This is a genomic window from Candidatus Cytomitobacter primus (genome assembly GCF_008189405.1).
GTDB classification, from domain to species: Bacteria; Pseudomonadota; Alphaproteobacteria; order CAJXXZ01; family 1604HC; genus Cytomitobacter; species Cytomitobacter primus.
The window spans coordinates 461373-519043 of the sequence record NZ_CP043316.1 but is presented as its reverse complement, the minus strand read 5'-3'; the positions used below and the strand labels follow the sequence as shown (position 1 = coordinate 519043).

Genomic DNA, 57671 nt, shown 5'->3' with positions numbered 1-57671 from the left:
GTTTGTTTTACCTAAGAAAAAAGTTTTTAAATACGCTTTGAGAGCGATTTATGGTATAGGTCATCATAGGGCTGAGATTATATGTAAAGATATGAACATTGAAGATTCTGTTAGAGTTCATGATCTTGATGATTCTCATGCTGTTCAGTTGGGTAAAACAATTGAAAAGTATGGATTTATCATTGGGCCAGATTTGCAAAGATCTATCAATAACGATATTAAAAGACTTCAAACTAATGGTAGCTTAAGAGGTAGAAGGCATTTGTATGGTCTCCCAGTACGTGGGCAAAGAACTAAATCTAATGCTAAGTCTGTTAGGCGTAGAAAGAAAGTGATGTAATGATTAAAGCAAGAAGAAATGCACCAAGTAGAAAAAAAGAAACACATTCACATGTGACAGTTTATATTAGTGCAAGCTCTAATAATATCATTATGAGTGCTTTTTCTGATAAGACTAAAGCTGTTATTGCATGGTCTTCTCCAGGAGTTGTTGGATTCAAAGGTGCTAGAAAATCTACGCCATATGCATCACAAGCTGCAGCAGAAGATCTTTGTAATAAAATGAGTAGTTTTGGTGTAAAAAGTCTTTCAATTATTTTTAAAGGTCTTGGAAATGGTAGAGATTCTGCTGCTAAAACTTTTCAAGCTAGAAACTTTAGTGTGAAGACTATATTAGACAGAACTAGTTTCCCTTTTAATGGAGTAAAAATGCCAAGGAGGCGTCGTGTCTGATATTCAGAATAGTAATGAATATGTATTTGGACCGTTAGAGCCTGGATATGGTATAACTTTTGGTAATGCTGTAAGAAGAATTTTACTTTCTTCTATAAAAGGTTTGGGATTAGTAGGTTTCAAAATTAAAGGAGTGAATAATATTTTCTCCTCAATTAATGGTGTTTCAGAAGATGTAGAATATATTGCTGTAAATCTAAAAAAGATTGTATTCAAATCAGATTTAGAAGAATTTTCTATGACTCTTAATGCTAAGGGTGGTAAAGTTGATGCAAGTATGTTTGATTCTGTTCCAGGTGTGGAAATTTTAAATCCAGAACAATATATTTGTAATTTGTCTGATTCTGCTGATATTTCTATTGAGATTTTTGTTCAATCAGGCAAAGGTTATGTTTCATCTGATATGCTTGAAGTTCCAGAAGGATTTATCAAGCTTGATTCAGCTTTTAGTCCTATTGAAAGAGTTTCTTATAACGTAAAAGATATGAGAGTTGGTCAGAAAACTGATTATGATCAATTAAGCTTTAATATTAAAACAAATGGCAGTGTAGACTCTTATGATGCGTTAATGAAAGCTTTTAAAATCTTAAAGGATCAATCTGTTGATTTGATGGAAAAAGATGATGCTTCTGATGAAGAGGTAGAAGAAGTTGAAGTAATTGCAGATGCTAGGTGGAATGATGAAATTGCTTCTTCATTACAATTATCTAAGAGAGCTCAGAATGTGATATCAAATTTGAAGTTTATCTACATAGGTGATTTGATTACTGCGACAGAAAAAGATCTGTTTTCTGTTGCTGGTTGTGGTAGAACAACTGTTGATGAAATTAGATCAGTATTGCAATCTAAATATAAGTTTGATTTAGATACAAAAATAGAAGATTGGTCTGAAATTAGACCTAAAGGTATGGTGTTATAATGCGTCATTGCGTTAGTAAAGTAAAATTAAATAGAAAGCAAGGAAACAGAAAGGCATTAATTATGAACCTTTCTAGATCCTTATTGTTACATGGAAAAATCTGCTCTACAAAAGCAAAAATTGCTGCTTGTAGACCATTCTCTGAAAAAATGATTACATTGATGAGAAAAGGTGATTTAGCTTCTATACGAAAATTGATTTCTGTTTTCAGAGATAAAGATTACGTTAAAAATGTATCTGAAAAGATATCTGCTATGTATCAGGATAGAGATGGTGGTTATACCAGAACTATCAAAGTTGGTTTCCGTAAAGGTGACGGAGCCCCTATTTCTATTATAGAATTAGTTTAAACTGTAACCTGACTTAATTGGGAATTAGTATATATAAATTTCCATATTTATTTTAAGATTTTTTCATTAATTTAGTTTAAAATTTAATTGCTAATTTCTTTTCTAAGATTTGCAGTTTTATGAAGTTTTTATAAATATTTTAATTTTTTTCAAAGAACTTAATGTGCTCAAAGAAATAAATATTATTGCTAGAATGTTTGATATCTATACTGTTTGCATGATTGAAATTTAGTTTGAAATTCAAAAATCAATGCTTGCTCAATTAAATTCTTGCTGTTTTAATTAAATTTATAAGGTTATATTCTCTTGATTTTATTGATGATATTGTTATTTTGATTATATATTATTTGCTTACTGATTGTTTGATTTGATAATATTTAGTGCTTTAATAATAATTAGGCATATTAAATTACTGCATATTTATGATGTGATTTAGCTGTTACCCGTGAATGTATATATTCTTAAATAGTAGCATTTATCCCTATATATTAGATTGTTAATTAATATGCAATAAAAATAGAATTATATAATGAGAAATACTAAAGTAGGATGAGAATGTTATTTTTATACTATTTGCACAAAGAATAGATTTTCATATACTGCTAGTTTTACAGTTATTGCTCAGATGCATTATGATACTCATTTGATCAAGAAATAACTATTAGTAATGGTAGCGTATACTATTCTTTATATTATTTATATATATCAGTATATGCTTATTCAATATATATAATAGATAGAAATATCTTATAATAAATAAGGCATAGGTTTATATGTTACCAATAGGTTATTAATGAATAGTATAAGCTGTTAAAGAGTAGATAGCACTGATATCGCTAATAAACATGATAGCATTTAAATAGTGAAAATAAGTTGAGCATGTGATATTATGTGTAGTGAAAATAAATTATTATGGAGGGCAGGCTTGCAAAGTAATATTGCATGAAAATGATTTGCCTGATGATATTGAAATATCTGATTCAGTTGCTATAGATACAGAAACTACAGGATTGCATTTATATAGAGATAGGCTGTGTTTGGTTCAATTAACATTTAATGATGGGATTTGTCATTTGGTTCAAATCGATAAAGATCAAAAAGAAGCTAAAAATTTAACGGCTATTCTCGAAAATGAAAATATAGAAAAAATATTCCATTTTGGACGATTTGATATGGCAATTTTATATCAAGCTTTTAAAGTGATGCCTAGGCCGATTTACTGTACAAAGCTTGCATCTAAATTAATAAGAACATATACAGAACGACATGGATTGCGTGAATTATGTAGAGAGCTACTTGGTGTGGAAATTTCGAAAGATAAGCAGTCTTCTGATTGGGGAAGCGCTGAATTGCAAGATGATCAAAAAAATTATGCAGCGAAAGATGTTATATTTTTGCATAAATTACAAGATAAACTTACTGCAATGTTGTTGCGTGAAGGAAGGCATGATTTAGCAGTGTCTTGCTTTGATTTTCTAGAAAATCGTGTGAAATTGGATTGTGCTGGATGGCATGATGTTGATATTTTTGCACATTTGTAATGTGTGCGTGATTGTCATGCAAATTAGTTTTGCTATTTAATCAATCAATTGAACATATGTTCCACGTGGAACATTTTTATTTATAATTATAATGAAAAGATTTGTTAATATAATTATACTGTTACCCTTATCCTAATCTCTTAATATAATGGTTTGATCTTAATGATATATATATTGGTAATGTAGAATGGTTACGATGCTCCACATGAAATATATTGTTATAAGCTATATCATGAAACAAAGCTGATAAATTATCGATTGTATAAAATATCTTAAATAATAATTCTGCTATTATATATTTGTGCTTTATGTATAGTATTGAAGTTTCTTGATATTTAAGTACTATACGATCTGTTTTTTGATGATATTGTAAATGTATATTGATTTTTGATTGTTAGTTGCATATAATGTGGGGGTTGCCCTTATCGTCTAGAGGCCTAGGACGCCGCCCTTTCACGGCGGTAACACGGGTTCAAATCCCGTTGAGGGTGACTTGCAGTTTACTGTAAGCTCACTTCATTTTTTTTGAACAAAATCCACATTGAATGTTAGTTAATTTTTCTGAATATTTATTTATAATTTTAAGGTTTGTATATTTAATTGAGAAATATTTGCAATGGTATGCAGTATGAATGATTGTTGTATTGACTTATATTGATTAGCATAACATTAATGTTAATGTGCTTAACAATGCATATGCTGTAATGTTCCACGTGGAACAATTTGCATTGTGATGTTTATTGGTAATGTGCTGAGTTGAATAATAATGTTACTAGTATAAAACTAAATGTTTTGCATGGTATATAAATCAAACAATATGCTTTGAAATTATTTAGAGATGTTCCACGTGGAACAATTGTAATTATGGTCATGAGAATGTATTATCCAGCATTAGCAAATATATAAAGTGAATCTGATAAAAACACATGAGCTAAAGCATTATATTAGAATCTATAGCTACACCATTTTGGGCAAATGTTCCATGTGGAACAATTTATTCATAGCGAGATTTTCCTGCTTTATGTGTGGTTATATTTTCTTATTTGTATTTATACGATTATTCTGTTTATTGCATTTGAATTTTGTTTGTTTGAATTGAGCTTGAGATATGTATTTAGCATTATTGCTTAATATTATTGTTTTGTATGATAGGTTGGATGATAAATTATACAGTGTAAGGGGGTTTGATATATGGAGATTCTGCAAAAACATTTTTCCTAATGTGTAAGCTTGCTAATGAAGCTTCAGAAAATCCACATGTTATTAAATTGTGTCTGTTTTGGTAATATGACGCATCTCCTACAGCATATATTCCATCTGATGAAGTTTGTCCAGTAGCTGGATTGATTTTAATTTTAGATCCATATAAATCCACACCTAGATTATATACAAGGTCATTATTGCTTTGTAATCCATAACATGGAATTAAAGTATCAATTGAAATTTCTTTTGATTCTTTTGTGTCTTTATGTTTAATTTTTAAGTTACGTATTACGCGATCTGTACACCCATTTAGATTTTCTACTGTATATGGAGTTAAAATTTCACATTTACCAGTTTTTGCAATTTCATGTAATTTGTCCATAGATCCATCCATAGCTCTAAATTTATTTCTTCTGTGAATTAAAAATACTTTGTCTGCATAATCAGATAATGTTAAGCACCAATCTACAGCAGAATCTCCACCGCCTATTACAGCTACGTTTCCTGTGAATTGTTCAGGATTTTCTAATTTATAAAATACTTTGTTATATGAATCAATATCTTGCAGATCTGGTTTTTTAGGAGCAAAAGACCCTGCTCCAGATGAAATAATCATAGCTCTAGCTTTAATCGCTTTGTGTTGAGTGTGTAATATAAAGTGTTTATCATTTTTCTCTACATTTTGTATAGCAGTATCTAGAAGGATTTGTGGATTATATTGAATCATTTGATTATATAATCGGTCTATAAGATCTTGTGCATATATCTCTTTGAACCCTGCAACATCATATATATATTTATCTGGGTATAATGCTGTGCATTGCCCTCCTATTTCTGATCGTGAATCTATCAAAATACATTTTAAGCCTACTTGACCCAACATGAACACGCTAAATAGTCCACTAGGCCCTCCCCCAATCACAACAACATCAGTTTCAATTGTATTATTTACAATATTCATCATTTCTCCAATTTATATATTTTACATCTATTTGACAGGCTTTACAAATAATCCGAAAATGGTCCTATATGCAAAAGCAAGATGTAATAGAAAAAATAGAGCAAATCGAAAAGTACCTAGATTTCTGGAGTGCGAATATTGTGAAGAATAATATAGAAGCTAAAATTGTAGATTTAGAGCAGAAAGCTGGGAATCCTGATTTATGGAATGATCAAAGCTCTGCAAAAAAAATCTTACAAGAACTATCTAAATTGAAAAATATGTACCAGGAATTTAAAAGTTCAAAAGCAGTATTGGAAGATACAAAAAATGCAGTTGATGATGATTACGATAGTTTGGCTGAACTAATCAATGAAGACATAGTGAGTTTATTCAAGAAAACGGAGTCATGGTATATTCAGACATTATTTGCAGATGAATCTGATTCGCTAGATTGTTATGTAGATTTTAATGCTGGTGCTGGTGGTACTGAATCGCAAGATTGGGTTCAAATGTTATTAAGAATGTATATTAGGTTTGCTGAGAAGAATGGATATAAATGTGAGATTACAGATCAATTGATGGGAGAAGAGGCTGGTGTAAAGTCTGCTACTATTAAGATTTCATCAGGAGAGGCATCATTTCCGTATGGATGGATGAAAGGGGAGTCTGGTGTACATAGATTAGTTCGTGTTTCTCCATTTGATTCAAATAATAGGCGCCATACTAGCTTTGCATCTGTATATGTCACACCCGTTATCAATGATGACATTAAAATTGAAATTGAAAACAAGGATATTAGATTGGATACTTATAGAGCTTCTGGTGCAGGTGGTCAGCATGTTAATAAGACTGATAGTGCTGTACGAATCACTCACATCCCAACTGGTATCGTTGTACAATGTCAAAATGATAGATCACAGCATAAAAATAAAGATCAAGCAATGAGTATGTTGAAATCAAAGCTTTATGCTTTTGAACAGGAGAAGAAAAGACAGGCTGCTGTAGAGGGTATGGCTGCTAAAAAAGATAATGCATGGGGAAGTCAGATTCGTTCATATGTATTGCATCCGTATAAAATGATCAAAGATGTTAGAACTGGAACAGAATCTACACAAGCAGATAAAGTATTAGATGGTGATATTAAGGAATTTTTGATCTCATATCTCAAACTATAATGATTAAGCTAATATATTTATAGAATGTTCCACGTGGAACAATTCAAATCAGCTTATAAAACAATTAAATTAATCATTTGCAATAAATTCAAAAGAATCTTAAAGCTATAAAAAATGAATTTCAATAGCTAGGTAGAGAATGTTTGAAAAGTTTCAAATGTTCCACGTGGAACAATTCAGAACAGTTTGCTGAAATGCGTTAGTGGGCATTATGGCATGGAGATATATATTATGAGCTCTAGTAGGGTTAATATGAATTTTATATCTAATATGATAATTGATGAAATGTTTGATAAATTTTGGAATGAAGGTGATCATGATGTGAGCAGTCCAGTTAGAAGAAGGTCTGCAGAGTCTGATATATATCTGAGGTTTTTGGGAGCGCAAAATAGCGCTATATCAATTGCAGATAAAGAGATAATTAATAAATTGCAAATAGATGACCGTATTTTGAATGATGATAATTTGCGAGATTTGATTGCTCCATTTATGAGTCAAACTGATACAGTTGGCTGTTTGAATACTCATATACTAGACTATTTCGATGATATAGATACGGCCGACAGCACTGTATATGTCATGCTAACATTTATGCAGTGTTTTGGCTTTAAAACAATAGATTGTTTTGATCACGAGTTGAATATTGATGCAATGATACCAAATAGAGAATTCTATCAATTCAATCAGAAGTTTACATTTAAAAAGCTAGAAATTACATGTAATACAGAAAAGAAAGATAGCAAGCCTAATATAGAAGATGATATTAATATAAAAGATGAGATTGTTGAATATCTCATTAATACAGCTTCTGCTCAGGAATTATCTTTTTATGCTGGTAAAGATTGCGATAAAGTAGCAAGGATGGTGAATTTTGTTTATAGGAAAAATCCTGAAATGTTTGCAAATCTCAAATCAGTTGGGATTGGTGTGCCTGTATACGGGGATGGTGATCAAGATTTATATGAAGTGGCTGTTTTCAAAAATGATGTATTAGATGTATTAGATGAAGATTTGCCATGTAATATGCATATGGTATGGATGATTCAAGGTGGATCTGATTCTGATGATAATTGGGTAGCAGATCCCAGTGATTATATTGAAAATGGATTTGACCATTTTTACAATGAATTTATTTAAGAAGAAGACAAAAATTCTGGTATGATTTTTTTGTATATTTAAGCTCACAAATTATTTTTTTTAACAAATTATAGTAAATCAAAATAATTAAACATTATTATTTCGAGAAAAACGTAATTAATATTACCATTTGCAAGTAATAGTATGATCGATCATAGTATATGAGGATTCAGAAGTATACAAAAATCTAGAAATAAGTGTATATATTAATGCAATTATTCATAAATAGGCATAATTGTATATAAGTGTTATAGTACAGATTGTATGGCAGGTCATTCGAAATTTAAGAACATAATGCATCGTAAAAATGCTCAAGATGCAAAGAGAGCAAAAGTGTTTACAAAAATAGGTAAAATTTTAACTATTGCAGCTAGAAGTGGAATTGATCCAAAAATGAACCCATCTTTACGTTCTGCTTTGGATACTGCAAAAAGAGCAAACATGCCTAATGAGAATATTCAACGGGCAATTAATAAGGCAGCAGATAAGAACTCTGATATTGAAGTAAGATATACAGGGTATGGACCAGAAAACACTGCATTCCTAATAGAAGCAATTACAGATAATACAAATCGTACTGTAACTGAACTAAGGATGTTATTTAACAAACATGGGAATGGATTGACGGAATTATCTTTTATGTTTGATCATGTAATGATTGCAAATATTGAAAATACTGATGCAGATACTGTATTAGAAACTTTAATTGATTATGATATCAAAGATATATATGAAGATGATGGAATTAATGTGATTGCTGATTTTTCTCAAATGTCAGAGATCCAAAAAGCACTCGATGCAAAGTTTGAAAAAGTAATCTGTGAAGCGATTTATAAGCCAACAAATATGATTAATGTGAATGATATTGATAAATTAAGTAAATTTATAGATATTTTGGAAGATCATGATGATGTGCAAAATGCATGGCATAATTGTGAGAGCATTTAGTGTTTGCATATCTGTGTTTTTGTCAATTATTGAACTGTTTGATATGTTTATATAAGAAGAAAGCATTCGGTAAATTATTAAATCAGTTTATTGAGGTTGTTTAAATGAAAATATTAGGGTTAGATGCTGGATTATGTAAAACTGGATGGGGAGTAATTAAAAGGCAAAAAAGCAAAATGAAGTGTATAGATTATGGACTCATTAAGCCGAATGCCAAATTATCTTTAGAAGAAAGATTAGCATTTTTATGGACTAACATGATGAATATTTTACAAACCCATTCTCCTGATCACGTAGCAATAGAAAAAACTTTTTTTGGATTACGAAACCCATCTTCAGGTGTAATGTTAGGAGCAGCTTATGGAACAATTATTTCTACTGCAGGCTTAATCAAAACCCCTGTATTTTCTTATGCTACAAAGATGATTAAAAGGCAGGTAGCAGAAAAAGGTGATGCATCAAAAGAAGAAATTGCATTATCTGTATGCTCATTATTTAAAATAGATGCGATTAATCAAGAAGATATAACAGATGCATTGGCAGCAGCTTTATGTCATGAAAAACTATATAAACCTGAAGAAAGTGTATGAACTTGAAGATTGCGAACTTATCGTAATATTAATTTTGAATATATTGTAATGTATTAGTTTTTATTCCTATGATTGTTTTTAGTTAATTAGTATAAATGATAAGTTATGAACTAATAAAATTAGTATTCATTGAAAAGTATTTACATTTTGCTGATTTTATTTTAAATTTAAGAGTGTTTACATTTGTACCTAAAGCGTCTGATATGGCTAAGAGAAATTGGTGGTTGATTGATGCTAAAGATTTAGTATTGGGTAGGTTTTCTACTCAAGTTGCATGTTTATTAAGAGGAAAGCATAAGCCAATTATGACTCCTGGAGCAGATTGTGGTGATTTTGTTGTTATAATTAATTCAGATCATTTTGTTTTGACAGGTAAAAAAGTTGAAGATAAGAAGTTCTATTGGCATACAGGTTATCCTGGTGGAATTAAAAGCAGAACAATAAAAGAACGACTTGAGCGTGATTCTACTGAAATTGTTATGACTGCTGTAAAGAGAATGCTTCCAAAAGGTCCTTTGGGAAGATTGCAATTGAAGAGATTAAGAGTATTTAAAGATAATATACATCAATATGAGAATCATAATCCTACAGTATGGGATTTGAAAGGAATTAAGAATGTTGCAAGATAATATAGTAAGTGTTGCTGCTGCAAGTGAAGAAAATAGTATTTCGGCACAAGCTGTAGAAGCTTCTGAAAAATCTGTGGAGCAAGAAGCTCCAAAAAGAGAAAAAAAAGTTGATAAACTTGGAAGATCTTATGGAACAGGTAGAAGGAAAGAATCTGTTGCTAGAGTTTGGTTTAAAAAATCTAGTTCTGGTGAATCTTCATTTACTGTAAATGGAAAAACAGTTGATGAATATTTCACAAGAGCATTTTATAACTTAGATGTTAAAACTCCTTTGAATGTTTCATTAGCTGAAGGTGAAGTATACCATATTATGAGCACTGTAAAAGGTGGTGGTTTAACTGGGCAATGTGGCGCAGTTAGACATGGTCTAAGCAGAGCTTTAGTTAATTTTGATCCAGAATTACATATTTCTTTGAAGAAAAAAGGTTTATTAACCAGAGACTCTAGAAAAGTTGAGCGTAAGAAGTATGGTCACTTGAAGGCTCGTAAGGTAACTCAATACAGTAAGAGGTAACCTCTATTGTTTTAGAGATTTTAACTGTTTCAGTCGATTATTTACAATCGATTGATTTTTTTTACTAAATTTTTATTTAATTTCTATATAAATTATTACGAATTTGATTAGTGTTATATTGTGATCAATTTGTTGTTGTGAATATAATAACTGTTATTTTTAGTAGATTCTTTAGGACATACTGAATTATCATATTAAATTAAGCTATAACAATATATATCATAACTCATATATCAATTGATGCTATACGCATAATACTGTATGCAAATTTGATTACTGTATAGAAAATTATGCATAAATGTCAATTATACAACTTATGCTGCTGACCTATAAGTATTTATTCTAGTAGGTAGTATGTAAATCTACATATTATAGTGTTTGATAGGTGCATTCATTTATATTGATAGTGCTTGCAGGAATAGGTTGTTCTTGAATAAATATTTCATATTGCATAGTGATTTTATTATCAATCAATGATTATGAACATGTAAGTTTAATTATGAGTTTATTGGTAGGTGGATCTGTAAGAAGATGGGTTGAAATGAGCATATAGAATGATACATAGAAAGATACATAGAAAGATAAGCATAGTGAAATATATATACTAAGGAATGTTTTATGAGCATAGTGAAATATATCATTATTTGCATATGTTTTCCTAAAATACTATGGTTTTGATTTTTATCATTTGGTTTTTATAATAAATATTAAAAAATCTATAAAAAGTATAGACAAAGAATGTCAAAACTGTTAGATTAAATATGTTGGTTGTCATAGCGGAAGAAGACCCACCCGATTCCATCCCGAACTCGGCAGTGAAAGCTTCCAGCGCTGATGGTAGTGTGCCCTGAGGCATGTGAGAGTAGGACGCTGCCAACATTTTTTGTTTCCCCAAATAATTTTTTGTTTTTTAAGTGTTATAGATGTTTTTTTTAATTTTGTTAGTGAGATTTATAATCAGTATGTGCTGTGAAGTATAAAGTTGATAGCATATATTATCCATAAAGTAATTGCATTTTGATTTTAAAAAAGCAGTTGCTATATTTTGCTGTAAGGGTAATTTATAATAAAGTGATTTATTTTTGAATATTAAGGTGTATTTTCACAGTGTGAATAGAAATCAGTATAGAAAGAATAGGATTAATATTATCTCCAACACAATGTTCATATAATTTTCATTAAGCATATAGAGTAATATTGTATTTTATAAAAATAATATGATGTTTTGGAGAACTTATTGCATAGTAATTGTGCTTGTGGTCAGGCTATGTATAATAATAATTACTTATTTAGCAATGAATATATGATTATTGATTTGAAAATGAATAATCATTTGGTTATATAAATATAAACTGTTGGAAATATAGTATCATAATATTGAATTTGCATAATAAAACTATGTATATGTTTGATGAGTATGTTATTAAAGTAATTGGTTCAAATATTGCATATGGATTTATTATTTATAATGATTATATAGTTAACACTGTGATTAGATCTAATATATCAGGTTTAATTTAACATTATGATTAAGTAATAAATACTGTGATTTAATTATTTTGATTTAATATCTTGGTTGTAATGGAATTTAGTTTATAGCATATTCACGTTGGATCAATTCTGGTCGTATTCCACATGATCTATATGCTTCATGCCATCTTTTAATTATTGGCGTATCAAATACTAGCTTGCTAGATCCCATTACAGGAATCCATTCACTATTCTTCACTTCTTTCATGAAGTCTTCATACATCCAACTCATACATCCAGGCACTGCATAATATTTTTTTGGATAAAATTGAGTTGTTTCATCCATATCTGTTACAAATATATCTTCAGTAAGCTGATTAGTATTTGCTAATTTTTTATCACCACTATGCAAAAGTAATATTTTTTTATGATCAGATAAACCACCATCATACATTGGGTAAGAGCAATATTCTTCTTGCTTTAATTTGGTTTGGTTTATTTTTACAGCAGAAACAATAGATTCATTACACTCTAATATTACTATAACAGCATTTTGTAATGTTTTATTTGTTATAAATGGAGATGCCGCAAGAAATGAACCTTTTTGAGATTTATGATTCTTAAAATTGGGAAAACTATACACACTACTAGAATACCAAATAATTTTTCAGCAATCTACTCTTGATTTCATAAGTAAATTATGTATAATTTATCAATCTAGCTGTCTATAAGTTAATTAGATTTAATGTTTAGAGGGAGGGTATATAATACCATGAATGAACATAAGCATATGGAAGACGATTTGAACATAGATGATGATTCTATGTTAGATGAAGAAAGTCTTTTTAATAACGAATATGACTCAGAATCAGATATTATCATAGATGCAACTATTCAAGTATTTGCGTCATACATGAATAATTCTCATGAGCCAATTTCGGTAGATCAAATCAAAGAATTACTTTATTCAATGAAGAGTCAAGTAAAAGAAGTATTTAGATCTCCAGGCAAGCCATTAAAGCCTGCTGTGCCAGTAGAAGAATCAATACATGAAGATTACTTGGTCTGTTTAGAAGATGGAAAGAAACTTAAAGTTTTGAAGAGATATTTGCAAAATAGATATCACATGTCTTTGGATGCATATAAAGAACGATGGAATTTGCCAGCAGACTATCCTGTTGTAGCTCCTAACTATTCAAAAGTAAGACAAAAACTTGCTGTTGACTCAGGTTTGGGATATTCAAGAAAACCAAAAGCTAAAAGAGCTTAAAATTAATCAAAACTGTAATTTTTATCGATTTTAGATAATAATTATGTATTTCACATTAAATCACATTATTTTATATGGCTATGAAATTAATATTATGTAATCTGTTTATTTATTCTGATTCATCCTACTTACTTAAACTTCCTTCATAGGTTTGTTGCTCTATTTATATGAAGAACTGTATTAGGTGTCAGTTAGTAGAATGGATATTAAGGTGCTTATGCAGAAGGGTTGATGTGAGGGAATTATATATAAATATTATAATGCATGCTTAATCTACTAGATTGCTTTTGTAATCTGTTATATTTCTTATGCACTCTTTCGTACGTTCTTACTATTTATATATTGCATAGTGATATTTTTGCATTGTGATTAAGAATATTTAGAACTTAGATAAAATATTTTATCTATATATCGTATATTTTATATCGTGTTTTATAAAAATTATGCACATATTATTGCTATAAATTTTAATTTGTGAGATAAAATGTGTATGCGCTCTTAGCTCAGCTGGACAGAGCAATAGCCTTCTAAGCTACAGGTCATAGGTTCGAATCCTATAGAGCGTGTTCATTTTTATTTATTATTTATATTATATAAATATTATGTAATCTTTGTTTATGTTTTTATACACTTATTTGTTTTGTTTAATTGTTTTATAATTCTATTTATTACTTTTGTATTATTTGTTTTATAATTTCTTTATGATTTCATTCTTTATCATTGCTATGCTAATTTATACTATTTGTCACTATTATGGTGATCATCTTCTTTGTCATTACTATGTTGATCATTTTCTTTATAGGTTTTAAATTCTTCACTTCGGTAAATTTGTTGTAATTTATCTAAGCGTATTGCCTCTTTATCAAGGTGGAATCGTAATGTTGGTAAATATTTTGCATGCCACTGTGTTTTGATTTTTTTGATAATATCACGCTCAGACTCTTGTAGTATTTCTAGACTTTTCTCATCATCAGTTTGTAAATATACATCTGCATACTTGAAATCTTTGCTTAATTTAACGTATGTAAAGCTACATATACTGCCGTGTAGCATCCATGCTTCTTTTGTGATCATATCTAACAGTTGGCAAGCTAATCGTTCGTTACGTTTGTATGGTTTGTTTGACATGTCACTATTCTAGCATTTTCATACCATTTTAGCATCTTATTTTTATATTGTTTTAGTACCTTAATTTATATGTAGATATGCTTTATAATTGGTGTATGTTTATTAGAAGTGCTCTAATCAGTTGTATGTTTGCTGCTCATTTGTATGCGAATACTGGAATAGGTATTGCATTAGGATCTAAGGATTTTAAGCAACCTGTAATTAAATCAGACAATGATTTAAATGGTAAAAAGATGAAAACAAGTAAAAATTTTAGTTTTGGATTATCATTTGATCATTGGAATAATATCAATAGAATTGTACATATTGGGGGCAGTGTTAATATAGGTATAGTAAATAAAACTATTACTTATACAAGTGATGAATTAGATCTAAAGATTAAAAATGACAACCTAAATTTAGAGCTTTTTGCTAAAATTGGGATTGGTTCAAGAAAAATGAAAATATATACTGGTCCTGGAATTTGTGCAACAAGATTTAAACCAGAAGCATCATTTATAGATATGTCATCTGGTATATTCGATCCATCAAATAATAATAAAATAGAATTTGATGAGAAAAGTATTTTTGTCCCATTTTTTGGTGTGAAAAGTGGAATGTATTTTGAGATATCATCAAAATTAAGCTTTGATATATCATATATATGGGCAGTGACAAGTTTTAATAGGCTAGAAAGCAAATCATTTGGACTCAATTCAATTTCTCCATTTGATTCAAGATTCTTCCGATTTAAGCCAAAAGTTAGCAGAGCTGGGCTAAGTATTCACTATAGGATATCGTAGGAAATTTTAGATTGTATAGAAAATTGTATAGAAAGAATGGAATATTATAATGATTATTAAATATTTATATTCAGCTATATCAATTATGTATATGTATTGTTTTTTTAATTCTGGGTGGAATTCATACCATACCTTAACTGCATTATATGATTTTTTTGGATTAACAATTCTGATTGCGCCTTTTATTCCTTTTTTGAAACTACATTCGATACTGCTTGCTGTAATATCTAGTATTATTTTGGGTGATTTAGATAAATTTGGAATTGTAAGAACTTTTAAATTTACGAATAATATGCAATTAGGTGGAATGTTCGGAATGATCAATAAGCAGTTCATTTCTGCTATTTCTGCTTACATTTATGTGCCAATACTATTCTTATATTTATATTACTATGGTTACAAACGTATATTTAAGAGTGGTATATTAGGAAATCACATATTTGGAAATCGTACAAAATCTCCAGAAACAAATAAAGTGAAATCTGTTAAAAGTATAAATAAAAAAGCCAAAACGATTAAATCTTCTTTTATGCTGCCTAAAGTTTCATTTCTGTCTTCATCTAAATCAAAAAGATCAGAAAGCATTTCGAAAGAATTATTACAAAAAATATTGAATGAATATAAAGTGGAAGGAAAGCTACTAAACCAGCATAATGGGCCAGTTGTTACGATGTTTGAATTTGAACCTGCGCCAGGGGTAAAAGCATCAAAAATCATAAACTTATCTGATGATATTGCACGTTCTACTGAGTCTCTTTCTGCCCGTATTTCAACTATTCCAGGTAAGAATCTACTAGGAATTGAATTGCCAAATAAAGTTAGGAATTTGATTAACTTGCGTGATGTGCTAGATTCTAGTGTTTTCCAGAATAATAATTGTAATTTACCATTAGCATTAGGCTGTGATATAACTGGGAAACCAATTATCGTAGATTTAAATCAAATGCCTCATTTGCTTGTGTCAGGAACTACAGGTTCAGGTAAATCTGTTTCGATGCATAGTATGATGCTTTCTCTGTTATATTCAAAAGATCCAGATGACTGTAAGTTTATATTGGTTGATCCTAAGCAATTAGAATTATCAGTTTACAATGGAATCCCACATCTTCTTACCCCAGTTGTCACTAACCCTCAAGAAGCTGTAAAAGTTTTGAAATGGGCAGTACAAGAAATGGAAAGGAGATATAAATTACTTTCTGAAGTTGAAGTGAGAAATATTTCAAGTTTCAATGAAAAAGTACAGCGTGAATCTTTTAAAGCAAAAACTGATAAAAAGTACGAGAAAATGCCATATTTGGTTATAGTAGTAGATGAAATGGCTGACCTGATGATGACAGCTGGAAAAGAAATTGAAGTGTCCGTACAGAGATTAGCTCAAATGGCTCGTGCAGCCGGAATACATATTATTATGGCTACTCAAAGGCCATCAGTAGACGTTATTACAGGAACAATTAAATCCAATTTCCCAGTACGAATAACATTCCAATTAGCATCCAAAATTGATAGCAGAACAATTATGGGAGATAATAGTGGAGCAGAGCAGTTGCTAGGAAAAGGAGATATGCTTTATCTTTCTCCTGGTTACCCTACTACAAGAATCCAAGCTCCTTTTGTATCTGATGATGAAGTTCAGGAAATTACAAATTTTTTAAAAGAGCAGAGAGAGCCTGTTTATATAGAATTAGAAGTTAAAGAACATAATCTTGATGAGGAAGAAAATAATGATCCCATGTACGTACAGGCTGTACAAGTTATTTTACGAGATAAAAAAGTATCAATTAGTTACATTCAGCGTCAATTGCAAATTGGATATAATAGGGCTGCACGTATTGTTGAATCTATGGAAGAGCAGGGAGTTGTAAGTAAACCAGATCGATCTGGTAAGAGGGAGATTTTGATTTGAAATTATATTTATTCTAATCCAATTACTCTTGCTTTTGTAGTCCACCATTTTGATATAATACATTTAGGATAATCCGTCATTGCAATTTTCCCACCCAATTTTATATGATACCTAATTGTTGTAGTGTCTGCCGTATTTTTTTTATCCATATCTAATACGAAAATACTGTTTAGTAGCACAGTATTTCCTTGTAGCTTATGTGTGAATTCATTTAAACTAATAATATATTTTGACAATTCTTCTAATTGATCATACGATACATATAATGATTCTAAGCTTATAGCATATTCTATATACTGTTCTGGCAATATTTTTAATGGATTATGTGCTAGTGATAAGGATAGCGATCCTAATCCTACTAAATCTTGTGTAAGCTGTGGAAGTGTCTCTAATTGATTATATGATAAATCAAGTCTTATTAGTGTTGTGATAGAGTCTTTCATATATCTTGGCAGTGCTTTTAATTGATTATGTTCTAAATCTAATAATCTTAATTTTGTGCAATTTTGTATCGACTCTGGAAGTGTTTCTAATTGATTATGTGTCATAAATAATTTTTCCAAGTTTTTTAATACCTGTATAGATTGTGGCAATACTTTGAGTAGATTATATGACATAAATAATTTTTCCAAGTTTTTTAATGCCTGTATAGATTGTGGCAATACTTTGAGTCGATTATGTGATAGTTCTAATTTTTCTAATTTATTTAGATTGCCTATAGATTCTGGTAATTCTTCTAATTGGTTATGTGCTAAGTTTAACCATACTAATAAAATTAATTTACCAATAGATTCTGGTAATACTTTTAATTGATTATTTTCTATACGAAAGTATTTTAATTTATTTAAATTTCCTATGGACTTTGGGAGTTCTTCTAATTGATTATTATGTAATGGCATATCTATCAAATTAGTTAAATTTCCTATAGATTCTGGAAGTGTTCTTAGTTGATTACAATCCAGGTGTAAATCTTTCAAGCTAATTAAATTTCCAATAGATTCTGGTAATACCTTTAATCGATTATTTGACAGGGGTAATTCCTGCAAGCTAGTTAAATTTCCGATAGAATCTGGTAGCATTTTTAGTTGATTATCAATTAATATTAAATATTTCAACTTATTTAAATTTCCTATAGAATTTGGCAATACTTCTAATTTATTATGTGACAGAATCAGAACTCTCAATTCCATCAAATTTCCTATAGATTGTGGCAATACGTTTAGTTTATTACGTGCTAATTCTAATCTTTTCAAGCTTATTAAATTCCCTATAGAATCTGGTAATACTTCTAATTGATTATCTTCTAAGTAAATATAGACTAATTTATTTAAATTCCCTATAGAATTTGGCAATAGTTTGATTTGACTACGTGCAAAATCAAACATTGTCAATTCTGTTAAATTTCCTATAGAATTTGGGAATGCTTCTAATTTATTACCGCACTCACTGTATAAATTAAGCTCTGTCAATTTATTTAAATTCCCAATAGAATCTGGTAGTGTTTCTAATTGAGGGCAAGATAAGTGCAAATATATTAACTCACGTAAGTTTCCAATGAATTCTGGTAATACTTTTAATTGTTTTTGGCCAAAGCTTAAATTAGTTAATTTGGTGAGGTTGGCTACAAATGAAGGCAATACCTCTAAGTCACTGTAGTGTAAACATAATTCCGTTAATTCAGTTAGTTTGCTTATATAGTTTGGGGTATTATCTAATTCTAATAAAGGTTCACGCAACCTTTTTGTCCTTTGTATTATATGAGGCTCTATTATATTAAAAGATAATTTTAGTATATATTCTTTCATATGATCATCGCTTGCTATATGCTTTTCACAAAAAATATTGAGCATATGGTCACTTAAATGCATAAAATAATGATCATCTATGTGCATAAATGACATTACAGAATCATATGCGCCTCTTGGTAGATTTTTTTTTGTTTTTCTGAACAGGAATTCCTGCAAAAATTTGCATTGATCAAATTGTATTGATTTACGACATTGCCCAATATATTCATAAGATACTTCATGGCACACTTCATCAATATAACTTGCATTTATACTACATGATGCTAGGAAACATAGTAAATTTATTCTCTTTGTATAATTCATTGGTGCATTGTAGTTGATGTATAATGATTTGGCAATCCAGTGTTTTTAGTTAATTCAAATTGATGATTTTGTTTCAATGATGTGTCTAAATGATATATTTCAAATCTAGATTTTAATAATTAAAAAATTTAATCAGAAGGTTGAGATAATGGGGATTCTGGTAATACCCATTCACTTCCTACGGAATCTGGTCTGCTGTATGCTTCTTCTCTTAATGAATTTCCATGACTCTCATCTTCTTGGGAATCTTTTGTGGAATTTTGATTATCACATTCACTTTGTGCTGCAGAAGATTGGCTATCTTGTACAATTGGATTTCTTTCCAATCTTAATACTTTTAATTCGGTTAACCCATCTACGTTAGGTGATTTAGTCAGTTTATTGACATGCAAATGTAGTACTTTTAGATTAGATAAATTATTTATATTAGGTAGTAGTTTGATGCAGTTGTTATTTAGGTAGATTTCTTCCGCATTTACTAAATGATTGATATTAGGTAGCAGTTCAATTTGATTGAATGCTAAATTTAATATTCTAATACTGAAACTTAAAGTAGGGAACACTGTTATGTTATTGAATTTTATACATAACCTCTCTAATTTATTTGAGTTACTTAAATCAGGCAATTCAGTAAGTTGATTTGCATCAGCACTTAACTCTCGTAATTCTTTTAAGCGTCCAATTGACTGTGGCAATTCAGTAAGTTGATTGTTATTTAAATTCAACATTTCCATATTTTTCAAATCGCTCAAATCATATGATCTTCTAGGAGAATCAACTAATGGTTTTGCTTCTACCTTTTTGTTTTTCTTAAATAATCTGCTAAAAAATGACTCTTTAACCTTCTTAGTGATGACTATAGGAGCTATAGGAGCTAATACAGGATCAAGAGATTCTAAGTCATTAGAACTCAAATCTAATCTCCATAAGTTCTCTAATTTATATACATATTCAGGTAGTGATGTGATATTGTTTGATCCTAAATCTAATTCTGCTAGCTTAGTTAGATCACCTACATTAGGAATTGGTTTGCTGTTTGCTGGGTATGATAATTTTATTTGATTATGACTTAATACTAATTTTTCCAATCTGGCACCCATTGTGCATATATGAGGATTTACTTCGCTTAAGTTTGCATTATCCAAATATAAACTTTCATAATTATAACAGCTTGATATTAATTGCATGACTCCGACTACATGATTTAGATATAGTTTATCCAAACCACTTTGTGCACTACAACGTAATCCAACGCAGTTAATAATATCACCCATGCTATCTTTTCTGTAAACATACGAAATAATAAGATCAAATGCATCTAATGGAAATGTTTTATTGGATTTGTTGACTTTCTCCAAGCATAAGTACAAATGATTATCATATTTTCTAATTGCTTCTTCATAATACCCTATAGAGTGAGCAGTATTATATAATGCCAATGCGGCACCATACACCATAAAATTCTTCATATTTTTATATTATCGTAAGATGATTTTTTTGTAAATTATATACTTTATAAAATCTATCTCTTATTTAATAAGTTTTATTTTTATTGTTATATTAATTACAACATTTATGGTTATGCTTAGAGTTTTTAAACATATAAACAGAAATTAATGACAAGATTGCAAATTTTAAGATATTTGGTAATGGAAGCACATAGAATAATCCATGAACTATAAATATAGATAAAATCAAAGGAGCAGAGTTTGATAATATTGGTTTTTGAATTGAATAACTCTTTTTTAAGAAAAATTGATGCCATATTGTATCGATTTGGTCTCTCAGTACCCATAGTGCTCCTATAAATAAAATGCTTAATAATGGCATATGCATTATAATATTGATCAATGCTATTCCAAGTGAAAGTAATACAAAAATAGGTATAAAAATAGGGACAAACATTGCTAGTAAAAAGAAAATTATTAGTAGTACTACCCATGCTATAGTTAAACTTATAAAAAATGGTATTATCCAAAACATACACATAATACACATGGATTTGTTATGGAAATAATTTGTAATTTTGTTATGAAAATTAAGTAATGAATTCATGAAACCGCCTTTAGAATTTTAGGTAATAAATAAGAACTTATCAAGAAGAAAAATATATATTCAGAAGATACGCCATGTTTGAGCCATATGATACATATAATAGGAAGTATACTATCTATAATTATAAATTTGCTCCAACTCTTTTTGGATATTGATATAATTAATATTGATACGATTGATATGTTTAAAAACATAGATTAATTTTAGCAGAATTTTCATTATTTTTCTTGACTGGATTCTTGTTATTTTCCAATACATTTACTAATACATTTTTTGCTATTGATTTTAATAGCATTTTTGAGGAGAATAATGTATATATTATGAAAAAAACATCACATTTAATATCTGTAGTATTGAAAGAAAGATTAAGAGGCAGAGGTCTTCCTGGTGACGTAGTATCAGTTAAAAGAGGATATGCTTTGAATTTTCTGATTCCTGAAGGAAGAGCTGTTATGGCTACTAAACCAAATCTAGAAATGCTTGAACAAAAAAGAAACGATTGGTTATCTATAGATGAAAAGAGAAAAGCAGAAGGTAAGGCAATTAAAGATCAAATTGATAAAATCACAATAGATATTGAACATAATACTGTTGATGGATTCAGACTTTATGGTTCTATTTCTAGTAAAGAAATTATTATGCAGCTTGCTGATAAAGGTTTTGCAATTAAAAAAGAAGATATTGTTATGAAACCTATTAAAGAGATTGGATCATTTACTGCACAAATACACACTTATGGAAATCAATCTAACATTACAATTAATGTAAAATCTCCAGAAGTTATAGAATAATATATTCGTAAAGTATGAATGATATTCAAGAAGTAAAGATATTACCTAATGCTTTAGAAGCAGAAAAAGCGCTTCTAGGAGCTGTTTTGCATGAAAATTTACTTTTCGAGAATATAGCAGAATTTTTATTACCTGAGCATTTCTTTGACCCATTACATAAAAAAATATTCCAGCATATATCTTATACTATTGGAAAGGGTCAGCTTGCTAATCCAATTACAATTTGGCCATTTTTCCTACAAGATGAATTAATTAAAGAATATGGTGGGGAAGAGTATTTAAAAAATCTTGAATCTTACATTATTTCTTTATCTCATACAGAAGACTATGGTAAGCAAATCTTTGACCGTTATGTTAGAAGGCAATTAATACTTATAGGAGATAAAATAAAAGGCGAAGCCTATGATATGCAATTACAACATAGCGCATTAGAGCAAATTGAAAAAGCAGAGCATAATTTATTTTCTTTAGCTACGTTAGGTACTCAAAAGAATGATATAAATTTTGGAAATGCATTGACAGCAGCAGTGAAACAAGCAGAAGTTGCTTTTAGGAGTACTGATCATGTAGTTGGTATATCTACAGGATTATATGAATTAGATAGAGCTTTAGGTGGGTTCCATAAATCTGATTTGATTATTTTAGCTGCAAGACCATCTATGGGTAAAACTGCATTAGCAACTAATATTGCATTTCAGGCTGCTTCAAAAAAGAAAAAAGTAGCATTTTTCTCTCTTGAAATGTCTTCAGAGCAACTTGCTTTACGTATCCTAGGTTCTGAGACCAATATTCCATCTGATAAGATCAGAAGAGGAGCTATTCAAGAACATGAAATGCATAAATTAACAAAAACTTCACAGAAATTGTTTGATATTCCTTTGTTTATTGATGATACACCTGCATTGAGTGTATCTGGATTGCGAACACGAGCAAGGAGATTGCATAGGCAAGAGAATTTAGATTTAATTATTTTAGATTATTTACAATTAATGCATTCTGGTATGAATCAAGATAATAGGGTGCAAGAATTATCATTTATTACAAGATCATTAAAATCATTGGCAAAAGAATTATCAGTACCAGTGGTTGCATTATCACAGTTATCACGTGCAGTTGAACAAAGAGATGATAAGCGACCTCAATTATCTGACTTACGTGAATCTGGTACTATTGAGCAAGATGCTGATGTTGTAATGTTTATTTTCCGTGAAGCCTATTATGAAGCGAGAAAAAAACCATCTGAGGGTTCAGATAAAATGGAAGTATGGCAAGCTAAAATGGAAAAAATACATAATTTAGCTGAGATTATGATTGCAAAACAAAGGCATGGTCCAATTAAAAATATGCAAATCGGATTTGAAGATGCTATGACTAAATTTTACGATTTGGATAGAGCATAAATTTTAATGCTGTATCTGACTATAAGAAATCATGATTGTCATTGTTTAGCATCAGTTTGATATGGTATTCTCAGTACAAATTATTAATTTGTATTAAATGCAGAAATATCATTTAAATTTAGATGATATTTAAGCTATTTTATCAATATTTGAGAATCACTTAAACATATCTAATATGTAGTTGATATTGCAAGAATTATATGTATAATGGTGGCATGAAAATATTAAATTTCTATTTGTATGCGTTAATGATATGTGGTACGAATACTGTAACCGATATTGAAAAGGGAATTGAAGAGCGTTTGGGTTTAATGATAGATCTGTATAAATCTGATAAACGCGCTAGTTTTTTGACGGAAAATGGGGATAAATATGCTTGGTTGCCACAAAGTATTACTGAAAATATTGATGAGAATTATGAGCGATATGCTAAAAATCCTGAAACTCTAAAGGAGATTATTAGAGAAAATGATAGTCCATATATAAAAAGTTTAATCGAAATATATAAATACTCTATGCAAACATATTTAGCTTTATCTTTAAATATAAGTGGTTTAGAAGAACTACCAGAGATGATTACAAAGGTTGAAATAGGCACATTATATATGGAAGGGTCAAAGCTAAAAGAATTCCCTACACATATAATGCAGAATATTTACAATCCAATGGGAATAAACATAAGCTGTTTGAGGTTACAAGAAAACTGTTTGACAACATTGCCTGGGCATATACATAATGCATTTGAAATATGTGCAAATAATAATAGAATCGAATCGCCTCCTGATTTAGGTAGATCGATATTTTTAAGAAAATTAGATTTAGCAAATAATAAGTTGACTACATTTTGTCCATTAAATAGATGCATAAATTTAATAGAATTAGATTTATCAAATAATAAATTAAAGCGGTTAGAGGGATTGGATAAATGTATTCGCTTAGAGCATATGGATTTGCATTGTAATGAGTTAGAAGAATTACAGGGTTTTGAGCAGTGTGTGAGTTTAGAGACAGTAGATTTAAGCTACAATAAGTTTAGCGAATTACCTGATTTTACTGATTTGCCAAAAGTATCTAAATTGAATTTAAAGCATAATAAGTTAGAAGAAATTGATTTGGCTAATTTGCAAAATCTTACATTACTAGATTTAGGAAATAATAATTTAATAGAGTTGCCTAATTTGGATAAGCTAATTAATTTAACTAAATTAAATATAAATTCTAATCAGTTCAGTGAATTACCAGGATTGGATAAACTAATCAATTTGAAAGAATTGAATTTAGGATTGAATAAATTTATAGCATACCCAGGGTTAGACAAATTAGTGAATTTAACTATATTAAATATGAGGTTTAGCGATTGCAGTTTACTTCCAGAATTGGGTAATCTTACAAATTTGACCGAATTAGATTTCAGTGATAGCCAATTTAGCGCATTACCAGCATTGGACAAATTGCCTAATCTTACATCATTGAATCTAAATAGTGATCAATTAGTAGAATTAAATACTCTCGAAACACTATATTCTATACATACGGGGTTTGATGCATCTATTACTACATCATTGAGCATAAATAAGGAATTGGTAGTATTAAGCAGATCCATTATTTCACCATATGGCGCAACACATAAAGAACTATTAGATAGGCTAGGGAGAGCAATAAAATTATGTGCATGGCGCAATAAAATTACTAAGTTAGATCTACAAGATAAGAAGTTAAATAAATTAGATGGATTATCTAATTTCAAGAATCTAACTGAGTTGAATTTACATAATAATCAGTTCAGCGAATTGCCAGGGTTGGATAAGCTAACAAATTTAACTAAGTTGAATTTAATGAATAATCAGTTAAGTGAATTGCCAGGATTGGATAAACTAATAAATTTAACTAAATTATATTTGCATAATAATCAGTTCAGCGAATTGCCAGGATTGGATAAGCTAACAAATCTAATTGATCTGAGTTTGAGTAATAATCAGTTCAGCGAATTGCTAAGATTGGATAAGCTAACAAATCTAATTGAATTGGATTTAAGTTGGAATCAGTTAAGTGAATTACAAGAGTTAGATAAGCTAACAAATCTAACTGGGTTGTATTTGCGTAATAATCAGTTCAGCGAATTGCCAGAATTAGATAAACTAACGAATCTAACTAAATTGAATCTAAATTATAATAAGTTCAGTGAATTGCCAGGATTGGATAAACTAACAAATCTAACTGAGTTGAATTTATATAATAATCAATTCAGTGAATTGCCAGGATTGGATAAACTAATAAATTTAACTGAGTTATATTTATATAATAATAAATTTAGTGAATTGCCAGGATTAGATAAGCTAACAAATCTAACTGGGTTGTATTTGGGTAATAATCAGTTCAGCGAATTGCCAGGATTGGATAAACTAACGAATCTAACTGAGTTGTATTTGGGTAGTAATCAGTTCAGCGAATTGCCAGGATTGGATAAGCTAACAAATCTAACTCAGTTGTATTTATATAAGAATAAATTTAGTGAATTGCCAGGGTTGGATAAGCTAACAAATTTAACTAAATTAAATATAAATTCTAATCAGTTCAGCGAATTGCCAGGATTAGATAAGCTAACGAATCTTATTGAGTTGTATTTATATGATAATCAGTTAAGTGAATTGCCAGGACTGGATAATCTAACAAATCTAATTGAGCTGAGTTTGAGTAATAATAAATTTAGTGAATTGCCAGGATTAGATAAGCTAACAAATCTTACTAAGTTGAATTTATGGAATAATCCCATTAAAGATAGTGAGAACGTTCAGAAATTATTAAAGTCTAAATTACCTAAATGTAGTGTGTTTACTAAGTAATGCATTGATTTCTTTGCCAGTTAACTCTTCTTTTTCGATTAAGTTTTGGGCTAGTGTATGTAAATTTTCTTCGTATTTTTTAAGGATCTGAGATGCAACATCAAATGCATTATCAACAATCTTTTTTACTTGTTTATCAATCACTTCATACATACTCTGGGATGTGGAATTATCATATTGATCATTATAGTTATAGTGTACGTAACCAGCATCACCCATTCCCCATTTTGTAACCATATTTCTAGCTATATTTGTAGCCATTTTGATGTCTGATGATGCTCCTGTTGTAACTTTATCATCACCAAAAATCATTTTTTCTGCAGCTAACCCACCCATCGCAACTACCAAATCATCTAGTAACTTAGCTTTTGAAACAGAAACTTGATCTTTTTCAGGAAGGCGTACGACCATTCCAAGTGCATGCCCACGTGCAATAATAGTTGCTTTGTGAATAGGGTCAGAATTTTTACTTTTAAGCGCAACTAATGCATGACCAGCTTCGTGATATGCTGTAAGCTTTTTATCTTCATCGCTTATGATAAGTGAGCTCTTCTTTGATCCCATTAATATTTTATCTTTCGCTTCTTCGAAATCAGACATGTTAACCATGTTCTTTTCATATCGAGCAGCGAATATAGCAGCTTCATTAATCAAATTACTTAAATCAGCTCCAGAGAATCCAGGTGTTCCTTGTGCAATAGTATCGATCATTATGCTATCATCAGTTTTGATTTTTTTCATATGTAATCGTAATATTTCTTTTCTTTCTTCCAAATTAGGTAATGAAAATGTCACTTGTCTGTCAAATCTACCTGCACGCAATAAAGCTGGATCCAATACGCCAGCTCGGTTAGTAGAAGCAAGAATTATTACTCCTTCATTAGGGGTGAATCCATCCATTTCTACAAGAAGTTGGTTCAGTGTTTGTTCTCTTTCTTCACATCCACTGCCCATGCCCCCGCCTCTTTTAGCTCCAATAGCATCAATCTCATCAATAAACACAATGCATGGCGCATGTTTTTTGCCCTGTTCGAACATATCTCTAATTCTACTTGCTCCAACTCCAGCAAACATTTCGATAAAATCAGAACCAGATGTAGAGAAAAATGGGACTCCAGCCTCACCAGCCACACTTTTTGCTAGTAAAGTTTTTCCTGTTCCAGGAGGGCCTGAGAGCAGTACACCTTTAGGTATTCTAGCTCCCAAAGAAGCAAATTTTTGTTTATTTTTTAAAAAGTCTACAATTTCTTTCAAACCTTCTTTAGCTTCTTTAGCTCCAGCAACATCTGCGAAAGTGATATTATTATTTTCTCCCGTTGCTAGGCGAGCTTTTAGTTTTCCGAACAATCCCATTGTTTTCCCAGCACTACCCTGAATATTACGCATGGAATAAAACATCATTCCAACAATTAATAATGATGGCAACCAAGATAAAATCAAACCTACCCAATTCACCAAAGAAGTTTCTTGAGAATAGGAAGCTTGTATATGTACCTTATTATCCAAAAGCCTTTTTACTAGATTCTTATCGGAGTATGGAACAGTTGTAGAAAATTTCTGTCCATTTTTGAAAAATCCCTTAACATTAGGGCCTCTTATGACAACAGAAGATATTAAACCTTTATTAGTATCAGAAGCGAAATCAGAAAAAGCTATATTTTGAATATCATGCTGATCAGAATTTTTAAATACATTAGCCATCCCGATTGCAAGAATCACTAACATAAACCATAGAATTATATTTTTATTTTTACCAAACACTATAAATATTCTAATAAACCTAGCAAATGAAGTCAATTAATCCTAGCAAATAAAGTCAGTTCAATAGGGAGGGAACATGATAATTTATTGGAATTTACTCAAATATTACAGAAAATTTATAAGAAATTACTGTTTGTTAAGTTTATTAAAATAAAATAACTATTAAAATATCGTTTAGTAAATGCTGTTAGCGTTGTTTAATTAATTAGCATAATAAGTGTTGCATGAAAAATTAGAATAAGAAAAAAGATAAGCAGAATTGAAAATTCACTATAACTTATATGTTAATTTATGTATTAGAATGATTAGAAAGGTGATCGTATATTCACTATTACGTGAATTTATTTCCTGTGTAGTTCGATTTTTACCACTTTATAATGCTCTGAATCTGGAGTTGCACTCTCATAATGTTATACTGGTGAGACAATGCGTTGGTTACATTACGAATTATGCCATTACGTATAGCATAAGTGTTCATGCTATCTGTATCTTCATAAGCTCCATTTCTCAACTCTCATAAGTATCATTTCCGATAAACAGGTCAAATATAATCTTTCTGGCTGTAATAATATCCATTAGCAATTCTAACGATTAATTAATCTAGAACATTACAGAATTTTATTGACTTGTATTGATGAATTTACTTCTTCTGCAATAGTATATGATATTTCCAGATGCGATTAGAGTAAGCGCAATTAATGCCTGATACAATCCACATCCATACATAAGTACTAAGCAAGCAGAAATGTTAATGGCAAATATAGCATTATTTCCACCATGTATTTTATACGCCAATGTTCCCAAGAAATATATGCATATTAACAAAAATGCATCGATATATACCAACATTTGCATATTAATCATATTCATACTGTGTAGTAGTATAGTGATTGTAATTAATCCTGCAGAATATAATCCAGAAATAGTAGGGAATTTAGATGTTTTGCTTAAAGTGCTAAATCTTTTTGGCATCCATCCCATAGATGATGCGTTAGAAAGTATATAGGATGATACAAAAATAAGTCCATTAATACTTCCAATTAATCCAAAACATGCCATGAATGAAACCAAAAAAACTGCAAACCCACCCATTGTAATGTTTGCAACATCTGCAACTGGAGCCTGGCTCATAATTTGAGTTTCTAATGGAAGTACAGACATTACAGACATATGTACAGCGATAAACATTAGAGATGCAATGAACGTTCCTAACAGGGTTGCTATTGGCAGTGTTCTTTCTGGGTTTTTAATTGAATCTCCAGATGCTGTGGCAGACTCTAATCCTAAAAATGCGAATAGTGCTAAAGGCATAGCTTTTAATATTGATAATGTGAATGATGGGTTTTTACTTGCAATGCATAAGCTGCTGATAGAAAAGTATTTTAACGCTGAGGCAACTAAAACAAGTAATAATCCAACCTTCAAGAATGTGATCAAAGTGATTAATCCTACGGAAAATACAGCACTTCTAATATTAATTAAGGTTAAAATCCATACTATTGCTATAGAACAAAATGGTTTTAAAAATGCAATGTTTGCTGGCAACATAAAAAATAAATAATCAGCAAATGCAATAGAAACTGTGCAACATCCAATTGTCATTCCTAGCCAATGTGCCCAAGATGTTTGAAACCCTAGGAAATGACTATTAAATGCATTGTAAACATAGTATGGTATTCCAGATTTATCTTTAAATTTTCTGCTCATAAAAGAAAAGCTAAAAGCTAATGACATAGCGCATAATGATGATAATACCCATGCGAGTAATCCAAAGCTGCCAAAATAAGAAACTTTTGAAGATACAATTAAAATTCCACTTCCAATCATGCTTCCGACAACGACGGAAGTAGCCCCTATTAATCCAACCGATCTAATTGAATCTTGTGTTTTACTCATTTATTCAATCTCCTAAGTACAGATAATATTACAAAATACACGAAAAGACAAACAAAGCTATACATAAATATTGACGATTTTAACATTATCTTTTCTATAAGTCTTAATTTTTTTTCACAATTATTATATCGTTTTATTATGTGTGAAGAATATTCATTAAGTGATATTTGGGATATGGCTATCAATTATTTTGATGAAGATGCAAGGCAGAAGTCTTGGTATGTAATAGTCAGCTTTTTAGGTAAAAACCATACTGATGCTTGGATTAATAAAGACAAACCATTGCCAAGATATGAGTTAGAAAAATGTTTGAATTTGTTAGATAAATTAAAGTATAAAATTCCATTGCATCGTATTATGAAAAAGAGGTTTTTTTGGAAAGATGAATTTTTTGTATCTCCATATACATTGGAACCACGACCAGAAACAGAAGCAATCATTGAAATTTCTATGAACTATAAATCAGAAACTGTATTTAAGCCAAAAACCATATTAGATATTGGTACTGGCACAGGGTGTATATTGCTTAGTTTATTGAAAGAACATAAAGATGCGTATGGTATCGGTGTTGATATTTCTACTTTTGTTTTAGATACTGCGAAGCAAAATGCAGAAAATCTTAAAATCTCAAATTGTGATTTTGTTTTGCAGAGATTTGGAGAGTCTGAAGAAGTAAGTATGAACAGTATAAGTGATAATTATATAGATGGTAGTAATCACTATTTTGCAGCGTATGAAAATAACGTGTTAGCAGGACGTACTTTCGATTTGATAGTTTCAAATCCTCCTTATGTAAATACAGAAATAGATTATGCAACTAAATTTGACCCAATTGTTGCTGTTTTCCATGATGAACCAACACGCATTACAAATAAATTACCACTTGCGGAAAATGGTGTTTTTTTATGCGAAGTTCCAAAATATTTAATGCAATCATATGAAGAGTGTTTTAAAACTCATTATAAATGGCATAAATCTGGTCATCCAGAAATTTTGATTTTTGAATATAGTAATTTTGGTTGATAATTGAAGCAATAATCATGTTAAATGAAAGAAAATTGATTTAAAATTGTGCAATGCAAATTATTCTCTTTTTACTTTATGGGTTCTTTATTAATAATAGTAGATTTATCATAGTTTCTTGCAATATAATCTAGATTAATTTATTGTGATGCAACATAATAGCGGATAATGAAATTAAATATGACTTTTTCACACATTATAGGTTTTTTCTCTGGAGCTGTAACTGCACTATTATTTGCAGAAATGTTTTGTATAAGCTTTAATCCTATACAAGATCAAATGCCATTCATTCAATGTGATAAGAATAATTTAATTGTATATTCTTCTCCATCTTGTAGATATTGTGCGAAGTTCTATGAAAAAATAGATAAACTACAAAATAAGAAAAAGCTTAATATAAAGAATGTTGATATATCAAGTAATTTAGTTGATGCTATGGGTAGTTCAATAATTCTTCATGCAAAAAATCCGAATAAAATGAGAAAGCATATATTCAAAACACAAAAAATGTGGCTTAATGAAGAAGATATTATGCTTTCTGCGCAAAATTTGATTCAAATATGCAATAAATTGGAGAGTATAGATTTAGAGAGAGTGTATTCAAAGGTGTCTGTTTTGATGAAAGAAACTAGAAAAATGTGTTCTTCTTTAGGTCATGAAGCATTACCTACAATATTATTAGTAAAAAAGTGGGAAGGTGTGAAAAATATAGATAGTGTATTGCAAGAGATTGAAGAATCTGATGGCATGCGATTTGGAAGTTCGAATGTTTGTTGATAGTAATAATTTAGGTAAGAGAAAATTGCTATATTCTGGCACTACTAAGCAAATATATGGAGCTGGCAAAGATACTTTGATTATGCATTATCCACAAAAATTACAAAATGATGTATGGAGAAATCATTCTTCATCAATGATATGGAAATATTTGTCAGGAATGGGAATTAAAAATCATTTTATACAAAAATTGAATTTACGTGAACAATTAATCAAAGCAGCTGAAACATATCCTGTATTTGCTAAAATATATAATATAGTTCCAAGAGAAATGCATCAAAGAATTGGAATTGAAGAAGGCACATATTTTGATAAACCACTTATAGAGTGGCATTTTAAATCTAAAGAATTAAATGATCCTATAGTATCTTTAGAGCATATTAAGCATTTTAACTGGCTAGAAAAAACCCAAATAGAAGAGATACAATACATTACATCTAGAGCTAATGATATATTACAAGCATATTTTTACTGTCATAAAATGAGATTAGGAGATATTTCGCTTGAATTTGGTAAGATTGATAATAAAATTGCATTAATTGATGAGATTTCTCCTGAAACATGTAACTTCTGGAGTGTTGATGTTATGGGACAAATGCAAAAAGACGAAGTGTATAGTGTGATGAAAAATATGGCAAAGTCATAAAATTATACAATAATCACATAATATTGAACAATCAAAGCCCATAAAAACTGATTAAGTAATAAATTGTAATGCTTCTTAACTTAATTAACTGTTTTGTGAAGTGAGTTGATTTGATAAAAAACATTAAAACATTAAAACATTAAGTAGTGGCAGCTAAAACAACAGATTGATATTGATAATAATAATTAATTGATACTTCATACGCTAACTATTGATATTTATTTGATAAATACATTCTATGGGTTTTATATCTACAATACAGTAGTGTTTATGTCGGTAAGATGTTGATAAAATTTCGTTTCTATAGATTTTTGATTGTTTATATGGTAAAAAATGTTTTTTAAGGGAGTGAATTAAATATGAATCAAAGTATAAAAGAAAGAGTTATTAAGATTTTAAAGAATTTTAGCAAAAAAGAAGATGTTGCATTTGATGATGGAACTGAATTGAAGGACTTAGGATTAGATAGTTTGGATACAGTTGAGATGGTAATGGAAGTTGAAAGTGAGTTTTCAATTCAAATTAGTGATGATGCAGCTGCAGAATTTAAAACTATTGGTGAAATAGTTAATTTTATTACTAATGCAAAATAAGCATATTGCTAATAAATGAATGTTTTATAAATCGTTTTATAAAGCTTAATATGGAATAGTGCATAGGCAATATTTCAAAATCATAAGGAGATTATTTATGAAGGATAGAGTAGTTATTACAGGATTAGGAATTGTTTCTCCTCTTGGGGTTGGTGTAGACCATAATTGGAATAGAATAAAATCTAAAAAAAGTGGAATATCTAAATTAGGCGATGAATACGATAAAATACCTTCTCAAATTGCTGGGTTAGTTCCAAGAGGAACAAATGCTGGTGAATTTAATATAGATGATTTTATGAGCAAATCTGAGCAGCGTAGGAATGGTAAGTTTATATCATATGCAGTTGCAGCTGCAGCAGAAGCAAATAAAATGGCAAAACTAGGTGATATTGAAGATCGAACCAGAATTGGTGTTTGTGTTGCTTCAGGAATTGGTGGTTTGCCAGAAATTTGTGAAACATGCAATGCATTTGAGAAGCAAAAAGAAGAGTTTGGATCTCGTAAGATTAGTCCATTTTTTATTCCATCTGTTTTGACTAACCTTGCGCCAGGATACGTTGCTATTAAATTTGAATGCAAAGGACCAAACTATGGAGCTTCTAGTGCTTGTGCATCAGCTTCTAATGCGATTGCTGATGCTGCAATGCTTATCAAGTCAGGTCATGCTGATATTATGATTGCAGGTGGAGCTGAAGCTTCTATCTGTCCATTAGGCGTGGCTGGATTTGCTGCGTTGAGAGCTCTTTCGACTAATTACAATAATAATCCAGAAGTTGCATCTCGCCCTTTTGACAATGATCATGATGGATTTGTAATTGCTGAAGGTGCTGGTATCTTAGTTTTGGAATCTTTGGAATCTGCTATTTCTAGAAATGCTATAATATATGGAGAATTGGCATCATATGGAATGACATGTGACGCTAGTCATATTACAACTCCAAGTGGAGAACAATCAGCACGAGCAATGTCTTTTGCAATCAAGGAAGCTGGGTTAAATCCTTCTGATATAGGATATGTTAATGCTCATGCAACTTCTACTCCAGTTGGAGATAAATGTGAAATTGATGCAATTAAATCTGTTTTTGGAGAGCATGTATATTCTGATAAATTCGCTGTATCCTCTACTAAATCTTATACAGGTCATTTATTAGGTGCTGCAGGAGGAGTGGAGGCTATATATACGCTGATGGCATTACGCAATCAAACCTTACCCCCCACAATTAATGTGAATAACCCTATTCCAGAAATAGCGAACATAAACTTTGTGCCAGAATTCCAAAGCCATACATTTGATTATGCTATATCAAATTCTTTTGGATTTGGTGGAACAAATACATCATTATTATTTAAGAAATATGATTGATAATAACAAAAAATGTAATTGGTCTGTGCTTAATAGGATAATTAAGTGATTTGCAGAGTAATTTTAAAGGTCATAAATTAATATGGAATCTGGTATTTTTATTATAAACAAACCGATCAACCTAACATCTATGGATGTGATCAGAAAAATAAAGCGAAGGTTTAATATTAAAAAAGTTGGTCATGCTGGCACATTGGATCCAATGGCAGATGGAGTTATTCCTATATTAGTTGGAGAAGCGACAAAATTTGTTCCAATCTTACACGATCAATATAAAGAATATGAATTTACAGTAGAGTTTGGCAAGAAAACTGATTCGTATGATCAAGCAGGTGAAATAATAGAAACTAATGAATACATGCCATCTAAAAAAGATTTGCTGAGTGCAATTCCAAAATTTACTGGTGAAATTCTGCAAGTTCCACCTAAATTCTCTGCATGTAAAGTGGGTGGAAAAAGAGCATATGATTTAGCTAGAGACAATATTGATTTCGAATTGCAAGCTAAAAAACGACATATATATGCATTGAGTTTGGAAAAATATGATGCACCATTTGTAACATTTAGAGCAAAATGTAGTTCTGGCACTTATATAAGATCTCTTGCTGTAGATATTGCTGAATATGTAAATAGTATATGCTACGTCACTAAATTAACTAGGGTCAAATACTGGAAATTTGACATTGCTGACTCTAAGCATATAAGCATTGATTTTCAAAAAATCAAAAATAAAACTAAGGGAATAAATATTGATTCTGAAAGTAGCATGAATATTGATTCTAAAAGCCTAAATAGCATAAATGATATATCAGAAAATGATCTAATCAAATTGGAAAGTATAAAATGGGATAATATGATCAATATTACTGCAGATCAATATGATTATTTAAAACATGGAAGATCAGTCGTAATAAATAGTAATAATGGTGTTTTCATTGGTTTATATAATGGTAAAGTAATGGGAATATTTGATATTACAGAGGGTATACTTTCAGTGAAACGTATGTTAAAATGTGGTTGATTTTAAGGAGAAGAACTTGAATAAAAATTTAGGAAGTAAGCAAGACGTATTAGAGAATTTTGGTAATGGTGGGAAAAATCCCGGATCTACTTCTGTACAAATTGCGCTTTTAACATTAAGAATAGAAGAGATGAGTGATCATCTTCAAACACACAAAAAAGATGTTCCAGTTCAAAGAAGATTGAAAATGCTTGTTGAGAGAAGAAAAAAATTACAAAAATATTTGAAATCTCAAGATGCGGATCAATTGATTGAATTGAACAAAAAGCTTGGGTTACGTAACTAATATATGTCAAAAAAAAATTTAAAGAAGTGTATTATAGGTGGAGCAGAAATATCATTAAGAGATGATATTATTACTGCTAATTGTGATGCATCTGTCTTGATTAAGCATGGAAACACATCAATTTTATGTACAGTATGTATAGGAGATTGGGAGAACAAATCTTATTTGCCATTACAGGTTATATATCAAGAAAGAGCTTATGCTGCTGGTAAAATTCCTGGTGGATTTTTGAAGCGTGAAGGAAAAAAAGATAAAGAAGCTTTGATTTCTAGAATGATAGATAGAGCTTTAAGACCTTCAATTAATCAATCATATAAATATAATGTGCAGGTAATTTGTACAGTCTTAGATTATGATAATCAGTATTACAATGACATGTTATCTATAATAGGAAGTTCCATTGCTTTACAAATGGCAGGTGTGCCTTGTGTTCCAATGTGTGCATATAAAATGAGCTTTAATGGTGAGAAGTGGAATTTTGGAACAACTAAAGATAGGAAGCATACTATTACTTTTGCTAGAACATCACAAGGATTAGTAATGGTTGATTCTTATGGGGATCCAATTAAACGTATAGCAGTATCTGAAGGTATTAATTCTTCAATTGAAGAAACAAATTCAATTTTAGAGCTTGCTAATTCATTTGTATATGACAGGCGAAATGAAATAAAAGCTTCACCTGTAGTGGATAGTCAAAATATCTCTGTTGATACACAATTGATTTTAGAAAGATTGCAGAAAAACAATGATATTTCTGATTTGAAAAATGATTTCTTATCACAATGGAGTAATAAGGATGAAGGGCATAATAAATGGAATCAAATCGTACGTGCAGTTGCTAGAAATGCTATTGTTTGGTCTGGAAATCGTTTTGATGGTAGATCACTATCTGATTTAAGATCCATGAAATTTGATTCAGGAATTTTAAATTCTGCAAATGGAAGTGGTTTATATTCTAAGGAAAAGACTCAAGTATTATCATCTGTAACATTCGGTAATCCTGAAGATTCTCAAATTGTTGAAACATTAGATGGAACTTATAAAGATAAATTTATATTCCATTATATATTTGATCCATATTCATGTGGTGATATTAGAAAAATTGCTGTGGCTAGGCGAGATATAGGTCATGGTAATTTAGCGAAAAGGTCTATTAAGCCTTTACTAGATAATAAGAGAATGCTTAGAGTTGTTGCTGATGTAATGAGCTCTGATGGATCTTCATCAATGGCTAGTGTATGTGCCTCATACTTGGCTATGCGTGATGCTGACATGAAAATTGAGCCAGTTGCTGGTATATCTGTTGGTTTGATTTTAGAAGGATATAGACATTATTTATTAATGGATATTAATGCGCAGGAAGATGCTTGGGGAGATATGGATTTCAAGATTTCTGGTACCCAAAATGGAATTACATCTATCCAGATGGATATTAAAGTACCTTGGATTCCTATGAATGTTTTTGATGAAGCAATGCAATTTGGTATGCAAGGTGTGAAAAATATTATTAATATGTATCCTGCAAAATTCATTAGTAAATCTGACGAAGATGTAAAGAAGCAGAGTAAATTTAATGATAATGTAGAAAAGCAGGCAAAACCTGATCATGCAAGAAAACGAAATGCACCTACTAGTGTAATGAGTGATGAAAATGCTACAAATGATGAAAATGCCAAAAAATACACTAAAGCTGAATATTCTGATGAAAATGTAAAAAGACAGCATAATAAAATTGATAAACAAAGCAATAAAGTTGAAGGTCAGAATAATAAAGCTGAAAATCAAAGCAATAAAATTGAAAGCAAACCACAATCTGATAGAAAGAGTCGTAATAAGACACAAAATGATCAAGATATTAAGGTGAAGAAATCAAAAAGCTCACCAAATGCAGAACATGATATGATTAAAGAGAAAGATAGTGGAGCTCAATATGGCAATGAAGGCCAAGTAAAATTATCGATTGAGCCTGATATGATTCCATCTCTTATTGGAAGAAAAGGTGCTGTAATCAATGATATTGAATCATTAAACGTTCGTATTGATATTGATAAAAAAGATAATACTATTCTGATTCAAGGTGAAAAAAGTAATATCAACCAAGCTTTGATTCGTGTATTTGAAATTATGAAAGGTAAGAACAAAGTTGCATTTGTTAAAATAATCCATATTCATAAAGATAAATTACGTATTTTGACATTCGACGGAAAAGAAAAAAATGTTTCGTGGGATAATAAGTCAGATATACAAGTTGGTGATTTTATTAAAGCCACAATTGGAAAATTCGGACATTTAAATTACTTAGATAATATTTCTATTAAATAATGCTTAAATGATTTAAATATTCAAATGGTTTATAGGTAATTCTGAAAACCATGTATTTTCTGCAGTTCAATTAAAATTTACAATAAAATTATATTTATTTATTAAATTTCCCCAGAAGCATTTGGTTTTATATAGAAAAATGATATATAGGCAACTTATTAATATGCATAATATTGGTGTAGTATTGACGGTTTATGATCTTAGAAAGCAAATATACTTATTAGCTTATATATATTATTTGTTTATATATGATGATTCACAGGTTGATATATAATATTTATGAATTACTTTACAAATATATTTCTAGTATATGCAATAATATACAATATAGGTCATTAAAGTATATAATATAGGTTGTTTATCATTAGATACTGTTTCTTTATAGCATTTTTTGGAATTATATATTTCACCATATTTATATATGTATTATAATTTACGATTAAGACGTGGTTTTTTAAATATAAACTTCAACTGAGATTTGGATTTGATTTGAGATTAATATATGCGTTTAATCAATTGCAATTTGTAAATTGTATTTAAACCTGTCAAAATATAGCATGTTGTCAAAAGTTTTTCTCAGTTTGAGTTATATAAATGTGTTATTTTTATTATATACCATGGTTAAATGGAATGGACGCAAATTGTTGCATGCAGGAACATTTGGTTGGGTCGCTTTTTGGTTTTATCTTTTATCAGATCTGCATTTTATGAATATTATTCTCCTGTTTATTTCATTCATTACTATTCCACTCACCAGTAGCTTATGGATGAAGTATTTTTCACAAAAATAGGTAGCATTATGATTAATTAAAATAAGTCATATGATTCATAAGCATTGTAATGAATTAAGAAATCTATTAAATTCATCAATATAATTTTAGTTCTTACTTATATGGAAAACAGTTTTTATTATAAATTTGTTTGAGAAAAAAAACTCCCCGGGCTGGGATCGAACCAGCGACCAATTGATTAACAGTCAATTGCTCTACCGCTGAGCTACCGAGGAATATAAGTACATTATAGATAATTATACAGAAAATGCAATATGTTTATTGGTTTTCATGGCATATAAAGGTAATTAATGTGTGGAATTTAACAGGTTATTAAGGAGTGATGAGTGAAGTGATGCGCAGTATTTATAAATGAGAGTTAAGCAATACTTACCATATTGGTTTACGCAATTCTCTCTCTTCGAAATGCGAATTTGTTATGGATTAAATGAATTTTTCATGCCTTTGATCCGAAAATACGCATAATCAAATGGTTGCGTTATGGATAATAGTGTGTTCTAGTATGTTCATGAAAATTTTACTATATATGGCGTCGCTATGTTCATTAAGTGTTTATACAACTACTCCAACTACATGGTTTATCGGCCCACATCATATGAATCCGGATCCTGCTTATCCCCCGTTACCATGGATCAAACTCGGAAATATTGTAGCTCCTGCTGAAGGAGAAAGTAGTGAGTTATATGAGATGGGCGAAAGGGTTTGTGTTGAACATACTGAACAGTCTGTGAAAGATTTTGAAAAATGTATGCACGAAGGCATTTTAGGGGATTTATTTCGGTTGGGGCTAAAACGTAATGAGCTGGAGAATGAAATACTTTGTTTGAAGAACAATATAGTAGAAGAAGTAGAAAATATGGATCATACAGATCCAATGCGTATAAGAATGGAAGGCTATGCACTGGGAGCGCGTAGAATAATAGAAATTTATGAAGCGAATATTAATGCAATTGAAGAAGAGATGGAGCAGAAAAAAAGAGATCATAGTGAAGAAATTAATAAGATTATGGCTGAAAAGATTTATCCATTACTTAATAGAAATACAAGATCATTTAGTAATGATAATAGTAAAAAATGGATTATTAATGGTGAAATAGTTGATGCAGATGAAGTTCCAGACGCTATGAGAGATTTTCAAAACTTTAACCTCAATGATTTTGAATTTGGAATTAATAGCAAGAGGTATGAAATAAAACCAAAGTTAGAGGAATGTGTTGAAGAGAAAATTAATAATGAGTTTGATAGCACGCATAATGCAGATAACCCAATTCATGTATCTATAGATTGTTTGGCAGAAATAGGTGTTCCAGATGATATATTGAATGAGATATATAAGGGTATCAATCATGATGATCATGGAGCAGCTGATGCAAGTCGTATATTACAATTGTTAAATTCCAAAGATTATAGGGGCACAGAATATTTAATGAATAGTGATGATAATTGCATAATTCCATATAGCGTTCTGAAGCAGTTCCAAAGTTATGATGTTAACTGTGCTATATTGAAGGAAAAAATTGAGGATAGGAGTCAAAGGAAAGGTAGTGTGACAGTTATTGATGTTCCAATTGGTGGTAATATAGGTTGGGGATATGGATTGTTTGATTTATTTAAAGATACACCTGTTAGTTATGGTAGTTATGGTGCATATAGAGCGGCTGCAAACAAAAAATAATTGACGTAGGTGCGCCATTAATTCCAATATCACTAGTAAGGTGATACATTGGATTAGAATTTCATTTTTCTATACTTTTACCTATTGTGATTAATACAAAAGATTCAGGAAACTAGCAAATATTTCGTAATATTTCAATCAGCTTATCTACTTCTTCATATGTATTGTAAAAGGCGAATGATGCGCGTACTGTTCCTTCTACCCCGAAGTGGCGTATCGCTGGTTGCGCGCAATGGTGGCCAGTCCTAACAGCAATGCCTTCCTTATCTAATATTCTACCAATCTCATTATTATCCATATTATGCACAATAAATGAAATCACACCCACGCGAGTGCTAGGATTTCCAATAATATTCACATGATTAAGCATAGACATTTGTTCATATGCATATTCAACTAATTGATGCTCATATTGCTCAATCTTATTCATATCCAATTGATCTAAATAATTGATCGCAGCGCGTAATCCTTCTATATCAGCTAAATTTGCAGTTCCAGCTTCGTATATATACGGAGAATCAGCATATTGTACATCTTCATATGTGACATTTTGTATCATTCCGCCACCAACTTGATATGGAATATTGTTTTTTAATAGGTATTCTTTCCCATATACAACTCCAGTACCAGTAGGTGCAAACATTTTGTGCCCTGAAAATATAAAGAAATCACAATCTAACTTTTGTACATCAATCTTCATGTGTGGTATTGATTGTGCTCCATCGATAACAGTTATAGCGCCAAATGCTTTTGCTTGTTGAATCATATTTTCTATTGGTACTAATGCCCCAATTGAGTTTGCAACGTGAGATAATGCAACAATTTTCGTGCGAGAGTTTAATAAGTTTGAATATGCATCGAGCATAATATCCCCATTTGCATTAATTGGAACTATCTTAAGATGTGCATTGTGTTCTTGTGCTAATTTACGCCATGGTAAAATATTTGAGTGGTGTTCCAATTGTGTAATAAGAATCTCGTCTCCTGCTTGAATTTTCTGCTTGCCAATAGTATTAGATATTAGATTTAACCCTTCAGTTGCCCCTTTTGTAAAGATGATTTCAGTTGCAGAAGATGCATTAATAAAGCTTGCTACTGTTTCCCTAGCTTGGTCAAATAAATCTGATGCTTCTTGTGATAGAGTATGAACTCCTCGGTGGACATTTGAATTATATTGAGAATAATAGGTGGAAATTGCATCAATTACATGCTTGGGTTTTTGAGATGTTGCTCCATTATCAAGCCATATTAAAGGTTTACCATGTACTTTTTTATGTAAAATTGGAAAATCTTCACGTATTTGATATACATCTAATGATGCGCTTACATTTGAATTAAAGCTATTAAACTTATTAGGATTTACATTATGCATATAAGGTGTATTAGTATGATGCATATCATTTGAATGGTTGGTTGCTTTATTGTGTGCATTATATATATTTGATGCTTCAAAGCTTTGGAAATCATTATATTCTGGAATGTTTTCTAGACTTTCGATTTGATTATATGCATCACTAATTTCGTTATAGTGGTTTGTCTCATTTTGATTTGATTTATCAAGATAATCTTGCTTATTGATTTCAATTTTATTATGCGAATGTTTTTGATTATCATATTGCGTATCATATATTGTGCCATCATTCTTATTGTTACCATGATTTACTAAATTTGATGTGCTATTACACTGATTTATTAAATCACTAAAATCAAACTTTTCAATCATTTGATTTATTTTTTTTATATCATTATCAATCATAATTCCCTCAATTGTATATTCACCATAATTATTATAATTTTTTAACCTAATCGTTATAATGTCCAATTTCAATATTGCATAACATAGCAAGTGCATCAGGAACTAGTACTGCAACATTATAATATTTTGTAATTAAATAGTTGATTACAGACATATCGTCAGTATTCATAGGTCTAACACTTAAGCTTGGAATACCTCCATATGAAATATCTGCTTTATTTAGGCCAATTACTCCCTGTTTTTCCATCCCTAAACGCATTGCAATCATGTTTGTAAAAGCTAATCCATCAGGACGTTTCATAATGCCGATCTTATCACATGGCACTAATGGAACGCCTCTCCATGTAATGAGATTGCTACCAAACATTCTGATTATTACAGGTGGAACACCACGCTTTGTACATTCTCTTGCAAATGCAGCTATAGCTTTAGGGTGAGCTACAATAACTGATGGATCTTTCCATAAAACGGATAATAATTCATCCATGTCATCTGGGGTAGGAGGTCCTGTTCTTGTAGTGATTTTTCTATCACATGCAACTTGATTTAATAGGCCGTGATTTGCATTGTTAAAAATTTCCCATTCTTCTCTTTCAAGAATATTCTGTATTAAAATTTTCAATTGTGATTCAAGTTGTGGGTGTGGATTGTTATATAATTCATGTATTCTACTATGAATTCCCAGTACAGATTGAATAACATCCAACTCAACTTCTTCAGGAGCTTCATCATATTTAATATAGCTTTTTGGCATTGGAGGCTCATCTGTATATGAAGAAATTAGCTTTGCTTTATGCTCACCAGTATTATATTCATTTTCATAATCCATGATTGTAGATTTTATGTAATATCTTAGTTTGTCATTTTCCAATATAATTTTTAAAGTGTCATGATCAATAACAAGCATAGATCCTTGAATAGATGTTCTGACTTTGATTTTTGCATGATTATCATAGTTTAATGCTTTGAATCCACCGAAGAATTTACCAGAATGTAATGTAGAAATTACAACAGGCTTATCATTATGGTTTAGTAGAATAAGTTCATATTCTCCACTTAAAACAATATAGAATTTATTTTCTGATTGCTCAGATTCAATTGTTTCACCAAGTGCGAATGTTTTCTTTACAGAAGTATTTAATAGTTTTGAAATTTCATTATCATTCAAATGGCTCATCAGCTCTATATTGCGTACAGAACTTTCATCCAAGCTTAGATTCGCATTGTTTTTGTGTTTATTAATTCTATTGATTCTAAATATACCTGTATCCAAATTCACATAAGGCAGCATCTTCATGAATATTCTTGGTGTTATAAACTCAGCAAAAGCTTGCGTATTTTGGGTTGTAGACAATACCTTAGCATTTTTTAAGGAATTAATTCTTCGTTCGTGCATTCAATCTCCTCTTTTATCCTACATGGATTTTATTATTCCCCCAATAGTATGGATGAATGGTTAGTAAATAGTTAATTATCACATGTATGTTTATGTGGATTTAATATACAATATTATACATATGGACAATATCAAAAGATTATTGTTTGCTGTGATATTATGTAATATTCATGCAGGCAAAGAGCGTACGATTGAAGAGCAATTTCAAAGTAGAATAAATGTTTGCGATGAATCTGGATGGAGAACTTTTAAGTTTGCTATGGGGAAACAGATCACTTCAAATCACCCAATTACCCTTCCAAAAGAGATAATACTTTCTATAAAAGATTATACTCATTGGTTTATTATTGAAGAATCGTATAAGCCAGAATCTCTTGATGAAATCTATGGGTCTGTTTCTACTATTAATAGAGTAATCAGTTGCTATACATATTGTGTTATGGATATGCTTTTTGATTTAGTTAAAGAGAAGAATAAGTCAGATAGCTTGCAATTTAAATCACTGCACTTACAAACATTGCCTGATAATATAGGGAGTTTAACTAAGCTGCGACGCTTAGACTTATCTGGTAATCAATTAATAGAACTGCCTGATAATATAGGGAGTTTGACTAATTTGGAATATTTAGACTTATCTCAAAATCAATTAACAGAGTTGCCTGAGAGTATAGGGAAGCTAACCAAATTATTTCGATTAAACTTATATAATAACCAATTAACAAAACTGCCTAATAGTACAAGGAATTTAACTGAATTGTATGAATTAAGCTTGTCTGACAATCAATTAACAGAGTTTCCTGATAGTATAAGGAATTTAAAAATTTATCAATTAGACTTGTTTGGTAATCAATTTACAGAATTGCCGTATAGTATAGGAGATTTAGTTGAGTTGCGCGATTTAAACTTATCTAATAATCAATTTACAGAATTCCCTGATAGCATAAGGGGTATAAGCAAGTTGAACAATTTAAACTTATATAATAACCAATTAACAAAACTTCCTAAGAGTATAAAGGGTCTAAGAGAGTTGCAAAGTTTATACTTATCTAACAATCAATTAACAGAGTTGCCTGAGAGTATAGGGAATCTAAGCAGTTTGGACACATTAAACTTATCTAAAAATCAATTAACAAAACTGCCTGATAGTATAGGGAATCTAAGCAGTTTGTACACATTAGACTTATCTTGTAATCAATTAACAAAACTTCCTAAGAGTATAAAGGATCTAAGAGAGTTGAAAAACTTATACTTAAATCAAAATCAATTAACAAAACTTCCTAAGAGTATAAAGGGTCTAAGAGAGTTGCAAAGTTTATACTTATCTGGTAATCAATTAACAGAGTTGCCTGAGAGTATAGGGAGTCTAAGCAGTTTGTACACATTAAACTTATCTAAAAATCAATTAACAAAACTGCCTGATAGCATAGGGAGTCTAAGCGATCTGCACTTATTAAACTTAAATCAAAATCAATTAATAGGGCTGCCTGATGGTATAAGTAAGCTAAGAAGGCTGGAAGAATTAAACTTATCTGACAATCAATTAACAAAGTTGCCTGCTGGTATAAGTAGGCTGAGCAGGCTGGAAAAATTAAACTTATCTGGTAATCAATTAACAAAATTGCGTAATGGTATATTGTATTTAAGTGTGAGAGAATTAAACTTATCTAAAAATCAATTAACAAAACTGCCTGATAGCATATGGGATTCAAGTGAGTTGAGAAATTTAGACTTATCTGACAATCAATTAACAGAGTTGCCTGATCGTACGGAGTATTATATATACTTGCTCACATTAAACTTATCTAAAAATCAATTAACAAAACTGCCTGATGATCTATTATGGTTTATAATAAATCTGCGAGGATTAAACTTATCTGAAAATCAATTAACAGAGTTGCCTGAAAGCATAGGGGATCTAAGAAATTTGTATGAATTAAACTTATCTAAAAATCAATTAACAGAGTTGCCTGAAAGAATAGGGAAGTTAACCGATCTAGAAACATTAAACTCATCTGAAAATCAATTAATAAAACTACCTGAGAGCATAGGGAGCTTAACTAAGTTGAGAGAATTATACTTAGATGGTAATCAATTGACAGAGTTGCCTAAAAGTATAGGGAACTTAGCTGAATTAGAAGATTTAGACTTAGGTGGTAATCAATTGACAGATTTGCCTGATAGCATAGGGAGCTTAACTCAGTTGAGAGAATTATATGTGCTTAACAATAAATTTACAGAAGTAGTAAATAGTTAATTATCATATGTATGTTTATGTGGATTTAATATACAATATTATACATATGGAAAATATAAAAAGATTATTGTTTGCTGTGATATTATGTAATATTCATGCAGGCAAAGAGCGTACAATTGAAGAGCAATTTCAAAGTAGAATAAATGTTTGCGATGAATCTGGATGGAGAACTTTTAAGTTTGCTATGGGGAAACAGATCACTTCAAATCACCCAATTACCCTTCCAAAAGAGATAATACTTTCTATAAAAGATTATACTCATTGGTTTATTAATGCAAAAGCGCAAAAGCCAAAATCTCTTGATGAAATTTATAAATCTATTACTGGTGCGTGTCATGGAACAATCTATCAACATATATATTGTGTTATGGATATGTTATTTGACTTAGTTAAAAAGAAGAGTAATGGGTGGGATTGCTTGCACTTTGAATCATGGCAATTACAAACATTGTCTAGTAATATAGGGAATTTAACTAAGCTGCGACGCTTAGAGTTATCTGACAACCAATTAATAGAGCTGCCTGAGAGCATAGGGAATCTAAGCAGATTGTATGATTTAAACTTAAATCGAAATCAATTAACAGAGTTACCTGATAGTATAGGGAATTTAGCTGAGTTGGACAATTTATACTTATCTACAAATCAATTAATAAAACTTCCTGATAGTATAGGGAATTTAGCTGAGTTGAAAAATTTATTCTTAGGTGGTAATCAATTAACAGAACTGCCTGATAATATAGGGAGTTTGACTAATTTGGAATATTTAGACTTATCTTATAATCAATTAACAGAGTTACCTGATAGCATAGAAGATCTAAGCAATCTGATACGATTAGACTTATCTCATAATCAATTAATAAAACTTCCTGATAGTATAGGGAATTTAGCTGAGTTGAGAGAATTATACTTAGATGGTAATCAATTAATAAAACTTCCTGATAGTATAGAGGATCTAAGCAGTTTGGAAGCATTAAACTTATCTCATAATCAGTTGACAGAGTTTCCTGATATTATAATATTTCTAAGAAGATTGAATTGTTTATATTTAGGTGGTAATCAATTAACAGAGTTGCCTGAAAGCATAGGGGATCTAAGAAATTTGTATAAATTAAACTTATCTAAAAATCAATTAATAGAGTTGCCTGATAGTATAAATGATCTAAAAAAGCTGCAAAACTTATATGTATCTAAAAATCAATTAACAGAGTTTCCTGAAAGCATAGGGAACTTAGCTAAATTAAAAAATTTAAACTTATCTGATAATCAATTAATAGAACTGCCTGAGAGTATAGGGAATTTAACTAATTTAGAAGACTTAGATTTATCTAGAAACCAATTGACAGGACTGCCTAAAAATGTATGGTATCGTCTATATAAATTGAGCAAATTAAACTTATCTAAAAATCAATTAACAGGGTTGCCTGAAAGCATATGGCATTTATGTAATATATTCGATTTAAACTTATCTGACAATCAATTAATAGAATTGCCTGATAGTACAGAGCATTTTCAACGCTTGTATAAATTAAACTTGTCTGGTAATCAATTAACAAAATTACCTGATAATCTATTATGGCATCTATACAACAATCTGAACGAATTAAACTTATCTAAAAATCAATTAACAGAGTTTCCTAAGAGCATATGCGATTTAAGATTGAGCAAATTAAACTTATCTGAAAATCAATTAACAGAGTTGCCTGAGAGTATAAAATATGCAATCAATTTGAAAGAATTAAACTTATATAAAAATCAATTAACAGAGTTGCCTGAAAGCATAGGGGATCTAAGAAATTTGTATGAATTAAACTTATATAAAAATCAATTAACAGAGTTGCCTGAAAGCATAGGGAAGTTAACTAAGCTGGCAATATTAAACTTACCTGAAAATCAATTAACAGAGCTGCCTGAAAGCATAGGGAGCTTAATTAAGTTGAGAGAATTATATGTGTTTAACAATAAATTTACAGAGTTGCCTGAAAGCATAGGGAGTTTAACTAAGTTGCAAGGTTTATACTCATCTGAAAATCAATTAATAAAACTACCTGAGAGCATAGGGAGTTTAACTAAGTTGAGAGAATTATACTTAGATGGTAATCAATTAACAGAGTTGCCTAAAAGTATAGGGAACTTAGCTGAATTAGAAGATTTAGACTTAAGTAGTAATCAATTAATAGAGTTGCCTGATAGCATAAAACATATACGCAGCTTGCAATTTACCTTGATTGAAAAACCACTCAAAAAAGATTACTGAGCAATTAACATAGCATAGCAATTTGTGTGGCTTGAATAAATTTTACACTAAATTGTGCTTTTGTTTTCGGTGATTTTATAGAATTTTATAATATTGATCTTGCAAAATATTCATTTGTGATTTATAAACTAATCAGGTTCTGATGAGTGTTTTTTGGTCTGCGAGGCGCACACAAAATCACGGGAATTGTCACTGGGTTGTTCCGTGGAATAGTTCATACGATGCCCACTTTATTTATAAAGGCCCCGTGAAGACAAAGGATGTTTGTTAGCACCTATATTTTTTATCAATCCCTTATCTATAAATAGTTGGTTCATTTTGTTTTTAATGATTAATTTGTAATATACGCAATGAACAAATGATGCAATTAATATGATTTATGATATAATCGCTGTGTGAAAATTAAATCAGGTAGGGATCTAACTTGGATTAAAACTGGCGGAAATGTGAAAGTGTTTGAACCTGAATCTATTCAAAAATTACAGAGCTTTATGCATGAGCAAATTCCTTTTCGTATGCTTGGGTTTGGGTCAAATGTAATAATTCCTGATGAAGGGCTAGATGATATAATTGTCAAATTAACTTCAATGCCAAATAATATAACGAATCAAGGTAATGATCATTTGATCGTAGATGCAGGAATGCCCAATATATTATTGACGCGATTTTGTATGAAACACGGCTATACAAATCTGGAATTTCTTCATACAGTTCCAGGTACATTAGGCGGAGCATTATATATGAATGCTGGTGCATATGGTGCTTGTATATCAGATTACTTGGTATGGGCCGAAGTTATAGATCAAAATGGTAAGATATATTGTTTAGATAGGCATGAAATTAAGTATGAATATAGAAATAGTAATTTTCCTGATAAAATGATTTTTCTTAAAGGATGTTTTCATGTGAAAAAAACTGATCCAGAAGTTGTAATAAAAAATATTGCTGATATGAAAAAATATAGAAATGATAAGCAGCCTAGAATGAATACTTTTGGTAGTGTATTTAAGAATATTGATAATAATAATGCATGGAAGCTGATACAAAAATCTGATTGCATTGGTATGAAAATAGGGGGCGCATATATGTCTGATTTACATTGCAATTTTATTATTAATGATGGAACTGCGAGTAGTAGTGATATTAAGGAGCTTATCCAAATGGTGCAAACAAAAGTGTTTGGTTCAACTGGCATGATGCTTGAACGTGAAGTAGTGTTTTTTTAACCATAAAAGATGATATGGTTTTTATTTTAATAGTTAATCAATAGCTAATCAAGCAGATCATTACTTCTCATTAGGCAAAGCTTATTGTTTAATACTTTATAGCTATATTTGTTAAAGAACAATTAATATGCTACATTATTTTTATAAGGGCTATTATGCTTTTGTGGAGGTAATATGAATAAGATTTTACTATGTATGACTTTGATTACATGTGTTTTGCATGGAGGTGATTCTGAATCTTCATCAGATTCACCTTTTCAAGGTGAATATGCAAGAACAGCAGCTGATGGAACAGTTACAATTATAGGTGTAAAGGGTCCTAAAATTGAAAAATATGAAACATATATACATAATCCAGAAGATTGGGATGGACCATTTTTAGATGAACACCGTGATGCTTATTATTATGTGAAAAAAAATGAAAATTCAGGTAATGACACTTGTGGTTCAGAGACTATAGAACAAAAAGAAAAAACAAATGAGTCTATTATTGATGGAACATCAATTAATCATGCATTTGATGCAGTGAAATCTGAAGCATTACATGAGTCTCCATATTCTAGTTGTGGAAGATTGATGATGGAATATATAATGAATAACAAAACTAAGAAATATGCTGGTACTGGATTTTTAATTAATGAAAATATAGTAATGACTGCAGCTCATAATGTATTTGATTATATGAACGAAGTTGATAGTAATATTCCAGCTAGCAAAGTACATTTTGCACTTCAAGCACATAATAATCAAATTGGACCTGCTTGTACACATTATTATATGCATCCAGAATGGGAAAAAAAATTAGATAGTGCTTATGATATTGCGCTACTATTCTTCCCTCATTCAATGGATAATCAATTAGTATTAAAGACGGCTTTTAAAGCACAAGATGTAAAAGTTATTGGATATCCATCAGGACATGAAAAAATGCATGAAGCAAAGGGAAAAGCTATGTATGATTGTGATGAAAAGGTTTCACATAAGGTGAATACTTTGCCAGGGAATAGTGGGAGTCCAATTATTTCACAAAAACAAGGTGATTTTGTAGTAGGTGTTCATACAAATGGTAAATCTGAAGGTAGTGAATATAATAAAGGTGTAAGAATCAAGCAAAGCATTATTAAATTTATTAATGAAAGTATAGATCAATATAATAGAGGTGTGTACCCAGATTATACAAAACATATAAAAGTGAAAGCGTTCACTAAAAGTGATTTAAGTGATGCAGAAAAGAAAACTGAAATTAATATGGCTAAAAATTTGCTGGATAATGATATTAATATTGATGTAATTATGCAAGCAGTGAAAATATTAACTAAAGATGAAGTGAGTAAATTGAAAGATGAAATAGATCGAAATAGAGAAATTAATGCAAATGATGCCCCTGCCCCTAAAAAACAAAAAGTTTCATATATATAACATCATAGAGCATATATATGAAATATAGGGTTGATAGTTGGTTAATTAGTAATGTGTTTTAATATTGATATAAATTGAAGTAAGAGGTGATTTATTTGCTATTTCTGAAATATTGGATTTTGAATAATTTGTGTTATCATGCTTTTATAAGTGGAGAATATTAACAAGATTTTATTATGTATGAGTTTTATTACCTGTGTTTTGCATGGAGGTGATTCTGAAAATAAGTCATATTCTCATCCATTTGAAGGTAAATATGTAAGTGTTGGTACAGATGGTACTGTTAAAATTACAGCACCTGAATTTTCTCAACCTGAAAAAGTTGAAGTCTATTATGAAAATCCAGCAGAATGGGAATGGCTATTTTTAGATAAAGACCGTGACGCTTATTATTATGTTAGAAAAGATGAACATTCAAATAATGACACTCGCGATTCAGAGATTACAAAACATATCAAAGGGCAAAAAACATTTACTAAAAATGATTTGGATGATGCAGCAAAACAAGCAGATATTAATACTGCAAAAAAGATGTTAATAAAGAATATTATGAGTATAGGTGATATTAGTGAAGTGACTACACTTACTATAGATGAAGTAAGCAAGTTGAAAAATGAAATAGATGGCAAGCAATTATCAGATGCAAAAAGACGAAGAATATCTTAAGTCACAACAGTGGCTTTGCATGATGTTTGAATTGCATTTTAAAAAATCATAAATTAATGCAATAATATTTTTATGTCACAGAATGCTTTGAATATGAAAAATATAGTGCTTTTAGCGGGTGGGTGGACAGAAGTATACCCTTCACTTAAAAGTGCAAAGAAAGTTGAAAGTATATTAACTAGTTCTAATATATTAACTAATTTTGATTTTCAATCACATGGTTCTGATTCTCTACAACTACCTAATTTAAACACCCTCCCTCAGGATTCAGGAGTTACAATTGATTCTAATCAAAATATTATAGATAAAATTATACATTTAGATCCTGCAAATGGTTTGAATGAGCTTAGGGATGATATTTTACGTATTCAACCAGATATAATTGTGAATTTAGTGCATGGTTATTGGGGAGAAGATGGGTACGCACAGAGGTTTCTCGATGAATTGAAATTTCCATATACAGGGCCAAGGTTTAATGATGCTTCAATATCAATTAATAAGCATATTATGCGGTCTATTTGTACAAAATTGAATATTCCTATTTCTAGTGGAGGTTTTTACTCAGAAAAAAAATATAGAGAGAAAGCGCATTGCTATCCACACATTGTGAAGCCACTATTTGGTGGCTCATCATATGGAGTGCATGTGATTAATAGCGATGAAGAAAAGGATCAGTATAAAATGAGTGATCAAGCTATTATATGTGAAGAATTTATTGAAGGTCCAGAATTATGTGTGGTTGTGAAAAATGGAAAATGTTATGGTTCAATGATTATAGAATGTGAAGAACAATTTTATACAATACATGCAAAAAACACTGATAAGAAGGTGAAATTTCTAGGATCAGAATCATATGTTGATCAAGGCATGGTAAAGGCAGCGCAGGAATATGCAGTGGGGTTGTACAATTATTTGGATGGGCATGGAATTGCAAGAATAGATTTTAAACTATCTGATAAGGCATATTTCATAGATTATAACTCAATTCCTGGAATGACATTATTGCCTAGAATTCTTAAATTCAATAATTATTCTGATTCTGATTTTGCCAAATTATTACTTGAATAATAAAAATTGTAATGGAGAAATTGAATGATAATAGTAGCAATGAAAATTTAAATGAGAGAAGTGCAAGTAATAGTATGATCTATAAGCGTGATATTGATTTTTATAATTTTATGCTATTGTGCTTAGAAGGAAGTGTGATTTTTCTATAGGAGGGAATATGAAAAGAGTAAATATGAAAAGAATTTTGTTTGTGGGTTGATAATATCTATGTTGCATGGGACTGACCCAGATTTGCCAGTTAAAGAATATGTGACTGTGGCCGATAATGGGAGCCTTGTTATTGATGCTCCTGATTTTAGTTCGCACGATATTAAAGCTCCTTGTTTTAAGCCTGGTAAGGTAATTAGGAAATATTGGTGTGATGTGAGGGGATGGGTTTCTGTACATGCGTCCAAACCAATTAGAAACAATGTGATATTGATAGACTTAACTGATGAAAATTCAAGTTCATTTAATACTATATCTGTTGAATTAAGTGCTCTAAAAGATTTGAATTTTTATAATAACACATAGTAAATAATTAGTATTTATATTATGTAAGTTTTTTATGAGCTTTACTAATTCAATTCATAATCTGTATTGCTCAAGCAACTTCAATTACTATGTTTGTCAAAATACTTATGTTAATATGTCAGATAGAAGCTATTTTGTTTCTATAGGAGAAAATATGAATAAAACTTTATTTGTTTGCTTTGCAGTTTCTGTGTTGGGTGTTGTTGAACATGAATGGAAAGATTTAAAGGAAGTTGAAGATGGTGGATTTGTAGCTAACACACATTCTTTGCATAATATGGAATTTCCATATTTTGATGCTGACAAGGCACTGGGTAAGGTAGTTAAGCAATATTGCTGTGGTGTGAGAGGATGGGTTTCTGTACATGAAAGATCTATAGATACTTATGTAGAAGATTTAGGAAAGAAGCTTGCTGAATATGAAAACGCACTAAAAGAGAATAGTGCTTATTCTAGTGAACAAAGGAAAAAAATTGCTGATTATGAGAGTGTCTTAAGTAAGAATGACCCTTATTTTGATTATATAAGAAGCATTGATTCATATGATGAGTTGAATCTTGTTAACAGAAATAGCAGTAGTGGTGAAAGCTTGAGTGAGAGAAGCACAAGTAATAGTATGGGGCATGAGAGTGATGAAGTGGTACAAGGTCATAAATCAACTGAGGCTTATATGATAGATAAAAATGTATTAAATAGCTCTTCAGTTAATACTGTTTATGTTGAGTTGAATAAATTAGCAGATTTTAAGGCGTAGTATTATGTTGATTTTCATGGTTTTATGCTACCATGCGAGTAGAAGCTTTTATGTTTCTATAGGAGGAAATATGAATAAAATTTTATTTGTTGGTCTTATTGTATCTATGTTGCATGGGACTGGTCCAGATTTGCCAGTTAAAGAATATGTGACTGTGGCCGATAATGGGAGCCTTGTTATTGATGCTCCTGATTTTAGTTCGCACGATATTAAAGCTCCTTGTTTTAAGCCTGGTAAGGTAATTAGGGAATATTGGTGTGATGTGAGGGGATTGGTTTCTGTGCATGAACAGTCTGTATTTAATGATCACGAGGACCATTTGGCGAAAAGTGATATGCAGTTTAATAATTTAGAGGACGAGATTGCACATTATGAGAGTTTATTAAGTAAAGATGATCCTTATTTTAGTATTAAGGGAAGTCATAGTTGTAATAATGATTTGAATCCTATGCATGATAATAGTAATGAAGGTTTGAGTGAGAGAAGCACAAGTAATAGTATGGGGCATGAAAGTGATGAAGTGGCGCAAGGTCATAAATCAACTGAGGCTTATATGATAGATAAAAATGTATTAAATAGCTCTTCAGTTAATACTGTTTATGTTGAGTTGAATAAATTAGCAGATTTTAAGGCGTAGTTATTATGCCGATTCTTGCATTTTGATATATAGGTGTTAGGTTTTAATATGTTTAAACCCCTTTATAATATAATTATCGATGTTAAATAATTAGTTTTGCCAACATATTTTGATGTGAATATGGGTTTGAAATCAGACGTTTTTAATTTAATATAAAAATTGTAAATTACATTTAAATAATGTATAATAATGTTGTGAAGAAGATAATATTGTTAAGTGTAGTAATGTCTATTTTGAATGGAGCAAATCAAGATATTCTAGTTAAAGATAGTCATGTTGAGCAAGATAAAGAGCTGAATTTGCAAGGATTGCTTGGTAAAGATACTGACTCTCAAAAAGCAAATGGAGATTTTATATCTATTACTGGTGAACAATTGAATCAAGTGCCCTATGCACAATGTGGTAGACTAATGATGTATAAGGATAATGAGAGTTATAGTATAGGTTCTGGATTCTTGATTGGTAAAAACATAGTAATGACAGCAGCGCATAATGTGTATTTTAGGAATAGCAGAGAGATCCCTGACCTAATATATTTTAAATCTGAGGTAGTGAATGAAGAAGAGCAAGGATTTATATGTGTAAAAGGTTATGTGCACGAAGGATGGGCTAAATGTTTTGATAATAAATATGATATTGCAATATTATTTTTATTGAATGCTCAAGACATGGCCCCATTAGTGATAGATGATAGTATGTTACATAACCATATAGACATAAGTGTTATAGGCTTTCCAAGTGGATGTGGTGGAATAATGCAAGAATCGAAAGGTAAAGTTATTAGGTACACAGATCATTTGGTATATCACAATGCAGATACTTTGCAGGGTAATAGCGGTGGCCCTGTTTTACATAAAAATGGTGATAAATGGTATGTAATAGCTGTTCATAATGCGTATTATGAATATGGTTATGATGGTGCTTCTGATGCACCAGAGAACGTTGGGTCTAGAATTACAGATAATATAAATCAATTCTTAAGTAATGCTATATACTTATACAGTCAATATTATGAGAATTATATTAATATTGGAAAAGCAGTGTATGCAAAAAATGTAGAATCATTTAAAAATTCTAAAAAAATAGATATAAATTATCAAGAAGAAATAGATAAGGCATGCTTATTAAAGGATGAGGCTCTTGAGAAGGTGAAAAATACAGATCGTATAAATCCTAATTATGCGGAATATTTACTATGTTACATTAAACTAAATGATCAGTATAAAAAATTATGTTCAGAGGAATTAAGTAGAGTGAAGGAAGGGGTGATTAATTGTGGTGAACAGGTACAGGCAGCAGAAGAAAAAAGAAAAAAGCAAAGAGAAGAATTTATAGGTGAAAAAGAGGCAGATTCTATAGAGAAGTTTTCCCCACATACCATGGAGGAATGTTTAGTTCAGGTAATAAATTCGCTAGCAAATGAGAATATAGGTGTAGTGACTATATTAAGTGCAAGTAAGTTGACATCAGAGCCTAAGGAAAGTGTTTCAAGTTCAACAACAAAACTTGCGTCAGAACCTGCAGTTACAAAAACTATAGCACTAAAGCCTAAGAAAAATAGAGACTCAGTGCAAAATCTTACGGCAAAGCCTAGAGATAAAAAAAGTGTAACACCAAAGCCTAAGAAAAGTACCCTTCAAACAAATAAGCCTGTGCAAAAATCTGAAGCAACTGTTCCAAATTCAGTGAAATCTAAAGCTACAGTGAAAAGCAAGCCTGCGCCAAAATCTGGCTCAACTGTTCCAGATTCAGTAAAAGTTGATGTAGTAAAATATGTAGCAAAAAGAAATGTGCTTACAAAAAGCAGTGCATCTGCAAAAGGAGGTGCCCTAGATGCAGTAAAGCAGTCTAGAGGGAAAAAATAAGCAGTAATTATCTGCCTCTTAAAGAAAGCATTAAAACAAATTGCATTGCTTAAAGGTTTCACTTCTTAATATGGAATCTCTAATTCTATAGAACAAACTCTATGGAAATTTACTCAATTTAAACATGCAGTAGAAATCTATAGTATGCATGCACTGCATCTGTTTATATAGAAGATATATTATTAATTATATGAGCTATATTATAGTATTTAGATAAAATAAATAATTGATAAATTTAAATAAAACAATGATCGTTATCAGAAGGTTATTATAGTGATACAATATTGCATGGGAATTTATGGTTTCTATAGGGGGGTAATATGAATAAAGTTTTACTATTAAGTATATTGGTGAGTAGTTCAGCTGATTGCATGAATTTTTCATATGTAAAGAGTATAGGATTTGGTATTGCACGTAGTAGTATGGGGATTAGCCATGCATATGTACGAAGTGTTGGGTTGGCTCAAAGCACTTTGTCCCAGTCTGTTCGTTTTTATAGAAAAAAAGATCATAGCTTAAAATTAGAGTATGTTTCGGTTGATAAAAATGGGTTGGTGACTATTTCGCAACCTGATTATCCTAAATCTGGAACTGTTGTAGAAGAATATTTAAAAGATGTAGAAGGTCCATTTTATGACAAATCAGGGTCTGTTTATTATATTGATAATAGTGATTTTAATGAGAATGATTCTTATAAATTGCGTGGTAATATAAATGAGATTTCAAAAAGCAATAGTATGGATATCGCATACAGTACTGTATTAGAAAAATTCAAGATTTCATCTGAAGAAAATGTTATAAAAAAGCGTGAAGCAATTCTATCTAAAAAGAAAATACCATTAAAAATAGTTAAACAAAGTAGATTATTTGCATTGCCATATGCTGCTTGTGGTAAGTTAACAATGAAATATTTTATAAATCAAGGAAAGCTTATTTCATATAAAGGAAGTGCATTTTTAATTGACAAAAATATTGTAATGACAGCAGCTCATAATGTATATAGTGTTATAGAAGAAGTAGGAAAGACTCTAACAGCGGACCAAGTATATTTTAAAAATAAATCATATGCTGAAGGTGAGATTGGTTTTCGTTGCACACATTGCTATATACATCCTAAATGGATAGAAAGTAATGACCAAAGCTGTGATATGGCATTATTATTTTTCCAGCATTCAATTAAAGATCAGTTAAAGCTCATGGTTAACCAATCAATAGATAAGGTTAAGGTGATTGGATACCCAGAGGGGCATAAAAGCATGCATGAATCACATGGAG

General features: G+C 30.4%; 47 protein-coding genes, 3 tRNA genes and 1 rRNA gene (2 of these 51 cut by a window edge). 40 read left to right on the top strand and 11 right to left on the bottom strand.

What is annotated here, in order from left to right; all coding sequences use genetic code 11:
• The 6 genes from FZC34_RS02275 to FZC34_RS02250 form a co-directional block, all read left to right on the top strand.
• Nucleotides 1-340 carry the 3' portion of a ribosomal protein uS13 gene (locus FZC34_RS02275; protein ID WP_148971841.1) on the top strand. It extends 14 nt beyond the left edge of the window, so 340 of the gene's 354 nt are visible here — the last part of the coding sequence; its start codon lies off the left edge, out of view; the stop codon is at nucleotides 338-340.
• The gene (gene rpsK / locus FZC34_RS02270) at nucleotides 340-732 is read left to right on the top strand and encodes a 30S ribosomal protein S11 (RefSeq protein ID WP_148971840.1); all 393 of its coding nucleotides are present in this window, start codon (nucleotides 340-342) and stop codon (nucleotides 730-732) included. The genes FZC34_RS02275 and rpsK overlap by 1 nt, the downstream gene beginning before the upstream one ends.
• The gene (gene rpoA, locus FZC34_RS02265) at nucleotides 725-1651 is read left to right on the top strand and encodes a DNA-directed RNA polymerase subunit alpha (RefSeq protein WP_148971839.1); all 927 of its coding nucleotides are present in this window, start codon (nucleotides 725-727) and stop codon (nucleotides 1649-1651) included. Before rpsK ends, rpoA begins: the two co-directional genes overlap by 8 nt.
• Nucleotides 1651-2001 (top strand): 50S ribosomal protein L17, encoded by a 351-nt coding sequence (rplQ, locus tag FZC34_RS02260; protein WP_148971838.1) that lies wholly within the window; start codon nucleotides 1651-1653, stop codon nucleotides 1999-2001. The genes rpoA and rplQ overlap by 1 nt, the downstream gene beginning before the upstream one ends.
• Nucleotides 2002-2897: 896 nt before the next feature.
• Nucleotides 2898-3542: a ribonuclease D gene (locus FZC34_RS02255; protein WP_246119067.1), complete on the top strand. Its 645-nt coding sequence runs from the start codon at nucleotides 2898-2900 to the stop codon at nucleotides 3540-3542.
• A 418-nt stretch (nucleotides 3543-3960) separates the two neighbouring features.
• Nucleotides 3961-4033, top strand: a tRNA-Glu gene (locus tag FZC34_RS02250).
• Between the two features lie 674 nt (nucleotides 4034-4707).
• Here FZC34_RS02250 and FZC34_RS02245 read toward each other — a convergent pair.
• Nucleotides 4708-5706, bottom strand: a complete 999-nt coding sequence (locus FZC34_RS02245) for an NAD(P)/FAD-dependent oxidoreductase (RefSeq protein ID WP_187440023.1) — start codon at nucleotides 5704-5706, stop codon at nucleotides 4708-4710.
• Between the two features lie 68 nt (nucleotides 5707-5774).
• Between FZC34_RS02245 and prfB the strand changes: the two genes are divergently transcribed.
• The 7 genes from prfB to rrf all read left to right on the top strand — a co-directional run bounded on the left by prfB (nucleotide 5775) and on the right by rrf (nucleotide 11560).
• A complete protein-coding gene (gene prfB, locus FZC34_RS02240) occupies nucleotides 5775-6863 on the top strand; it encodes a peptide chain release factor 2 (RefSeq protein WP_148971836.1) in 1089 nt (362 codons plus the stop codon).
• 252 nt (nucleotides 6864-7115) lie between these two features.
• Complete coding sequence (locus FZC34_RS02235; RefSeq protein WP_148971835.1) at nucleotides 7116-8000, top strand: hypothetical protein; 885 nt, start codon at nucleotides 7116-7118, stop codon at nucleotides 7998-8000.
• A gap of 264 nt (nucleotides 8001-8264) precedes the next feature.
• A complete protein-coding gene (locus FZC34_RS02230; protein ID WP_148971834.1) occupies nucleotides 8265-8948 on the top strand; it encodes a YebC/PmpR family DNA-binding transcriptional regulator in 684 nt (227 codons plus the stop codon).
• Between the two features lie 104 nt (nucleotides 8949-9052).
• Nucleotides 9053-9538, top strand: coding sequence for a crossover junction endodeoxyribonuclease RuvC (locus FZC34_RS02225; RefSeq protein WP_148971833.1), 486 nt, complete (start codon nucleotides 9053-9055; stop codon nucleotides 9536-9538).
• 173 nt (nucleotides 9539-9711) lie between these two features.
• Complete coding sequence (gene rplM / locus FZC34_RS02220; protein WP_148971832.1) at nucleotides 9712-10167, top strand: 50S ribosomal protein L13; 456 nt, start codon at nucleotides 9712-9714, stop codon at nucleotides 10165-10167.
• Nucleotides 10154-10681 (top strand): 30S ribosomal protein S9, encoded by a 528-nt coding sequence (gene rpsI, locus FZC34_RS02215; protein WP_148971831.1) that lies wholly within the window; start codon nucleotides 10154-10156, stop codon nucleotides 10679-10681. Before rplM ends, rpsI begins: the two co-directional genes overlap by 14 nt.
• Nucleotides 10682-11444: 763 nt before the next feature.
• A 5S ribosomal RNA gene (rrf, locus tag FZC34_RS02210) occupies nucleotides 11445-11560 on the top strand.
• Nucleotides 11561-12269: 709 nt separating this feature from the next.
• On the opposite strand, the gene FZC34_RS02205 is transcribed toward rrf, so the two are convergent.
• On the bottom strand, nucleotides 12270-12794 hold the full coding sequence (locus FZC34_RS02205; RefSeq protein WP_187440021.1) for a YqgE/AlgH family protein: 525 nt from the start codon (nucleotides 12792-12794) through the stop codon (nucleotides 12270-12272).
• 129 nt (nucleotides 12795-12923) lie between these two features.
• On the opposite strand from FZC34_RS02205, the gene FZC34_RS02200 reads away from it, so the two are divergent.
• Nucleotides 12924-13421, top strand: a complete 498-nt coding sequence (locus FZC34_RS02200; RefSeq protein WP_246119066.1) for a MucR family transcriptional regulator — start codon at nucleotides 12924-12926, stop codon at nucleotides 13419-13421.
• Between the two features lie 492 nt (nucleotides 13422-13913).
• Nucleotides 13914-13987, top strand: a tRNA-Arg gene (locus tag FZC34_RS02195).
• A gap of 172 nt (nucleotides 13988-14159) precedes the next feature.
• On the opposite strand, the gene FZC34_RS02190 is transcribed toward FZC34_RS02195, so the two are convergent.
• The gene (locus FZC34_RS02190; RefSeq protein ID WP_148971829.1) at nucleotides 14160-14549 is read right to left on the bottom strand and encodes a ribosome-binding factor A; all 390 of its coding nucleotides are present in this window, start codon (nucleotides 14547-14549) and stop codon (nucleotides 14160-14162) included.
• 95 nt (nucleotides 14550-14644) lie between these two features.
• On the opposite strand from FZC34_RS02190, the gene FZC34_RS02185 reads away from it, so the two are divergent.
• Nucleotides 14645-15331 carry a hypothetical protein gene (locus FZC34_RS02185; RefSeq protein ID WP_148971828.1) on the top strand — a complete coding sequence of 229 codons (687 nt, stop codon included), beginning with the start codon at nucleotides 14645-14647 and terminating at the stop codon, nucleotides 15329-15331.
• A gap of 91 nt (nucleotides 15332-15422) precedes the next feature.
• Entirely contained in the window at nucleotides 15423-17234 is a 1812-nt protein-coding gene (locus tag FZC34_RS02180; protein WP_222884917.1) for a DNA translocase FtsK, read from the top strand.
• A gap of 8 nt (nucleotides 17235-17242) precedes the next feature.
• Here the strand turns inward: FZC34_RS02180 and FZC34_RS02175 are convergent, their stop codons facing one another.
• The 3 genes from FZC34_RS02175 to FZC34_RS02165 form a co-directional block, all read right to left on the bottom strand.
• On the bottom strand, nucleotides 17243-19345 hold the full coding sequence (locus tag FZC34_RS02175) for a leucine-rich repeat domain-containing protein (RefSeq protein WP_148971826.1): 2103 nt from the start codon (nucleotides 19343-19345) through the stop codon (nucleotides 17243-17245).
• Nucleotides 19346-19473: 128 nt separating this feature from the next.
• On the bottom strand, nucleotides 19474-20814 hold the full coding sequence (locus FZC34_RS02170; RefSeq protein WP_148971825.1) for a leucine-rich repeat domain-containing protein: 1341 nt from the start codon (nucleotides 20812-20814) through the stop codon (nucleotides 19474-19476).
• Nucleotides 20815-20905: 91 nt separating this feature from the next.
• Complete coding sequence (locus FZC34_RS02165) at nucleotides 20906-21328, bottom strand: hypothetical protein (RefSeq protein ID WP_148971824.1); 423 nt, start codon at nucleotides 21326-21328, stop codon at nucleotides 20906-20908.
• 392 nt (nucleotides 21329-21720) lie between these two features.
• On the opposite strand from FZC34_RS02165, the gene rplI reads away from it, so the two are divergent.
• From rplI to FZC34_RS02150, 3 genes are all read left to right on the top strand, one after another.
• Nucleotides 21721-22191, top strand: coding sequence for a 50S ribosomal protein L9 (gene rplI, locus FZC34_RS02160; RefSeq protein ID WP_148971823.1), 471 nt, complete (start codon nucleotides 21721-21723; stop codon nucleotides 22189-22191).
• Between the two features lie 14 nt (nucleotides 22192-22205).
• On the top strand, nucleotides 22206-23591 hold the full coding sequence (locus FZC34_RS02155; RefSeq protein ID WP_148971822.1) for a replicative DNA helicase: 1386 nt from the start codon (nucleotides 22206-22208) through the stop codon (nucleotides 23589-23591).
• 215 nt (nucleotides 23592-23806) lie between these two features.
• On the top strand, nucleotides 23807-26434 hold the full coding sequence (locus FZC34_RS02150) for a leucine-rich repeat domain-containing protein (RefSeq protein WP_187440020.1): 2628 nt from the start codon (nucleotides 23807-23809) through the stop codon (nucleotides 26432-26434).
• On the opposite strand, the gene ftsH is transcribed toward FZC34_RS02150, so the two are convergent.
• Both ftsH and FZC34_RS02140 read right to left on the bottom strand, forming a co-directional pair.
• Nucleotides 26405-28195: an ATP-dependent zinc metalloprotease FtsH gene (gene ftsH, locus FZC34_RS02145; protein ID WP_148971820.1), complete on the bottom strand. Its 1791-nt coding sequence runs from the start codon at nucleotides 28193-28195 to the stop codon at nucleotides 26405-26407. The genes FZC34_RS02150 and ftsH overlap by 30 nt on opposite strands.
• Before the next feature lie 618 nt (nucleotides 28196-28813).
• On the bottom strand, nucleotides 28814-30091 hold the full coding sequence (locus tag FZC34_RS02140; protein WP_148971819.1) for an APC family permease: 1278 nt from the start codon (nucleotides 30089-30091) through the stop codon (nucleotides 28814-28816).
• Between the two features lie 138 nt (nucleotides 30092-30229).
• On the opposite strand from FZC34_RS02140, the gene FZC34_RS02135 reads away from it, so the two are divergent.
• The 8 genes from FZC34_RS02135 (at nucleotide 30230) to FZC34_RS02100 (ending at nucleotide 38122) form a co-directional block, all read left to right on the top strand.
• Nucleotides 30230-31114 (top strand): methyltransferase domain-containing protein, encoded by an 885-nt coding sequence (locus tag FZC34_RS02135; protein WP_148971818.1) that lies wholly within the window; start codon nucleotides 30230-30232, stop codon nucleotides 31112-31114.
• A gap of 168 nt (nucleotides 31115-31282) precedes the next feature.
• Nucleotides 31283-31891, top strand: a complete 609-nt coding sequence (locus FZC34_RS02130; protein WP_148971817.1) for a DsbA family protein — start codon at nucleotides 31283-31285, stop codon at nucleotides 31889-31891.
• A complete protein-coding gene (locus FZC34_RS02125; protein ID WP_187440019.1) occupies nucleotides 31881-32537 on the top strand; it encodes a phosphoribosylaminoimidazolesuccinocarboxamide synthase in 657 nt (218 codons plus the stop codon). The genes FZC34_RS02130 and FZC34_RS02125 overlap by 11 nt, the downstream gene beginning before the upstream one ends.
• 359 nt (nucleotides 32538-32896) lie before the next feature.
• Entirely contained in the window at nucleotides 32897-33130 is a 234-nt protein-coding gene (gene acpP, locus FZC34_RS02120; RefSeq protein WP_148971815.1) for an acyl carrier protein, read from the top strand.
• A gap of 97 nt (nucleotides 33131-33227) precedes the next feature.
• Nucleotides 33228-34493, top strand: a complete 1266-nt coding sequence (gene fabF / locus FZC34_RS02115; protein ID WP_148971814.1) for a beta-ketoacyl-ACP synthase II — start codon at nucleotides 33228-33230, stop codon at nucleotides 34491-34493.
• An 82-nt stretch (nucleotides 34494-34575) separates the two neighbouring features.
• Nucleotides 34576-35514, top strand: coding sequence for a tRNA pseudouridine(55) synthase TruB (gene truB / locus FZC34_RS02110; RefSeq protein ID WP_148971813.1), 939 nt, complete (start codon nucleotides 34576-34578; stop codon nucleotides 35512-35514).
• Nucleotides 35515-35530: 16 nt separating this feature from the next.
• Nucleotides 35531-35800 carry a 30S ribosomal protein S15 gene (gene rpsO, locus FZC34_RS02105; RefSeq protein WP_148971812.1) on the top strand — a complete coding sequence of 90 codons (270 nt, stop codon included), beginning with the start codon at nucleotides 35531-35533 and terminating at the stop codon, nucleotides 35798-35800.
• A gap of 3 nt (nucleotides 35801-35803) precedes the next feature.
• Nucleotides 35804-38122 (top strand): KH domain-containing protein, encoded by a 2319-nt coding sequence (locus tag FZC34_RS02100; RefSeq protein ID WP_148971811.1) that lies wholly within the window; start codon nucleotides 35804-35806, stop codon nucleotides 38120-38122.
• A 934-nt stretch (nucleotides 38123-39056) separates the two neighbouring features.
• Here the strand turns inward: FZC34_RS02100 and FZC34_RS02095 are convergent.
• Nucleotides 39057-39128, bottom strand: a tRNA-Asn gene (locus FZC34_RS02095).
• A gap of 293 nt (nucleotides 39129-39421) precedes the next feature.
• On the opposite strand from FZC34_RS02095, the gene FZC34_RS02090 reads away from it, so the two are divergent.
• The gene (locus tag FZC34_RS02090) at nucleotides 39422-40588 is read left to right on the top strand and encodes a hypothetical protein (protein ID WP_148971810.1); all 1167 of its coding nucleotides are present in this window, start codon (nucleotides 39422-39424) and stop codon (nucleotides 40586-40588) included.
• Nucleotides 40589-40700: 112 nt separating this feature from the next.
• Here FZC34_RS02090 and FZC34_RS02085 read toward each other — a convergent pair whose 3' ends face one another.
• Both FZC34_RS02085 and FZC34_RS02080 read right to left on the bottom strand, forming a co-directional pair.
• Entirely contained in the window at nucleotides 40701-42344 is a 1644-nt protein-coding gene (locus FZC34_RS02085; RefSeq protein ID WP_222884916.1) for a cysteine desulfurase, read from the bottom strand.
• A gap of 46 nt (nucleotides 42345-42390) precedes the next feature.
• The gene (locus FZC34_RS02080; RefSeq protein WP_148971809.1) at nucleotides 42391-43740 is read right to left on the bottom strand and encodes a family 2B encapsulin nanocompartment shell protein; all 1350 of its coding nucleotides are present in this window, start codon (nucleotides 43738-43740) and stop codon (nucleotides 42391-42393) included.
• A gap of 121 nt (nucleotides 43741-43861) precedes the next feature.
• Here FZC34_RS02080 and FZC34_RS02075 point away from each other — a divergent pair, with 121 nt between their 5' ends.
• The 11 genes from FZC34_RS02075 to FZC34_RS02025 form a co-directional block, all read left to right on the top strand.
• Nucleotides 43862-45994, top strand: a complete 2133-nt coding sequence (locus tag FZC34_RS02075; protein ID WP_187440018.1) for a leucine-rich repeat domain-containing protein — start codon at nucleotides 43862-43864, stop codon at nucleotides 45992-45994.
• Between the two features lie 46 nt (nucleotides 45995-46040).
• The gene (locus tag FZC34_RS02070; RefSeq protein WP_187440017.1) at nucleotides 46041-48248 is read left to right on the top strand and encodes a leucine-rich repeat domain-containing protein; all 2208 of its coding nucleotides are present in this window, start codon (nucleotides 46041-46043) and stop codon (nucleotides 48246-48248) included.
• 395 nt (nucleotides 48249-48643) lie between these two features.
• Nucleotides 48644-49474, top strand: coding sequence for a UDP-N-acetylmuramate dehydrogenase (gene murB, locus FZC34_RS02065; RefSeq protein ID WP_148971806.1), 831 nt, complete (start codon nucleotides 48644-48646; stop codon nucleotides 49472-49474).
• Between the two features lie 174 nt (nucleotides 49475-49648).
• On the top strand, nucleotides 49649-50893 hold the full coding sequence (locus FZC34_RS02060; protein ID WP_148971805.1) for a trypsin-like serine peptidase: 1245 nt from the start codon (nucleotides 49649-49651) through the stop codon (nucleotides 50891-50893).
• A 180-nt stretch (nucleotides 50894-51073) separates the two neighbouring features.
• The gene (locus FZC34_RS02055; RefSeq protein WP_148971804.1) at nucleotides 51074-51559 is read left to right on the top strand and encodes a hypothetical protein; all 486 of its coding nucleotides are present in this window, start codon (nucleotides 51074-51076) and stop codon (nucleotides 51557-51559) included.
• A gap of 72 nt (nucleotides 51560-51631) precedes the next feature.
• The gene (locus tag FZC34_RS02050) at nucleotides 51632-52627 is read left to right on the top strand and encodes an ATP-grasp domain-containing protein (RefSeq protein ID WP_148971803.1); all 996 of its coding nucleotides are present in this window, start codon (nucleotides 51632-51634) and stop codon (nucleotides 52625-52627) included.
• A 207-nt stretch (nucleotides 52628-52834) separates the two neighbouring features.
• A complete protein-coding gene (locus FZC34_RS02045) occupies nucleotides 52835-53140 on the top strand; it encodes a hypothetical protein (RefSeq protein ID WP_148971802.1) in 306 nt (101 codons plus the stop codon).
• Nucleotides 53141-53294: 154 nt separating this feature from the next.
• The gene (locus FZC34_RS02040; RefSeq protein WP_148971801.1) at nucleotides 53295-53894 is read left to right on the top strand and encodes a hypothetical protein; all 600 of its coding nucleotides are present in this window, start codon (nucleotides 53295-53297) and stop codon (nucleotides 53892-53894) included.
• Nucleotides 53895-53964: 70 nt separating this feature from the next.
• Nucleotides 53965-54531: a hypothetical protein gene (locus FZC34_RS02035; protein ID WP_148971800.1), complete on the top strand. Its 567-nt coding sequence runs from the start codon at nucleotides 53965-53967 to the stop codon at nucleotides 54529-54531.
• Between the two features lie 194 nt (nucleotides 54532-54725).
• Nucleotides 54726-56396, top strand: a complete 1671-nt coding sequence (locus FZC34_RS02030; protein WP_187440016.1) for a trypsin-like peptidase domain-containing protein — start codon at nucleotides 54726-54728, stop codon at nucleotides 56394-56396.
• A 320-nt stretch (nucleotides 56397-56716) separates the two neighbouring features.
• Nucleotides 56717-57671, top strand: partial view of a trypsin-like serine peptidase gene (locus tag FZC34_RS02025; protein ID WP_148971798.1) — the 5' portion only. 407 nt of this gene lie beyond the right edge of the window; 955 of the gene's 1362 nt are visible here — the first part of the coding sequence; its start codon is at nucleotides 56717-56719; its stop codon lies beyond the right edge, outside the window.

Coding starts and splice junctions, on each gene's coding strand:
- FZC34_RS02085 (WP_222884916.1), bottom strand. CDS start 42,344: ATGATTGATAATGATATAAAAAAAATAAATCAAATGATTGAAAAGTTT.
- FZC34_RS02070 (WP_187440017.1), top strand. CDS start 46,041: ATGGAAAATATAAAAAGATTATTGTTTGCTGTGATATTATGTAATATT.
- FZC34_RS02165 (WP_148971824.1), bottom strand. CDS start 21,328: ATGTTTTGGATAATACCATTTTTTATAAGTTTAACTATAGCATGGGTA.
- rpsI (WP_148971831.1), top strand. CDS start 10,154: ATGTTGCAAGATAATATAGTAAGTGTTGCTGCTGCAAGTGAAGAAAAT.
- FZC34_RS02055 (WP_148971804.1), top strand. CDS start 51,074: ATGAGTTTTATTACCTGTGTTTTGCATGGAGGTGATTCTGAAAATAAG.
- FZC34_RS02200 (WP_246119066.1), top strand. CDS start 12,924: ATGAATGAACATAAGCATATGGAAGACGATTTGAACATAGATGATGAT.
- FZC34_RS02080 (WP_148971809.1), bottom strand. CDS start 43,740: ATGCACGAACGAAGAATTAATTCCTTAAAAAATGCTAAGGTATTGTCT.
- FZC34_RS02125 (WP_187440019.1), top strand. CDS start 31,881: ATGTTTGTTGATAGTAATAATTTAGGTAAGAGAAAATTGCTATATTCT.
- FZC34_RS02245 (WP_187440023.1), bottom strand. CDS start 5,706: ATGAATATTGTAAATAATACAATTGAAACTGATGTTGTTGTGATTGGG.
- FZC34_RS02140 (WP_148971819.1), bottom strand. CDS start 30,091: ATGAGTAAAACACAAGATTCAATTAGATCGGTTGGATTAATAGGGGCT.
- FZC34_RS02230 (WP_148971834.1), top strand. CDS start 8,265: ATGGCAGGTCATTCGAAATTTAAGAACATAATGCATCGTAAAAATGCT.
- FZC34_RS02075 (WP_187440018.1), top strand. CDS start 43,862: ATGGACAATATCAAAAGATTATTGTTTGCTGTGATATTATGTAATATT.
- FZC34_RS02225 (WP_148971833.1), top strand. CDS start 9,053: ATGAAAATATTAGGGTTAGATGCTGGATTATGTAAAACTGGATGGGGA.
- FZC34_RS02040 (WP_148971801.1), top strand. CDS start 53,295: ATGAATAAAACTTTATTTGTTTGCTTTGCAGTTTCTGTGTTGGGTGTT.
- FZC34_RS02135 (WP_148971818.1), top strand. CDS start 30,230: ATGTGTGAAGAATATTCATTAAGTGATATTTGGGATATGGCTATCAAT.
- FZC34_RS02235 (WP_148971835.1), top strand. CDS start 7,116: ATGAATTTTATATCTAATATGATAATTGATGAAATGTTTGATAAATTT.
- acpP (WP_148971815.1), top strand. CDS start 32,897: ATGAATCAAAGTATAAAAGAAAGAGTTATTAAGATTTTAAAGAATTTT.
- FZC34_RS02180 (WP_222884917.1), top strand. CDS start 15,423: ATGTATTGTTTTTTTAATTCTGGGTGGAATTCATACCATACCTTAACT.
- FZC34_RS02100 (WP_148971811.1), top strand. CDS start 35,804: ATGTCAAAAAAAAATTTAAAGAAGTGTATTATAGGTGGAGCAGAAATA.
- FZC34_RS02175 (WP_148971826.1), bottom strand. CDS start 19,345: ATGAATTATACAAAGAGAATAAATTTACTATGTTTCCTAGCATCATGT.
- rplQ (WP_148971838.1), top strand. CDS start 1,651: ATGCGTCATTGCGTTAGTAAAGTAAAATTAAATAGAAAGCAAGGAAAC.
- FZC34_RS02130 (WP_148971817.1), top strand. CDS start 31,283: ATGAAATTAAATATGACTTTTTCACACATTATAGGTTTTTTCTCTGGA.
- rpsK (WP_148971840.1), top strand. CDS start 340: ATGATTAAAGCAAGAAGAAATGCACCAAGTAGAAAAAAAGAAACACAT.
- FZC34_RS02150 (WP_187440020.1), top strand. CDS start 23,807: ATGAAAATATTAAATTTCTATTTGTATGCGTTAATGATATGTGGTACG.
- FZC34_RS02170 (WP_148971825.1), bottom strand. CDS start 20,814: ATGAAGAATTTTATGGTGTATGGTGCCGCATTGGCATTATATAATACT.
- FZC34_RS02045 (WP_148971802.1), top strand. CDS start 52,835: ATGTTGCATGGGACTGACCCAGATTTGCCAGTTAAAGAATATGTGACT.
- FZC34_RS02060 (WP_148971805.1), top strand. CDS start 49,649: ATGAATAAGATTTTACTATGTATGACTTTGATTACATGTGTTTTGCAT.
- FZC34_RS02155 (WP_148971822.1), top strand. CDS start 22,206: ATGAATGATATTCAAGAAGTAAAGATATTACCTAATGCTTTAGAAGCA.
- FZC34_RS02050 (WP_148971803.1), top strand. CDS start 51,632: ATGTCACAGAATGCTTTGAATATGAAAAATATAGTGCTTTTAGCGGGT.
- rplI (WP_148971823.1), top strand. CDS start 21,721: ATGAAAAAAACATCACATTTAATATCTGTAGTATTGAAAGAAAGATTA.
- prfB (WP_148971836.1), top strand. CDS start 5,775: ATGCAAAAGCAAGATGTAATAGAAAAAATAGAGCAAATCGAAAAGTAC.
- truB (WP_148971813.1), top strand. CDS start 34,576: ATGGAATCTGGTATTTTTATTATAAACAAACCGATCAACCTAACATCT.
- FZC34_RS02090 (WP_148971810.1), top strand. CDS start 39,422: ATGAAAATTTTACTATATATGGCGTCGCTATGTTCATTAAGTGTTTAT.
- FZC34_RS02035 (WP_148971800.1), top strand. CDS start 53,965: ATGAATAAAATTTTATTTGTTGGTCTTATTGTATCTATGTTGCATGGG.
- FZC34_RS02190 (WP_148971829.1), bottom strand. CDS start 14,549: ATGTCAAACAAACCATACAAACGTAACGAACGATTAGCTTGCCAACTG.
- FZC34_RS02185 (WP_148971828.1), top strand. CDS start 14,645: ATGTTTATTAGAAGTGCTCTAATCAGTTGTATGTTTGCTGCTCATTTG.
- fabF (WP_148971814.1), top strand. CDS start 33,228: ATGAAGGATAGAGTAGTTATTACAGGATTAGGAATTGTTTCTCCTCTT.